We start from the raw sequence: 51,768 nt of genomic DNA, 5'->3' as shown, positions 1-51,768 counted from the left end.
GGCGAAGTTGCCGTTGTTGTCGGCGACGGTGGTGCAGGTCTTGCTGCCGGCGGTGACGGTGACGTCGGTGCCGGCGTCGGCCTTGCCGGTGATGGTGACGGTGCCGCCTGCGGTGACGGTGGCCGGGGTGGCGACCAGGTCGGTCGGTGCGCCGGGTGCGGTCGGCGCCGGGGTCACGGTGCCGGTCTGCGGGGCCGAGGTCGACTGCGCGTGGGTGGCGTCGCCGAGGTACTTCGCGGTGATCGAGTACGGCTGCGCGGCACTCGGGGTCCAGATGTAGGTGGCGGTGCCGTTGTCGATCGTTCCGGTGCCGAGGACGGTGCCGTTGTCGGCGAACTCGACGGTGCCGGTGGCGCCGCCGGTGACGGTGGCCGTCAGCGTGGTGGGGGCGTCGACCTGCGGGGCCGGGGACACCGCGAGATCCGTGGTGGTGGCCGTGGTGGTCACGTCGACGGTGATCGGTGCCGAGGCGGGGCCCGTGCCGATGTTGTTGGCGGCGACGGCAGTCACGGTCAGTGCGCCTGCGGTGTCGGTGACGATGTCGCAGGCGAAGTTGCCTGCACCATCTGCGACGGTGGTGCAGGTCTTGCCGCCGGCGGTCACGGTGACGTTCGAGCCGGCCTCGGCCTTGCCCGAGACGCTGACAGTTCCACCGACCGTGACGGTGGCCGGGGTGGCGACCAGGTTGGTCGGCGCGCCGGGTGCGGTCGGTGCCGGGGTCACGGTGCCGGTCTGCGGGGCCGAGGTCGACTGCGCAAAGGTCGCGTCGCCGAGGTACTTCGCGGTGATCGAGTACGGCTGGGCGGAGCCCGGCGTCCAGGAGTACGTGGCGATGCCGTTGTTGACGGCTCCGGTGCCCAGGACGGTGCCGTTGTTCGCGAACTCGACGGTGCCGGTTGCGCCGCCGGTGACGGTGGCCGTCAGGGTCGAGGCCGCGCCGGCCTGCGGGGCCGGGGACACCGCGACGGTGGTGGTCGAGGCGGTCTTGGCGATCGTGACGGACGGTCCGGCGGTGGCGCTCGTCGTGCTCAGGCCCTGGTTGGCGTTGACGGCGGCGCCGGTGGTCAGGGCGGCGTCACGGGCGCAGTTCGCGCCGACGGTGTACTGGACGCTGTAGCTGATGTCCCTGTTGACCGCGCTGCGAATCCAGGAGCCGTTCATGCTCACCGTCGTCGTGTCGGGGGTGGTGGTGCCCACCCCGCTGCCCTCGACTCGTGAGGAGTTGGCGACATACGTCAGGCACGCGGGGTGAATGTCCCTGAGCGCACTGATGGTCGGGGCGAGGCCGCCGTTCCACCGAATGTTGTTGGTGACGGTGATCGTCTCGCCCGGGGCAGGGGTGCCGTTGCTGATGGTTCGGTTGAACGTCCACGAACCGGAGGTCGTGGACTGGCTCACGGGCGCGGCCGACGCCGCCCCCACGCCGAAGGACGCGGCGAATCCCACCGCCAAGGCTGCCGTGCTCGCGCCGGCGACGAGCCGACGCGCGTTCTTCTTGCTCAACTTCGTCGAACCTTTCGTTGCTCAGGACTGTGCCTCGGACTTGGACTGGTGTCCGAGTCGGCGAGGTTCCTGGACAAGATAGGTGTATCGCCAGCCACGCGTGAGCAAACTCGAAAAAGATGCACACAAATGTGTGCGAACGGCGGACACGACCACGGCAGTCGTGACACCACCCGGTGACCGAGCGCGGCCGGATCGGACTCGCACTCGGTCACCTGCTGTTCGGGAGCCCGGTTCAGCGCGACAGTGTGCGCGCCCGGTCCACCGCCTCCAGCTTGTCGGGATTGCGAACCAGGTAGATCCCCGAGATCACCCCTGCTGGAGCGCTTTCCGAGGAGGTCAGCTCGAACATCGCGACGAGGTCGAGACCGTCGTCGGTGTGCACGAGCATCGACGGCACGTTGTTGAACACCGCCGGTTCGAACCGCAACCCGGCCGGCGCCAACCGCGTGAGCCCGGTCATGAACCGCGCCACGTGCTCGCGTCCGACGATCGGTCGCCGAGCGGCGCTGACCTTCCCGCCGCCGTCGGAGATCTCCACGACGTCCGGCGCCATCAGATCCATCAGGGCCTGCACGTCGCCGGTCACCGCGGCGGTCAGGAACTTCCCGACCACCGCCTGTGCCTCCTCGGTGGGCGGTGCGAACCGCCGCCTCCGGGCGTGCACGTGGGACTTGGCCCGGTGTGCGATCTGGCGAACGGCGGCCTCCGACTTGCCGATCGACGCAGCAACCTCGCGGTGACTGAAGCCGAACACCTCGGAAGCACGAACACGGCCCGCTCGTCCGGGCCGAGTGTCTCGAGCACCAGCAGCATCGCCATCGACACCGACTCCGCGAGCACCACGTCCTCGGCGGCGTCCGGTTCGGTGCGGATCGGCTCCGGCAGCCAGCTGCCGACCGTACTCCTCGCGGCGGTTCCGGGCCGCCCGCAGCTGGTTCAGCGACTGCCGGGTCACGATCTGCGCGAGATAGGCCCGCGGATTGTCGACCTGCTCCTGGTCGGCCGCCGCCCAGCGGAGGTAGCTCTCCTGCAGCGCGTCCTCGGCATCCGACGCGCTGCCGAGGATCTCGTAGGCGATGGTGAACAGCAGCGGCCGATACTCCGTGAACAATTCCGCGGTCACGCGGACACCCCCACCCTCTCCGATTGCGACCTCGGTCCCGGCATCCCACGGTAGGAACCTGCGTACTTCGCGATCAACCCCACGGTGCCCCGGCAGATCTGCTCCTTCACCCAGGAGCCACGGCGTCCCCGGAGAACCAGGCGCCGCGGGCTGTCGTCGCGGTGCACCACTTGCACGACACCGTCGCCCCGACCCAGGCTCACACACTGCAGGGTCATCCCGATCGAGAGCGGCTTCGGCTCGCGGCCCTTCAGTCGTGCCAGCACGGTGTCGGCGCCGTGCACGCCGAGCGGGATCGCGGCCTGGCAGCTCATCCGCAGGTGGTGTGCCACCCGGTCCGGAGGGGCGACGGCGTCACCGACGCCGATCACGTCCGGACGCCCGACAGCAGTCAATGTCTCGTCGGTGCGCAGTCGTCCCTGTTCGTCGACGGGGAGGCCGCTGCGCCGGGCCAGGTCGGGTACGACGAACCGGCCCGCCCACACGACGACGTCGGTCGCGGCGGTGCTGCCGCCCGCGACGGTCACCTCGCCGGGCGCGATCCGGGTGACCGGGGTGTGCTCGCGGACCTCGACGCCGAGGCGGTCCAGCGACCGGAGCACGGCGTCGCGTCCGCCGTCGGAGAGGCCCGGCGCGACAACACCGGACGACAGCAGTCGTACCGCCATGCCGGGCCGGCGTTCCGCGATCTCCGCGGCCGTCTCGATACCGGTCAGTCCGCCGCCGATCACGGTGACCACGGCATCCGGCCGCGCGGCGTCGAGGGCGTTGCGCAACCCGATCGACCCGTCGAGGGACGACACACTGTGCGCGTTCTCGATCCCCGGGACGTCGCCGCCGGGACCGCTGCCGACGGCGTACACGAGGTGATCGAAACCGACGTCCGCCCCGTCCGCGAGGACCACCTCGCCGTCCCCGATCGTCGCGGCCGACCCGACAACCACCTCGACGTCGCGGTGCAGCATCTCGGACAGCGGTCGGGTCGCGGGGTCCGCTCCCGCGGCGTGCTGGTGCAGCCGGATGCGTTCGACGAACTCCGGGATCGGGTTGACCATCGTGACCGTGACGTCGGAGCCCGCGCGGGCCCGGATCCGGTTCGCGGCCGTCACACCCGCGTATCCGGCGCCGACGACGACGATGCGTGTGCTGGTCATGGCTGTTCCTCCGTTCCCGATCGACCCCTGTGTCGATCCCTCGTACCTGAGACACATCAGCCGCCGGATGTGTGACAACTCCGCCCGAACGGGGTCGGTTCCGGAGTGGAGGGCAAGATGGAGGGGTGACGCCAGCACAGAACCATCGACTGCGACGGGTTGCCGTCCTGTCGGTCCACACCTCGCCCCTGGCCCAGCCGGGAACAGGCGACGCGGGCGGAATGAACGTGTACGTCCTGCAGAGTGCGATCGAGCTGGCGCGGCGTGGCGTCGAGGTGGAGATCTTCACCCGCGCGACGTCCTCCGCCGACGCGCCGGTCGTCGAGGCCGCGCCGGGAGTTCTGGTGCGCAATGTCGTCGCCGGGCCCTTCGAGGGCCTGGACAAGCACGACCTGCCGACGCAGTTGTGTGCGTTCACGGCGGGCGTGCTGCGGGAGGAAGCACACCACGAGCCCGGGCACTACGACCTGATCCACTCGCACTACTGGCTGTCCGGCCAGGTCGGCTGGCTCGCCCGCGACCGCTGGGGAGTGCCGCTGGTACACACCGCGCACACCCTCGCCGCGGTGAAGAACGCGTCGTTGGCGGAGGGGGACACCCCGGAGCCGGCGGCCCGGCAGATCGGTGAGCAGCAGGTGGTCGCGGAAGCGGACCGCCTGATCACGAACACCGCCGACGAAGCGTCGCAGCTCGTCGACATCTACGGCGCCGCCCGCGACCGCATCGACGTGGTCGCGCCAGGTGCGGACCTGACCCGCTACCGGCCCGGTGACCGCGCCGCCGCCCGCGCCGAGCTGGGGGTCGACCCACACGAACTCGTCGTCACCTTCGTCGGGCGGATCCAGCCGCTCAAGGCACCCGACGTCCTGCTCAAGGCGGCGGCCGAGCTGCATGAGCGTGAGCCCGGGATGCCGCTGCGGGTGCTCGTCGTCGGTGGGCCCTCGGGGACCGGGCTGGAGCGGCCCGACTCCCTCATCGAACTGGCCGCGGAGCTGGGGATCTCGGCCCGGGTGACGTTCCTGCCGCCGCAGCAGCCGGACCGGCTGGTGCAGGTGTACCGGGCGTCGGACGTCGTCGCGGTGCCGAGTTACTCCGAATCCTTCGGCCTCGTCGCGCTCGAGGCGCAGGCCAGCGGCACGCCGGTGGTCGCGGCGGACGTCGGCGGACTGGGTGTCGCGGTGAGCGGCGGGCACAGCGGGCTGCTCGTCACCGGCCATGACGCACGGGACTGGGCCGATTCGTTGCGCACCATCCTCGTCGACGACGACCTGCGCGCGAAGCTGGCCCGCAACGCGCCCGTCCACGCGGCCAACTTCTCGTGGGAGCACACGGCCGACGGATTGCTCGACAGCTACCGCCGGGCCGTCGCGGGATACAGGCGCAACCCGGAACTCGCGCCGCGGCGTGGTGGCCGGGGCATGTGGAAGCTGCGCAGACTGGGAGGAGTCAGGGCATGACCGCGACCATCACCGAGACGGCGGCGACGATCGAGGCGGCGCTCACGGAGCGGGAACTCGATTTCTCCCGGCCGGCGGCGCACCAGTTCGTGGTCGAACTGCCCGGCGAACACAAGCTGAAGACGAGTTGCCTGCTCACGGTCGGCAACCACGGAGTCCGGGTCGAGGCGTTCGTGTGCCGCAAGCCCGACGAGAACTTCGAGGGCGTCTACAAGTACCTGCTCCGGCGCAACCGCCGGATCTACGGCGTGCACTACACGATCGACAAGATCGGGGACATCTACCTCGTCGGCCGGATCAGCACGCACGCCGTCACCGGTGACGAACTCGACCGCGTGCTCGGCCAGGTGCTCGAGGCGGCGGACGGCGACTTCAACGTCCTCCTCGAACTCGGGTTCGCGAGTTCGATTCGGCGGGAATGGGATTGGCGCGTATCCCGGGGTGAGTCGCTGAAGAACCTCGAGCCGTTCCGGCACCTCGTCGAGGGTGACGGCGATCGGCCGTGGCCGCTCGACGCTCCGCAGGCCGCGGACTCTGCCGACGGTCTGCCCGACTGACTCCACTCCTCCGGCGTCCCGGGTGAACCGGGGTGTCCGTGGGGGCCGCGTGGCCGATGCCGAAAAACCGGAGTACACTCATTTATGAGTGAAGTTCGATTGTGGCGCGGAGGTGAGTCCGGTGGACGAAGGCGCAACCGGGCGCCGTGAGCGGGGCAAGGCTGCGAAGCACGCCCGCATCGCCCAGGCGGCCCGCGAGTTGTTCGCCGAACGCGGCTACGAGGCCGTGACCACGCAACAGGTCGCCGATCGTGCCGACATCGCGGCAGGAACCTTGTTCCGATACGCGTCGACCAAGGCCGAGCTGCTGCTGATGGTCCGCAACGAGGAGTTCGCGGCCGCCGTCACTCAGGGCGCGTCCGACTCCGAGAGCATCGGCGACCCCGTGCAGCGAGTGCTCGCGCTGATCGCACCCGTTATCCGCTCCGGTCGAGGCGACGACGAAAATCTCGTCGCCTACCAGCGGGAACTGCTCTTCGGGCCGCCCGACGCGCCGTTCCGGGTCGCGGGACTGGCGATCGTCGCCCGGCTCGAGGAACTGATCGCCGGCGTACTCGTCGGCGACCGACCCGTCGACGATGACGCGACCGCAGCCGCCCGCGCCGTCTTCGCGGTGCTGCACATGGAGATCGCGGCGCCCGTCGTCCGACCCCGCACACCCGGTGTCGCGTCCGACGCGCTGCGGCGCCAGATCGAACTGATCGTGGCGGGCCACCACGCCCGCCGCGGGAGCCACTGACCACGAGTCAGGGAAAGGAAGAATCAGATGACTGCCATCACCAAGGTCACCGTGCTGGGGACCGGCGTCCTCGGATCCCAGATCGCTTACCAGAGCGCCTATCACGGCGTCGACGTCGTCGCCTACGACATCAGCGACGAGATTCTCGACAAGGCCAAGGTCCGGTTCGCGGGCCTCGCGGAAACCTACAAGGCCGAAGTGGCCGGTGCCGCCGACGGCAAGGCCGACGACGCGCTGACGCGGATCTCCTACTCCTCCGACCTCGGCGACGCCGTACGGGACGCCGACCTGGTCGTCGAGGCCGTCCCGGAGAACCTCGACATCAAGCGCGACACCTACACCCGGCTGGGCGAGGTGGCCCCCGCGAAGACGATCTTCGCGACCAACTCCTCGACCCTGCTCCCGAGCGACCTGAAGGACTTCACCGGGCGCCCCGAGAAGTTCCTCGCGCTGCACTTCGCGAACCACGTCTGGGCGCAGAACACCGCCGAGGTGATGGGCACCGCCAGCACCGACCCCGAGGTGTACCAGCGTGTGGTCGACTTCGCGACCGCGATCGGCATGGTCCCGATCGAGATCCGGAAGGAGAAGGCCGGCTACGTCCTCAACTCGCTGCTGGTGCCGTTCCTCTCCGCTGCCGGCGAGCTGCTCGTCGACGGTATCGCCGACCCCGAGACCGTGGACAAGACCTGGCGCATCGGGACCGGAGCCCCGCTCGGGCCGTTCCAGATCTACGACATCGTGGGTCTGACCACCGCGTACAACATCTCCGCGGCAGGCGACGAGACGCAGCAGCGGTTCGCGCGGCACATCAAGGAGAACTACATCGACAAGGGCAAGCTCGGCGTCGCCACCGGCGAAGGCTTCTACAAGTACACCGGATAGGGCGAAAACGACTGCGGGCGCGGGAATTTCCTCCCGGGCCCGCACTCCGTCGTCATGCGGGGCGGGCGGACAGGACCAGCGGTGAGCCGTCGTGGCCGAGCTCGATCCGCCGCACGTCGTGGTCGTCGTCGTGCAGGACCGTGACGAGCGCGGCACGCCGCGGGGGCAACACCCGCACGGTGAGCGTGCCGCTCGACGCGGCGTCGAGGAGGACCGCGACCGACCCGAGTACGTTGTCGCGGGTCTCGACCGCCGCGTCGTCCATGCCGTGGTCGTCGAGCAGGATCACCTCCACGCCGCGGGCCCGCGCCGCGCGCGCGGCCGTCACCACGACCGGCTCGGACAGGATCGGTGCCCGGAGGGTGTCACGCAGGTACGCCTCGAGCAGTCGGCAGTCGGTGCAGGTCGCGTCGGACAGTTCCGCGCCCGAGGCGATGTGCTCGAGCAACGGCCGGGCCAGTTCGTCGAGACGCCGGACCTGACGGTCCCGTTCTTCGAGGACCGCGAGGTCGGCGGCGTCGGCCGCGACCTCGACGGTTTTCTGCGCACGCAGAGCGTAGATGTTGCGGGCGGCGGGCCGGATGGTCCACGCGAAGAACGTCGACATCACCAGGGGTGCCAGGTTGAGTACGGACATGGCGAGCCCGTACCCGGCGCCCTGACCGGTGCGGTGCGCCCACAGCACACAGCTCGCCAGGGTGAGGGTCATCCCGAGCCAGGCCCAGCCGGTGCGGCCGCGTACACACATGTACGTGTAGACGGCGGTGGATGCGCCGAGCGGCCACGTCAGCAGCAGTGTGTCGATCGGGACCGGGACAACGGCGAGCACGAGGTTCACGGCCATCGGACCAGTGAGCGTCAGTGCGACACCGACCTTCAGGGGAAGTGGGTCCGAAGGGTGGAAGACGACCGTGACAGCACCGACACTGACCACCACCCACGCCAACAGCTCGGCCCACCACGCGTCCCGGCCCGGGGCGGTCACCAGCGCGAGGAGCAGGAAGGTCAGCACGTAGGCGACGACGAGCACCCGCGCGGCACCGGTGCGGAAGCCGAGGAGCTCCCGCACGTCTCCGTCGTGACCTGTCATGCGGCGGCCCAGCCGAGACGGACGGTGGTACCGCGCCCGGGAGACGAGTCGATCCACGCCGTCCCACCGGGGAGTTGCCGCATCCGCCCGAGAATGCTGACGGTCACGCCGAGTCGATGTGGAGCCACCGACGTCCTGTCGAATCCTGCGCCGTCGTCGGTGACCCGGATGTCGATGTCGTGTTCGGTCACCCACACGTGGACGGTGCTCGTGGCGTCCGGACCGGCGTGCCTGCGACTGTTGCGCAGTGCCTCGGCGAGCGCCGCCGCGACGGTCCGGGCGACGTCGGCCGGGACCAGCAGGTCGCCGGCGTCGGCGGTGGTTGCCTCGAAGACCACATCGTGGTCGGCTTCGGACGCGGCGGCCCTCAGGTAGGCGAGAGTCGCCGCGGCGGAGAACGACTGGTCGGAGCGGACACCGCTCGCGATCGCATCGAGCTCGTGGAGCGTTCTCGCGGCGAGACCGGCGGCTTTCGGGGCGCGGCGTGACGCGGTCAGCAGGGTCGCCATCACACCGTCGTGGATCAGCGCCGCGAACCGGTCCTGCTCGACGGCGCGGGCGTGTCGGGCCGCTGCGGTCGCCGCGGCGGCGTGGGTCTGCTCGGTGGTGGAGTCGAGGATCCGTCCGGTACGCATCGCCATCGCGGCGCCGCCGACGAACAGGGTGCAGAACACGATGGCGAACGCGATCTCGGAGACCAGCATCGTGGAGGCGAGGTCGTCGCGGACGCCGTAGTTGATCAGCTGAACGGTGATGCACCCGACGACCATGTGTCCGAAGGCGACCGTCGTCGGCCACGCGATCACGGCGGCGATGCTGGCCAGTCCGGGGAACCCGGCGAGCCACACCCCCTCACCTCCCGGCACCGACGGACCCACCCAGGCGAGCGGCCAGGACAGTGCCGCGAGCAGGAACGTGACCGCCGCGGCGCCTGCCGCGACACGGATCGCGCGGGTGTCGCGCAGGAACGACATCAGCCCGATGACGATGCCCGAACCGAAGACGGACACGACGGCGGCCGGTGTCCACCACGGATCGAGTCGGGGTGCCATCGACGCGATCGACGGTAGGAGAAATACGAGGTAGGCGACGTAGCCGACGGTGATGAACCGGGCGAACATCCGGAGGATGCGGTCGGTGTTCTCGTGTCCGGTGCCCGCGCGCCCATCCGTGGCGGGCTTCGGCTCCGTGATCATCGCAGGCCGCGCAGCCCGTTTCCGTGGTCGGCCAATGCGGTGATCCGCCGCGCATCGTTCGCCCCGGCAATCATCGATCGGTCTCCTTTCGTCGACGCCACTCTCCACGTGGCGCCCCACCGGCCCCCCGGTCGAGGACATTCGACCACAGCGAACCGCGCGGCGCGGGCCATTCGCGGAGGTCAGGGCTTTGGCCCAGGTGGTCGGCAATCCGTCGGTAATCCCGACCGCGTCAGGAAGCGGGTGCGACCGGTATGTCGCCGGTGTGGTCGGCAGTTTCGATGCTCCGACGCTTGACGAGCAGGATGATCGCGAGGATCGGGTAGGCCAACAGTGGTGCGAAACTGCCCAGATATCCCTCCTGGTCGAGCAGGATGACGGTGCCACTGATCAGTGAGAAGTCGAACAGTCCGTGCGTGACCGAGTTGACCGCGTTGCTGCCCGACACGCGGCGCGTGAGGTAGAAGAAGTATCCCGCAAGGCTGACGATGGCTGCCTGGGCGATCGAGCCGGCACCGCCGCCGGTGAACGCGTTCGACAGGTGCACCGCGCCGAAGATCAGGCTGGACCACAGGGCGACCTGTCCCTCCCGGAGCCCGTGCCTGCGCAGCACCGTCACGCCGATACCGCGGAACATGCCCTCCTCGCCCCAGCCGACGAACTGTGTGGCGATCAGAAGGCAGACGACGAACAGCCAGCCCTTCTCGGACAATGCGCTGTAGTTGATTCCCAGCAGGATTGCGACGAGGAGAACAGCGGGCACGAGCCACACCCACCGGTTCACCGGGCGATCGTCGCGCATCACCGGCCGCCACCAGCCGAGTGCGGCGACGACGCCGTAGGTGAAGACGAGGGCGAGTCCGAGTGGGATCAGCATCGTGAAGACCAGCCCGCGGGTGGTGAGGATGTCGTCCTCGTCGGCCCAGCCACCGATCAGCATGCCGCTGACCTTGATGATCGCGAGGTACGCGACGACCACACCCGCGAAGCCGAGGTAGGAGAGGTGACGGCCGGTGGTCTCCGGTGGCGCGGGCACGTGCTTCGGTGTGTTCATGGCGCAAGACTAGGTGCTGGATCGGCTGATGGCCGGGTGGCGAAAGCCTTGTCGGACTACCGGGTTCGTATGCGATCTTCCAGCGGGCGCAGGGCCGCGCCACGGGGCGGTTGATAGGCAAGTGAGAGCTTGCCTATAGTGGGGTCGTGTCCGACCTCTACCGTGCACTCGCCGACGAAACCAGGCGGGCCGTGCTCGACGAGTTGGCGACGCGTGACGGTCAGACGCTGTTCGAGATCTGCTCGCTGCTGGCGATGCGTCACGGACTGACGTTGACGAGACAGGCGATCTCGCAGCACCTGGGCGTGCTCGAGGCCGCGGGGCTGGTCGTGACGGAGAAGCGCGGCCGATCCAAGTTCCACTACTTCAACCGGGAACCGCTCGCGGAGATCGCGCGGCGATGGCCCGTCCGAGAGGAGACCCGACCATGAGGATCAACCTGACGACGCTGTTCGTCGACGACCAGCGCGCGGCGCTCGCCTTCTACACCGACGTGCTCGGCTTCGTCGTGCACCACGACATCCCGCTCGGGGAGGACGCGTGGCTGACCGTCGTGTCACCCGACTCGCCCGCCGGTCCGCAGTTGCTGCTGGAACCCGCACGGCACCCCGCGGTGAAGCCCTACCGCGACGCCATGATGGAGGACGGAATTCCCCTGGCGCAGTTCGCGGTCGACGACGTCGAATCCGAGCACGCCAGGCTCGTCGACCGCGGGGTGACGTTCACCCAGCCGCCCACCGACATCGGCACCGCCGTGATCGCCGTCCTCGACGACACCTGCGGGAATCTCGTCCAGATCATCACCGAGAAGCCGGAGGCGATCCAGGGGAGCTGACGGCGGAATCCGGGGGCGTCATGTCCAGGCGGACGCCGAGGAGGCGGACCGCGCGGGTCCGGTCGAACCGGTCGACGAGAGCTGCGGCAGCATCCGCGATCGCAGCGGCGTCGAAGGTCGGCTCGGGCAGCGCCCGCGTCGTGGTGTGCGTGTCGAACGGAACGTAACGAACCTTCAGCGTCACCCGGACCGCGGGACGCCCCTCCCTCCGGACGTCCTCGGTGACCCGGGCTGCGAGGGTGCGAATCTCGGCCTCGACGTCGGCGCGCTCGGTGAGGTCCTCCTGGAAGGTCGTCTCGCGGCCGTGCCCGCGTGGCACGTAGGGCTCGGGATCGACCTCTGTGCGGCCCCATCCGAGTCCGAGCCTGCGCAACCACGGCCCTGTGGTGGGGCCGAAGGCGGCCGCCAGGGTCGCGTCGTCGGTGCCCGCGAGGTCGTCGACGGTGTGAATGTCCAGTGCGGCAAGCTTCTTCGCGGTCTTCGACCCGATTCCCCACAGCGCGGACGTGTCCCGGTCGCCCATCACCTCGAACCAGTTCGCGGCGGTCAACCGGAATGTTCCACGTGGTTTTCCGAAGTCGGTGGCGATCTTCGCGCGCAGGGTGTTGTCCCCGATCCCCACCGAGCAGTGCAGCGCCGTCGCCTCCAGGACCGCCGCCTGCACGCCCCGGGCGAACGCCTCGGGGTCGGCGGTGTGCACCTGGAGGAACGCCTCGTCCCAACCGAGGACCTGGACGGCGACACCCCCCGTCGCTCCGCTCGCCCCAGTGACACCCCTCGTCGCTCCGCTCGCCCAAGTCGACCCGATCCCACGAAGCGTCGCCATCACGACATCCGATGCGGCGGTGTAGGCCTCGGCGTCGACGGGCAGGAACACCGCGTCCTGGACGTCGCGCAGTTTGCGGGCCGCCACCTTCAGGGGCATCCCGGACCCGACGCCGAACTCCCGCGCCTCGTACGAGGCCGTCGACACCACTCCGCGCTCCGTGGGATCGCCGCGGCCGCCCACGACGACGGGCCGTCCGCTCAGTTCGGGTCGGCGCAGCACCTCGACGGCCGCGATGAACTGGTCGAGGTCGACGTGCAGGATCCAACGGTCCGGAGCCGGTGCGCCCACCTTCACAGTGTGCGCACCGGCCCTCGGGCTCGCTAGATGTCGAGCATGTGCGGCAGCCCGGCCCGGTGGCGCTCGGCGTCGATCGCGCGCAGAGGCGCCAACTCGGCCGGCTCGACCAGCTTGTACTCCCGGGCTCGGGGAGCGGTCGATCCCGCCTCCTCCAGCAGGGCGTTCGCTGCGGCGCGGCCGGACTCGTTCGCCGATTCCATGGTGGCGAGGTCGATGTCGGTGCGGACGTAGTCACCCGAGAGGAAGAAGTTGGGGATCGCGGTCCGCGCCTCCGGTCGGTTCGGATACGAACCGACCGTGTTCACGAGCAGCGGCGTCTCGTTGGTGTTGGTGCCCAGCGCCGCGTTCCACTGCACACCGGGGTCGAGGAACCACTGCGCGACGTCTTCGTCCCGCAGCATCGGCCGGCTGCCGTCGTTGACGGACGCCTTCATCTGGGCCCAGGTCTCGGCGGCGATCTCCTCGCGGGTGCACTGCTTGGCGGTCTTGCCGTAGAGGATGCCGGGCGTGTCCCAGTCGGAGATGTCGATCGACAGCACGTCGTGCACCGTTCCGTCGCCGTACTTCGACGCGAAGTCGCCGGGCCAGAACTGGGCCTGGTTGATGGAGGTGAGTGCCCACGGGGAGCCGAGGAAGGCGACGTGGCCGTCGGACAGTTCGTTCTTGGTCCGCATGAAGTACTGGATGCCGACCATCCAGTCGACGACCAGGGTGCGCAACAGTTCGAGTCGTGGGTCCGCCGCGATCAGCTGCGGGGTGAGGACCTCGACGACGCGCTCGACGGGCATCGCGGAGACGTAATAGTCGGCCTGCACCGACGACCGGGCGCCGGAGCCGTCGGCCACCTGTGCACCGGTGATGCGGCCACCCCCGACCTCGAGGTCGGTGAGCTTCTTGCCCATCTCGAAGCGGACGCCCATCCCGCGCAGCAGGTCCGCCCAGGGGTTGATCCAGACGTCGTTGGTCGGGCCGTTGAGGATTCGGTCCAGGTGCCCGTAGGCGGGGACGACTCCGGCGCCGTTGAGGAGGAATGCCTGGCCGACCTGGCCGATGGTCCGGGTCGACGCCTGGTCGGGTCTGGCCGCGACCAGCGAGCGGGTCAACGCGGAGACGACGAATTCGCGGTAGGCCTTGCTCTTGCCCTCGGCTTCGAGGGTCTGCGACCAGGTGACGTTGTCCCATTCGGTGTTGCGGCGTTCGAGGCTGGAGGTGAGGAACATGACCATCTTCTCCACGAAGACGGCAAGCTCGTTCGGCGGGATCGACGTGCCGAGTGAGAACCCGGCGGTCAGTGTGTTGCGGATGGCGTCGAAGTTGTACATCTCCCAGCGGGTGCCGGGGGAGAACGGCGTCGGGAACGAGAGGTCCTCGTTGCCCGGCAGGGCCATCCGGAAACCGCCCGTGGAGACCAGGTTGTCGAACACTCCGTGCGGGTTCGCGCCGAACGGAATGCGGTGCATCGTGTCCGGAATGTTCTGGTAGAAGCCGGGGAAGAACCGGAATCCGTGCTCGCCGGGCAGGTCGAGGCGACCGCCCGTCCCGGTGCCCGCCGCGCTGATGCTGCGGGCCTTCCCGCCGAGGGCGGTCGGCTCGTAGACGGTGACCTGGAACCCGCGCTCGGCGAGTTCGTGGGCGACGGTCAGGCCGGCCATGCCGCCTCCGAAGACGGCGACGCTCCTGCCGTTCGACGGCACGGCGGGCGTCGCGCGGACCGTGTGCGCGCTCGTGGCGGCCAGTACGCCTGCCGCGCCCAGGCCGCCGAGTCCGGCGAGCACCGCACGGCGGGAAACGTTCGTTGTCAGTGGAGTGGCGATGTCGCCCATGTGACCCCCCGATCGTCGATGTTTGCGACTGTGCCGTAGAGCACATTGGTGACAATATGTGTTGTCAGTCTCACTGAGGTATAGCCGACCGGTGGTGGACGCGGGTCGTTTTCGGGGTATTGCCGCCGGGTCGATGCAGTCCGCCCTGCGAGCAGGGGCGCGACCCGTGCCAGGATGGGCGCATGAGTATCGGAACCCTTGTGCTGCTCCGCCACGGTGAGAGCGAATGGAACGCGTTGAACCTGTTCACCGGATGGGTGGACGTCCAGCTCACTGACAAGGGCGTCGCCGAGGGCAAGCGTGCAGGCCAGCTCCTCAAGGAGCACGACCTGCTGCCCGACGTGCTGTACACCTCCCTGCTGCGCAGGGCCATCAACACCGCCAACATCGCGCTCGACGCCGCGGACCGGCACTGGATTCCCGTGGTCCGTGACTGGCGCCTCAACGAGCGTCACTACGGCGCGTTGCAGGGCAAGAACAAGGCGCAGACGAAGGCCGAGTTCGGCGAGGAACAGTTCATGCTGTGGCGCCGGAGCTACGACACCCCGCCGCCGCCGATCGAGGCAGGTAGTGAGTACAGCCAGGACGGCGACCCGCGCTACGCCGCGCTCGACGACGCGCCGCTGACCGAGTGCCTGCTCGACGTCGTCAAGCGGCTGATCCCGTACTGGGAGGACACGATCTCGAAGGAGCTGCTCGCCGGGAGGAACGTGCTCGTCGCCGCGCACGGCAACTCGCTCCGGGCGCTGGTCAAGCACCTCGACGGCATCTCCGACGAGGACATCGCCGGTCTGAACATTCCCACCGGCATCCCGCTCCGGTACGACCTGGACGAGAACCTCGTGCCGCTCAACCCGGGCGGCACGTACCTCGATCCCGAGGCGGCTGCCGCAGGCGCCGCCGCGGTCGCCAACCAGGGCGCGAAGTAGCGATCGCCATGGTGTTCGACCCGGGTCCGCGGCGTGTCTCGCCGACTCGGGTCGAACGTCAGGTGAACGGCTGTGAAACGGCAGGTCGACGCGCTGTGACGTGCGACGAAACGCCCGGTCCCGGCTCGGAGAGTCGATTCCTCAGTCGTACGATTCCCTCGTGATCGTTGTTCTGGTCGTTGCGTCGCTCGTGGTTCTCGCGGCGGTGCTCGGCTACGTCGTCGGAGGGGTGCTGGTGCCGCGGCTCAAGGCCCGCCACACCCGGATCGAGGCCGAGCAGGCAGGCCTGACGATGTCCCAGGTTCTCGACCTGATCGTCCTCGCCAGTCAGAGCGGCATCGCCGTCGTCGACCGATTCCACGACGTCGTCCTGTTCAACCCTCGCGCCGAGGAACTGGGCCTGGTGGTGGACCGGGCCATCGAGGCCAGGGCCTGGGCGGCCGCCAACGAGGTCCTCGACACGGGCCGGCCCGTCGAGGTGGACCTGAGCGCGAAGACCCCCGTCCGCGGGCGCGGACGCATTGCCGTCCGCGGTTACGCCCAGCTGCTCAGCCAGGAGGATCGGCGGTTCGTCGTCCTCTTCGCCGACGACGACTCCGAAGTGGCCCGGATGGAGGCCACCCGGCGCGACTTCGTCGCCAACGTCAGCCACGAGCTCAAGACTCCGGTCGGGGCGATGAGCCTGCTGGCGGAGGCGTTGCTCGAATCCGCGGACGACCCCGAATCGGTCCGGCACTTCGGTGAGCGCGTCCTCAGCGAGTCCAGACGGCTCGGCAACATGGTCGGCGAACTGATCGCCCTGTCCCGGTTGCAGGGCGCCGAGAAACTGCCCGACCTCGAGCCGATCGCCGTCGACGAGGTGATCGACGAGGCCATCCGGCGAAGCACCCTCACCGCGGAGACCGCGGGCATCGTGGTCACCACCGACAGGCCGAGTGGGCTCGAGGTGCTGGGGGACCGAACCCTGCTCGTCACCGCGCTGTCGAACCTCGTCGAGAACGCCATCGCGTACTCGCCCGCCGGGTCCCCGGTGTCGGTGAGCCGCGCGTTGCGTGGCGACGACGTCGCGATCTCCGTCACCGACCGCGGTATCGGGATCGCCAAGGAGAACCAGGAGCGGGTGTTCGAGCGCTTCTTCCGGGTCGACAAGGCCCGCTCGCGGTCCACGGGCGGGACCGGGCTCGGTCTCGCGATCGCCAAGCACGTGGCCGCCAACCACAACGGATCGATCACCCTGTGGAGCAAGCTCGGCACCGGCTCCACGTTCACCCTCGCCATCCCCGCACACGTGGAGGAGGCCGACGACGAGTCGGCCGACTCACCCACGGCCGGTGACGCACCGGCCACGCCCGTACCCACCCGCAAGACCACACAACCTGAGCGGCCGACCCCGGTCGCCACGAACTCGGAGGCCAACCGGTGACGAATGTGCTGATCGTGGAGGACGAGGAATCGCTCGCCGACCCGCTCGCGTTTCTGCTGCGCAAGGAGGGTTTCGAGGCGACCGTCGTCGGGGACGGCCCGTCCGCCCTCGCGGAGTTCGATCGCAGTGGCGCGGACATCGTGCTCCTCGACCTCATGCTGCCGGGAATGAGCGGCACCGACGTCTGCAAGCAGTTGCGGGCACGGTCCGGGGTTCCCGTCATCATGGTGACCGCTCGCGACAGCGAGATCGACAAGGTCGTCGGCCTCGAGCTCGGCGCCGACGACTACGTCACCAAGCCCTACTCGGCGCGCGAGCTGATCGCCCGGATCCGCGCCGTGCTGCGCCGGGGCGGCGACGCGGAGACCGATCAGGTCGCCGACGGAGTGCTCGAGGCCGGGCCGGTGCGAATGGACGTCGACCGGCACACCGTCCACGTCAACGGAGAGCCCGTCACCCTCCCGCTGAAGGAGTTCGACCTCCTCGAGTATCTGCTGCGCAACTCCGGACGAGTCCTCACCCGTGGTCAGCTGATCGACCGGGTGTGGGGCGCCGACTACGTCGGAGACACCAAGACGCTGGACGTTCACGTCAAGCGACTGCGGTCGAAGATCGAACTGAACCCGGCCAAGCCCGAGCACCTGGTGACCGTCCGGGGACTGGGCTACAAACTGGAGAACTAGCGAGGGGTTATACCTTATTCTGTCCCGTTCCCGGGGCGGAACGAACAGTAAAAGCCCCTGGCAAGAGGTGTTTTTTGCAGACCATCCACATTGAGATCGAATTGTGAACATCGTAAGGATGGTCGTTGTATTGTCGGCGCGAAACGTCCTTCAGGCTGCCGTCCGGGCCCCACGTCCCGGCCGGTAACCTGGAACAGTTCCGCTTCGTCAACGCGCGCCCCAAGCTCTGCGTCGGAGCGTGTCGTACGAAGGGGTCAGTGTGTCGAAGTCATCGGAGTCTCTTGCTGCCCGGATCCCGGCCCCCGCCGTGGACTCCGCCGCACCAGGCTCCACCGCCGTCGTTCCCGCAGGGCGCTGCGGGGAGCCGTTCCCGCTCTCGGCGGCACAGCGCGGCATGTGGTTCGCGCAGCACCTGATCCCCGACGTTCCCGTCACGATCGCGCAGTACATCGAGATCGAGGGTGACTTCGACATCGACGTCCTGCGCCGGGTCGGCCCGAGCGTCGCCCGCGAGTTCGGGACCCCGCTGCTCCGCATCGTCGAGGTCGACTCCGAGCCGCGTCAGCTCGTCGACGAGTCGCTCGACGACGAGATGCCCTACCGGGACCTGCGTGGAGAGGCCGACCCCCACGCGGCCGCCGTGGAGTGGATGCGGCAGGACTACTCCGCTCCGATGGACCTGCTCACCGACCGGATGATCCGCGGCGCGGTGCTCCAGCTCGGGGACCGGCACTTCTACTGGTACTTCGCCATCCACCACATCGCGCTCGACGGCTTCGGCGCGGTCACCTTCATGTCCCGCATCGCCGAGGTGTACACCGCCGCCGTGCTCGGGCGGGAGCCGAGCCCGTCGGTGGCGAGCGACCTGCTCGCCGTCAACGAGGCCGAGGACAAGTACCGCGAGTCCACCCGGTTCCGGTCGGACCGCGAGTACTGGATGTCGCGCGCCGCCGATCTGTCTGCACCGCTGACCCTGTCCAACCGGACCGGCCGCCTCGAGGTGAGCTCTCGTGTGGTCGGCGGCGCACTGCCCGACCGGATCCTCACCGCCCTCGACGACGCGGTCGCCCGGCACAGCTCCGCGGACACCGCGATCACCGTCGCCGCGATGGCCGTGTACCTCGCCGAGATGACCGGCGCGACCGACATCGTGCTGAGCCTGCCCGTCTCCGCTCGTACCACCGCGGTGCTCCGGCGTTCCGGCGGCATGGTCTCCAATGTCGTTCCGCTGCGCATCTCGGTCACCCCGGAGACGACCGTCGGCGAGCTCGTCGCGCAGGTCGGCCTGGAGATGACCGGTGCGCTGCGTCATCAGCGGTACCGGCACGAGGACATTCGCCGCGACATCGGCGATGTCGACGGCGGGCGCGGGTTCTTCGGCCCGGCGATCAACATCATGAACTTCCACACCGAGATCACACTCGGCAAGGAGACCGGCAAGTTCAACGTTCTGTCGACCGGCCCCGTCGAGGATCTGTCGATCAACATCTATCCGAGCATTGTCGGGCGCAGCACCCGCGTCGATTTCGAGGCGAACCCGCACTGCTACACCGAGGACGAGCTGCAGGCCCACCACGACCGGTTCCTCCAGGTCCTGGACCAGGTCGTCCATGCCGACGCCACCACCCCGGTCACCGACATCGAACTCCTCGGAGCGCAGGAGCGTGAGCGCGTCCTCGGCTGGTCGCGTGGTGCTCGTGTGTCTGCGCCCGCGACGTCGCTGATCGGGCGGTTCGCTGCGCAGGTCGATGCTGTTCCGGATGTGCCTGCGGTGGTCTGCGGCGGTGAGTCGGTCTCGTATGTGGAGCTGGATCGGCGGTCGTCGGAGCTGGCTGCGGAGCTGATCGACCGCGGTGTCGGTGCCGACGACGTGGTCGGGGTGATGTTGCCGCGGTCGGTGTCGTGGGTGGTGGCGATGGTCGCGGCGTGGAAGGCGGGGGCGGCGTATGCGCCGATCGACCCTTCGTATCCGGTCGAACGCGTCCAGTCGATCGTCGTCGACACCGCCGCGCGGTGTGTGGTCGGCGAGGGCGGGCAGGGACTGACCGTTCCGGTGATTGCACCCGATGCCGGGGCCGGACGTGCAGTGACGCGGCTCGTCGACCGCTGGCGCGAGGACAACGCCGGCCGTCGCCTGGGTTACGTCATTTCGACGTCGGGTTCGACGGGCAAGCCGAAGCCGACGCTGGTGCCGATGGCGGGCATCGAGAACACGCTGGCCTGGTACGAAAGCGAGTTGCCCGCCGAGGGTGGCCTGTTGATCGCGTCGTCGCCGAGCTTCGACCTGACCCAGAAGAACGTGTGGGCGGCGCTGGCGGGCGGCCGGTCGATTCACCTCGCCGCGGACGGTTTCGATCCCGAGGAGATCCTGGCGATCGTCGCGGGTGGCGGTGTCCGGGTGGCGAACATGTCGCCCAGCGCATTCGGCGCGGTCGTCGACGGCGACACGGCGGGCGTGCTCGCCGCGCTCGACGTGGTGTTCCTCGGTGGTGAGCCGATCAACGTCGGACGGTTGGCCGGGCTCATGGAATCCGGTGTGCGCGTGGTCAACAGCTACGGCCCGACCGAAGCGTCGGACGTGGTGTCCTTCCAGGCCGCGACGGCGGACGACGTGGCCGGTGTGCCGATCGGGCATCCGCTGCCCAACGTGGACCTGTTCGTTCTCGACCGGCGGCTGAACATCGTGCCGATCGGCGTCGAGGGCGAGCTGTACATCGGCGGTGTCGGCGTCGGCCGCGGCTACGGCGGCCGGTTCGACCTCACCTCCCAGCGGTTCGTCGCCAACCCGTTCGGCGAGCCCGGTGATCGCCTGTACCGCACCGGCGACCTGGTGCGGTGGAACCGCGACGGTGCCCTGGACTACGTGGGGCGCACCGACTTCCAGGTGAAGCTGCGCGGCCTCCGGATCGAACTCGGAGAGATCGACGCGGTCCTGTCCGGCCACGAGTCCGTCGACTTCGCTGTCACCGTCGCGCACCAGCGCGGCGATTCCACCGTGCTCGTGTCCTACGTGTACCTCGCCGGCGGGCACACCTTCGACGCGGGAGCCCTGACGGCATCCGCCGGCAAATTCCTGCCCACCCACATGGTGCCCTCGGACATCGTGGAGCTCACCGAGGTCCCGTTGACGGCCTCGGGCAAGGTGGATCGCAAGGCCCTCGTCGATCCGGGTGTTCGTGCCACCGCGTACCGGGCACCGTCGAATCCTGTCGAAGCGGTCATCGCGGCCGCCGTCGCCACGGTGCTCGGCCTGGACCGGGTCGGTGTCGACGACTCGTTCTTCGCGCTCGGCGGTGACAGCATCATCGCCATCCAGCTGGTCGCCCGCGCGAAGGCGGACGGTGTCCGGTTCACCCCCCGAGATGTGTTCGAGCGCAAGACTGTTGCTGCGCTCGCCGAGATCGCCACCGAGGAAGCAGAGGCGGTCACTCTCGCCGAACTGCCCGGCGGCGGGATCGGCGCGATGCCGCTCACCCCGCACGCCACCGAGGTGCTCGAGCAGGGCGGCAACGTCGACCGCTTCTATCAGGCGCTGGTGCTCACCGCACCGGACGGCCTCGACGAGGAGACTCTCGCGCGCACCGTCGCCGCCGTCGTCGACCACCACGACGCGCTGCGTTCGGTGCTCGACCCGGTCGGCGAGCTGATCGTTCGCCCGGCGGGTTCGATTGCGCCGCAGGATGTCATCACCCGAGTGCCGGTACCCGCTCGGCCGGGCAGCGACGACTTCGAAGCCGCACTCACCGCGAGCTGCGCTGCCGCCGTGGACCGGCTGGACGCCGCCGCCGGTGTGATGCTGCAGATCGTGTGGCTCGACTCGGAGGGCGCCCCCGGACGCCTGCTCGTCGTCGCGCATCACCTCGTCATCGACGGCGTGTCGTGGCGAATCATCGTCCCGGACTTCGCTTCCGCCTGGATGCAGATTCTCTCCGGTGGCGACCCCGCGCTCGAACCGGTCGGTACCTCGTTCCGCCGCTGGACCCACGGTCTCGCCGAGACTGCCTCCACTGCACAGACTCTCGACGAGCTCGACGAGTGGCGCGGAGTTCTCGACGGCCCGGACCCGCTCATCGGTCGCCGGCGCCTCGATCCCGTGCTGGACATCGGCGCGACCTCGCAGCGTGTGAACGTCGAGGTGCCCGCCCACGTCACCGAGGCGCTGCTCACCACGCTGCCCGCCGCCTACCGCGGCGGCGTCGCGGACGGCCTGCTCGCCGCCCTCGCGCTCGCCGTCGCCGCCTGGCGGCAGCGCCACGGTGTCGACGAGCGCTCGGTCCTGCTGACCCTCGAGGGACACGGCCGCGACGAGGAACTCGTCCCGGGCGCCGACCTCTCGCGCACCGTCGGCTGGTTCACCACCTCGCACCCCGCGCGCCTCGACGTCGGCGGCGTCGACTTCGACGACGCCTTCGCGGGCGGGCCCTCCGCCGGTGCGGCCGTCAAGTCAGTCAAGGAACAGTTGCGCGCCCTGCCCGGCAACGGGACGGGCTACGGTCTGCTGCGCCACCTGCGCGCGGACACCGCCGACGAGCTGGCGGCCGCTCCGCACCCGCAGATCAGCTTCAACTACCTCGGCCGAATGACCACCGGCGAGGTCGGCAAGGACCTGCCCTGGGTGCCCGAGTCGGGTGCCCTCGACCTCAGCGCGGGCAGCGGCGCCGGGATGCCCGCGCGTGTGGCGATCGACATCAACGCCATGGTCGAGCCCGTCGCCGGCTCCGAGACCGGCGGCACACTGACGGCGACCTTCGACTTCCCGTCCGGTGTGCTGACCGCCGCCGAGGTCACCGAACTCGCCGCGCTGTGGCGCGACGCGCTGACCGCGCTCGCCACGCACGCGCGCCGCCCCGACGCCGGTGGTCTCACCCCCAGCGACACCCCGCTCGTGTCCGTCGACCAGTCCACCATCGAGTCCTGGGAGGCCCGGTTCCCGGGCGTGCAGGACATCTGGTCCCTCTCGCCGCTGCAGGCGGGCCTGCTCTTCCACGCAGGCCTGACCTCGGCAACCATGGACGTGTACACCGGACAGTTGGTGCTTCGACTGGGTGGGTCGATCGACGCGGCCCGGATGCACCGCGCCGCGCAGCGATTCCTGGAGCGCCACGAGAACCTGCGCTCGGCGTTCGTGTACGACGCGGACGGTGTGCCCGCACAGCTGGTGATGACGGGCTTGACCGCCCCGTGGCGGGAGGTGCGGGTCGCTGACGACGCCGAGCTCGCCGAGCTCGCGTTCGCCGAGCGGACTACACCGTTCGACATGATCGCGCCGCCGCTGATGCGCTGGCTGCTCGCCTGGAAGCCGGACGGCACCGCGACCCTGATGGTCACGAACCATCACATCCTTCTCGACGGCTGGTCCATGCCGTTGCACGTCAAGGATCTGCTCCTCCTGTACGCGATGGACACCCCGATTCCGACGCCCGCCCGGGCCTACCGGAGCTACCTGAACTGGCTCGCGGGGCAGGACCGCGCGGGTGCCTTCGCGAGCTGGACGAAGGCGCTGGAGGGCCTCGACGAGCCGACCCTCGTCGCCCCCGAGTCCGCGGGCCGCGCGTTGTCCGCGATACCCGCGGGCGTGGACGCCCCGATCACGCCGCAGCTCGCCGATTCCATCGCCGCTCTGGCTCGCCACCACGGCGTGACGGTCAACACCGTCATCCAGGCGGCCTGGGGAATCATGTTGTCGCGCTTGCTGTCCCGCGACGACGTCGTCTTCGGCGCGACCGTCTCCGGGCGTCCGCCCGAACTCACGGGCGTCGAGGAGATGCTCGGCCTGTTCATCAACACCGTGCCGGTCCGGGTCCGGCTCGACCAGTCCGAAAGTGGTGGTGCGCTGCTCTCGCGTCTGCAGGACGAGCAGGTGCGTCTGTTCGATCACCATCACGTCGGACTCGGTGAGTTGCAGGCCACCCTCGGTCCCGGTTCCGTCTTCGACACCCTCATGGTCTTCGAGTCCTATCCCATCGATCGCGCCGGTCTCGACGAGAACACCGACATCGTCGGGATGCGGGTGCAGGGCATCGATCTCGTCGACGCCACGCACTACCCGGTCGCACTCATCACGCTGCTCGAGCCGGAACTGAAGCTCACGCTGAAGTACTCGACGGAGGCGGTCACCACGGACCGGGCGGCGACGCTGGCCGCCCGGCTCGCTCGCGTGCTGACCGCGTTGGCCGCCGATGCCTCCGTGCCGGTCGGCGATCTCGATCTGCTGTCCGAGGCGGAGCGGGAGGCGACACTGGTGCGGTCGAACGCGACCGCACGGGAGGTCGAGAACGTCACGCTGGTCGATCTGCTCGACCGGCAGGCGGCACGGACGCCGTCCGCTGTCGCGCTCGTCTCCGGCGACACCTCGCTGACGTTCGCCGAGTTCGATGCGCGTGTGAATCGTCTTGCCCGGCACCTGGTGTCGAGCGGTGTCGGCCCCGAATCGATGGTCTGCGTCGCGATGCGGCGGTCCCTCGACCAGATCGTCACATTGCACGCGATCGTGCGCGCGGGTGGCGCCTACGTGCCTCTCGACCCGGACCATCCGGCGGAGCGGAACGGTCACGTGCTGGCCATCGCCGCGCCTGCGCTGGTGCTCACCACGACGACCGACGCCGATGCGCTGCCCGGGACCGACGTAGTCATCGTGGACCGGCTCGACCTGTCCGGGTACGCGGAGACCCCGCTCACCGATGCCGATCGCCTCGTACCGCTGCGCCCGGACAACACCGCGTACGCGATCTTCACCTCCGGGTCGACCGGTCGGCCGAAGGGCGTCGCGGTCTCGCATGCCGCGATCGTGAACCGGTTGCTGTGGATGCAGCACGCCTACCCGATCGACGACCGGGACGTCGTGCTGCAGAAGACACCCGCGACCTTCGACGTGTCGGTGTGGGAACTGTTCTGGCCGCTGCTGACCGGCGCCGCACTCGTGGTGGCGGCACCGGACGGGCACCGCGATCCGCTGTACCTGTCCGCGATCATCCGCGAGCACGCCGTCACCACGGCGCACTTCGTGCCGTCCATGCTCGACATCTTCCTCGAGCAGGCCGACGTCGCCGCGTGCACCTCGCTGCGTCAGGTGTTCGCGAGTGGTGAGGCGCTGCCTCGCACCTCCGTCACGCGCTGGTACCAGAACTTCGCGGCACCGCTGCACAATCTCTACGGCCCCACCGAGGCGGCCGTCGACGTCACCTTCCATCACACCGATCCGGCTGCGTCCGGTCCGGTTCCGATCGGCGCGCCGGTCTGGAACACCCGGGTGTACGTGCTCGACGCCCGGCTGAACCCGGTGCCGCCGGGCGTTCCCGGTGAGCTGTACCTGGCCGGTGTCCAGCTCGCACGCGGATACATCGGCCGACCCGATCTCACCGCGGACCGGTTCGTCGCGGACCCGTTCGGCCACGGCCGCCGGCTCTACCGGACCGGCGATCTGGTCACGTGGAACACCGCCGGTGAGGTGGAGTACCTGGGCCGCACCGATTTCCAGGTCAAGCTGCGCGGTCTGCGCATCGAGCTCGGCGAGATCGAATCGGCCCTGTTGCGCCATCCCGATGTCGCGCAGGCCGCGGTCCTGGTGCGAGGCTCGGGCGGAGGCGAGCGTCTCGTCGCGTACGTCGCCGCGACCGGTGAGGCCGTCCTCGACCCGGCAGACCTGGGTGCGTTCGCCGCTGCGGAGCTGCCGCCCTACATGGTTCCGGCTGCGTTCGTGGTCCTGGACTCGATGCCGCTCAGCGCGAACGGCAAGCTCGACCGCCGTGCGCTGCCGGAGCCGGAGCGGGCGTCGACGGAGTTCCTCGCGCCCGAGACGTCCGCGGAGATCGCGGTCGCGATGGTGTTCGCGGAGCTCCTCGGCGTGGACGCGGTCAGCGTCACGGACAGCTACTTCGACCTCGGCGGCAACTCGCTGACCGCCACCCGCGCCGTCGCTCGGATCAACGCCGAGACCGGCGCCGGGATCGGCGTCCGGGAACTGTTCGAGGCGCCGACCGTGCGTGCCCTCGCCGAGATGCTCGACGCCGCCCCGACGGGTGTCGCCGACATCGGTCCGGTGGCGGGGGAGCGCCCGTCCCGGCTGCCGCTCTCCCCGGCACAGTCCCGGATGTGGGTGCTCAACCGGCTCGACTCCGCCTCGGGTGCCTACAACATCGCGGCCGCGCTGCGATTGTCCGGGACGCTCGACGTCGACGCGTTGCACGCGGCGATGACCGACCTGATCGCGCGGCACGAGGTACTGCGCACCGTCTACCCCGACTCTGCGGACGGCCCGCAGCAGTTGATCCTTCCGGTCGACTACGCGGGCCCCGACCTGTCCCCGGTCGACGTCGACCCCGCGGACCTGTACGGCGCCGTCGCCCGGCTCGTCGCCGAGGGATTCGACGTCACCTCCGATGTCCCGTTGCGTGCCGCGGTGCTGAGGGTTGCCGCCGACGAGTACGTTCTGGTCCTCGTCGTGCACCACATCGCCGCCGACGGCTGGTCCATGCAGCCGCTCGCCCGCGACCTGATGGTGGCCTACACCGCCCGCTGCGCCGGTCGCGCACCGCAGTGGACTCCGCTGGCCGTGCAGTACGCCGACTACGTGCTGTGGAAGCTGGCCGCACTCGGTGACGAGGAGGACGCCGATTCGACTGCGGCCCAGCAGATCACCTACTGGGCCCGCGCACTCGCCGGACTCCCCGAGCGGCTGGAGCTGCCGACGGACCGCCCCCACCCGCCGGTGCCGTCGTATCGCGGTGGAACAGTGCACGCCGAGGTCGGCGAGGCCACCCTCGCCGCGTTGCGCGAGCTCGCGCGCGAGACCCGGTCGACTCCGTTCATGGTCCTGCACTCCGCGCTCGCGGTGCTGCTGGCGCGGCTGACCGCGAGCACCGACATCGCCATCGGGACCCCGGTCGGTGGTCGCGGTGCGGCGGCGCTCGACGACCTGGTCGGCATGTTCGTCAACACGCTCGCGCTCCGCACCCAGGTCGAGCCGGGCATGACGTTCCGGCAGGTGCTCGATGCCGCCCGGCAGGCGGATCTCGATGCCTTCGCGCATTCCGACGTGCCGTTCGAACGGATCGTCGACGCCGTGCCCGGTGCGCGCTCCACGGCCCACCACCCCCTCTTCCAGGTGATGCTCGCGGTCGAGGACGGTCCCGCACCGCGAATCGAACTGCCCGACCTGACTGTCTCGTTGGAGCCGATGGACTTCGAGGTCGCGAAGTTCGACCTCGCCGTCGCCTTCGCCCCGGACGCCGAGTCCGGCGCCCGGTTCACCTGGTCCTACGCCCGCGACCTGTTCGACGGCGAATCGGTGCACGCGATCGCGGACCGGTTCACCCGACTCCTCGACGCCGTGCTCTCGGACCCGTCCGTCGTGGTCGGCGACGTGGACCTGTTCGCCGCGGGCGAGCGGGACGCGGTCGCCGTGCACTCCGGCGGTCCGGCCGTGCCTGCCGCCACCATCGCCGACCTCCTCGCCGCCGGTGTCGAGGCCGGTGCGGACTCGCTCGCGGTGGAATTCGAGGGTGGGCAACTGACCTACTCCGAGCTCGACGAGCGCTCGAACCGGTTGGCACGCATGCTGATCGAGCGGGGCGTCGGCCCCGAGTCGACGGTGGCGCTGTCGTTCCCGCGTACGGTGGACGCGGTCGTCGCGATGTGGGCGGTCGCCCGCTCCGGTGCCGCGTTCGTGCCCGTCGACCCGGGCTACCCTGCCGAGCGGATCGAGCACATGGTCACCGACTCGGGGGTGGTGTTCGGTCTCACCGACCGGACGCACCTCGGCCGGCTGCCGGGCGGGGTGGAATGGCTCGCGATCGACGGCGACGACGTCGCCGCCGCGATCGCCGCGCTGCCCGCCACCCCCGTCACCGACGACGAGCGGACCACGCCGCTGTGCCCCGAGCACGTCGCGTACATGATCTACACCTCCGGATCGACGGGCCTGCCCAAGGGCGTCGTCGTCACGCACACCGGACTGCCTGCGTTCACCGCCACCGCCCGCGCCGACATGCTCGCCGGACCGGACTCGCGGATCCTGCGGCTCGCCTCGTCCAGCTTCGACGCGTCGGTGTTCGAGCAGCTGCTCGCCTTCAGTGCGGGCGCCACCCTCGTGATCGCCCCACCGGAGGTCATCGCCGGAGAGGAACTGACCGCGTTCGTCGCGGACCGTTCCGTCACCCACGTGCTCAGTGCCCCGGCCGCACTCGGCACCGTCGACCCGGCACGCTGGCCGACCGTCGAGCTGGTCGCCGTCGGAGGCGAGGCGTGCCCGCCCGACCTGGTGGAGAAGTTCGCGCCCGGTCGCCGCTTCCTCAACGCCTACGGCCCGACCGAGACCACCATCGTGGTCACGTTCACCGACCACCTCGCGACCGCGGCCGACATCACCATCGGCGCACCGATCCAGGGCGCCCTGGCGATGGTCCTCGACCCCCGGATGCGGCCCGTGCCGCACGGGGTGACCGGCGAGCTGTACATCGCCGGTCCCGGGCTTGCCCGCGGTTACCGCGGACGCCCGGGACAGACCTCGGATCGGTTCGTGGCCAACCCCTTCGGTGCTCCGGGCGACCGCATGTACCGCACCGGCGACCTCGTGCGCCGGAACCCGGCAGGCAACTACGATTACCTCGGCCGCGCCGATGCCCAGGTCAAGATCCGCGGCCTGCGTGTCGAGCTCGGGGAGATCGAGGCAGCTCTCGCCCGGCACTCCGACGTGGCGACCGCCGCCGCCTCCGTGCACCGCGACGGTGCACGCGGCGACCAGATCGTCGGCTACGTGGTCCCCGTGCCCGGTGTCACCGTGGACGTCGCCGACGTGCTCGCGGCCGCGGCGGAGCACCTGCCGCGGGCGCTCGTGCCTGCGACGGCGATGGTTCTCGACGCGATCCCCACCACGCCCGCGGGCAAGGTGGACCGCGCCGCGCTGCCGGAACCGGTGTACGCGCCGCGCGAGTACGTCGCCCCGCGCACGGTGGCGGAGACGATCGTCGCCGACATCTTCGGAGAGGTGCTCGGCGTCCCGCAGGTCGGTGCCGACGACAACTTCTTCGACATCGGTGGCAACTCGCTGACCGCCACCCGCGTCGTCGCGCACGTCAACGCCGCCTTCGACACGGCGATCCCGGTGCGAGAGGTGTTCGACGCACCCACCGTCGCGGCGCTCGCCCTCGTGGTCGAGTCGGCAGAGGCGTCGAACCGGCCCGCCCTGGTGGCGGGCCCCCGGCCGGAGCGCATCCCGCTCTCTCCCGCGCAGGCCCGCATGTGGATCCTCAACCGCTACGACCCCGAGTCGGTGGCCTACAACATCCCCCTGGTGCTGCGACTGTCGGGTGAGCTCGACGTCGCCGCACTGCAGGCGGCGGTCTCCGATCTGGTGGAGCGCCACGAGGTGCTGCGCACCGTGTACCCGGACGCCGAGTCCGGTCCGTACCAGCTGATCCTGCCCGTCGCCGGGGCGAGCGCAGCGACGGGGGATGTCACACGGGGTGCGGTGCTGCCGGACCCGGTCGTCGTCGACGACGAGCAGGCGCTGCGTGCCGCGATCTTCGCCGAACTTGCGCGCGGTTTCGACGTGACCACGTCGGTTCCGCTGCGTGGCAGCATCTTCCGATGCGGTGACGAGCACGTGCTGGTGCTCGTGGTGCACCACATCGCCGCCGACGGCGCCTCGGTGCCGCCGCTCGCTCGGGATCTGGTGCTGTCCTACACGGCACGCGCCGCGGGCGTCGCGCCCGGCTGGGCGCCGCTGCCCGTGCAGTACGCCGACTTCAGCCTCTGGCAGCACGCCGTGCTCGGCGCCGACGGCGACCCGGAGAGTCGGGCGTCGCAGCAGGCGGAGTACTGGCGCGAACAGCTGCGTGGCGCACCCGAAGTGCTCGAACTCCCGCTCGACCGGCCACGTCCCGACGTGGCGTCCATGCGCGGTGACGTCGTCGAGGTCGACTGCCCGGAGGAACTCCTCGGGCGGATCGACGCACTCGCCCGTGACCGCGGGACGACCCGGTTCATGGTGCTGCACGCCGCGCTGGCGGTCGTGCTGGCGCGGCTGAGCGCCGGCACCGACATCGTGCTGGGCACCCCGATCGCCGGACGTGTCGAGCGGGATCTCGGTGATCTCGCAGGCATGTTCGTCAACACCCTCGCGCTGCGCACCGAGGTCGATCCGGCGACGAGCTTCACGGACCTGCTGGCGGCGGTCCGGGAGACCGACCTGGAGGCCTTCGGCAACGCGGATCTACCGTTCGAGCGGCTGATCGACGTGCTGCGGCCGTCTCGATCGCAGGCGTACGCGCCGATCGCGCAGGTCAGCCTGTCGACCGAGCACCAGGACGTGAGCAGCCTCGACCTGCCCGGCCTGCACATCGAGGTCGTCGACCTCGAGTTCGTCCCGGCGAAGAACGACCTGCAGGTCACCGTCTACGAACGGAGCGGGCGCAGTGGTGCGACCGTGTCGTTGACCTATGCGACGGACCTGTTCGACCGGTCCTCGGTGGCGGTGTTCGGCGAACGCTTCCTCCGGGTGCTCGAGTCCGTCGTCGCGGACCCGGCCGTGGTGGTCGGCGACATCGACCTCCTCGACGGCGCCGAGCGCGAACTGGTCACCCCGGAGGCGATTCCGGCGCTGCCGCAGGCACTGCTGCCGGACCTGCTGACCGCAGGCGTCCGGACGTCCGCCGACGGGACCGCCGTGGTGTTCGACGGCGGTGAGCTGACGTACCGTGAGCTGGACGAGCGCTCGAATCGGTTGGCGCGCCTGCTGATCGAGCGTGGCGCGGGTCCGGAGCGTGCGGTTGCGGTGTCGTTGCCGCGGTCGGTGGACGCGATCGTCGCGCTCTGGGCGGTGGCGAAGTCCGGCGCGGTCTTCGTGCCCGTCGACCCGACCTACCCGGCGGACCGGATCGCGCACATGCTGTCCGACTCCGGTGTGGCACTGGGCCTCACGGGCCTCGCCCACCGCGACGAGCTCCCGGCCGAGGTGCACTGGCTGGCGCTCGACGACCCCGAACTCGACGCCGCGTGCGCCGTGATGTCCGCGGAGACGGTGACCGACGCCGACCGACGCACCCCGTTGCTCCCGGATCACGCCGCCTACATCATCTACACCTCCGGTTCGACCGGCCTGCCCAAGGGTGTGGTGGTCTCCCACACCGGTCTGGCGATGTTCGGTGCGGACGCCCGCCCGGACTTCCTGCCGAGTGCCGCGTCACGAGTGCTGCGGCTCTCGTCGTCGAGTTTCGACGCCTCGCTCTTCGAGCAGATCTTCTCGTTCAGCGCGGGCGCCGCGATGGTGGTGGCTCCGCCCGCCGTGATCGGCGGCGACGAACTCACCGAACTACTGCGCCGCGAGCGGGTCACCCATGTGATGGCCGCACCTGCCGCGCTCGGCACGGTCGACCCGACGATGCTGCCGGACCTGGAGTTCGTCGGCGTCGGTGGTGACGTCTGCCCGCCGCACCTGGTCGACCAGCTCGCGCCCGGACGCGCCTTCGTCAACGGGTACGGGCCGACCGAGACCACCATCGTGGTCACTCTCACCGAGCACCTCACGAGCCGGGACGAGATCACCATCGGCGCGCCCATCCAGGGTGTGCAGGCGATGGTCCTCGACGCCCGCCTCCGACCGGTTCCCCTGGGTGTCGTGGGTGAGCTGTACCTGGCGGGCCCCGGTCTCGCCCGCGGCTACCACCGGCGGACCGGGTTCACCTCGGAGCGTTTCGTGGCGAACCCGAACGGCGGCCCCGGCTCGCGGATGTACCGCTCGGGCGATCTCGTGCGGCGCGACGCCCAGGGGCGTCTCGACTACGTCGGCCGCGCCGACGCCCAGGTCAAGATCCGCGGCCTGCGCGTCGAACTCGGGGAGGTCGAGTCGGCACTGACCCAGCACGTCGCCGTGGCGGACGCGGTCGCGTCCGTGCACCGCCATCCGACGGCCGGCGACCAGCTCGTCGGCTACGTTCTCCCCGTCGAGGGGGCCGTGATCGACGCCGCGGAGGTGCTGGCCGTCGCGTCGACCCACCTGCCGCGCAACCTGGTTCCCGCCGCACTGGTGGTCCTCGCCGAGATCCCGACCACGCCTGCGGGCAAGGTGGACCGGCGCAGCCTACCGGAGCCCGAGTTCGCCTCCCTCGCAGCGGAATACCGCGAGCCCGTGACAGAAACCGAGCGTCTCGTCGCCGCGGTGTTCGCCGAGGTGCTCGGGCTCGAACGCGTCGGCGCAGACGACGACTTCTTCGCACTCGGCGGCAACTCCCTGTCCGCGACGCGGGTCGTCGCCAGGCTCGGCGAGGCCCGCGGGACCTCCGTCGCCGTGCGCGTCCTGTTCGACGCGCCCGTCGTGCACGCGCTCGCGTCGGCGCTCGCTGCGCAGGTTCCCGGCGAGGGTCGTCCCGTGCTCGCCGCGGGGCCCCGCCCGGACCGGATCCCGCTCTCGACCGCACAGTCCAGGATGTGGTTCCTCAACAGGTTCGACACCGAATCGGCGGCGTACAACATTCCGCTGGCACTTCGTCTGACCGGCGATCTCGACGTCGACGCGTTGCAGGCCGCGGTGCGTGACGTCGTCGAGCGTCACGAAACGCTGCGCACGGTGTACCCCGATTCGGCGGACGGGCCGCACCAGGTGGTGTTGCCCGCGCAGCGGGTCGCACTCGACCTGACGCCGGTGTCCGTGTCGAAGGACGCCGTCGCCGCCGAGGCGCTCGCCGTGCTCGGCACCGGCTTCGACGTCACCGCCGATGTCCCGGTCCGAGGCCGCCTGCTGCGCGTCGACGCCGACGGCGCAGCCGTCACCCGGGACACCGACGGCGGGGCCGTCACTGGCGATGCTGCCGAGCATGTCCTGCTCATGGCGGTGCACCACATCGCCGCCGACGGCTTCTCCGTCGGACCGCTGGCCCGCGACGTCGTCGTCGCCTACGAGTCCCGGCGCCGGGGTGCCGAGCCGATGTGGGCACCGTTGGACGTCCAGTACGGCGACTACACCCTGTGGCAGCGGGACCTGCTCGGCGCCGAGGACGATCCGCAGTCCCGGGCCGCACAGGAGATCGAGTTCTGGCGCGGCGCCCTCGCCGGACTCCCCGACGTACACCAGCTGCCGACCGACCGGCCCAGGCCGGCGGTCCGGTCGGGCCGCGGCGCCCGCGTCGAGTTCCCGATCGACGCCGCGCTCGCCGCACGGATGCGCGAGTTCGCCGCCGCCCGCGGCGTGACCGCGTTCATGGTCGTGCACACCGCCCTCGCGGTGCTGCTGAGCCGTCTCGGCGGCTCGGGGGACATCGCGGTCGGAACCCCGGTCGCCGGTCGCGGCGAGCGGGCGCTGGACGACCTGATCGGCATGTTCGTGAACACCCTGGTGCTGCGTACGCAGGTGGATTCCGGGGCGACGTTCGAGAAGGCTCTCGCCGACGTCCGCGACGCCGACCTGGCCGCGCTCGGGCACGTCGACCTGCCGTTCGAGCGGCTCGTGGAGGTGCTCGCCCCGACCCGGTCGACCGCGTTCACCCCGCTGTTCCAGGTGATGCTCTCGTTCGAGAACTTCGGTTCGGCACCGGTCGAGCTGCCCGGGCTGACGCTCACACCCCTCGAATCCGAGGTCGCGGTCGCCAAGTTCGATCTCTCGGTGACCGTCTCCGAGGACGCGAACGCCGACGGCACACTGCCCGCGGCGATCACCTACGCCACGGACCTGTTCGACCCCGAGACGGTGGAGACCCTTGCCGCCCGCTTCGTCCGGGTCCTCGACGCGCTCGTCGCGTCGCCGGAGTCGGTCGTCGGTGACGTCGACCTGCTCGGTGACGAGGCGGACAGCATCGCCCGGTGGAACGACACCGATGCCCCGATCTCGGAGGCGACGCTCACGGATCTCGTTGCGGCGCAGGTGTCGCGGACTCCCGACGCGCTCGCCGTGACCTTCGACGGCCGGTCCCTGACCTACCGCGAGTTCGACGCGCGCGCGAACAGGCTTGCCCGCCGGCTCGTCGCGGAGGGCGCGGGCCCCGACACCGTCGTCGCAGTGGCCATGCGCCGCTCCGTCGAACTCCTGGTGGCGGCACACGCGGTCGTCAAGACGGGTGCGGCGTACCTCGTCGTCGACCCGGATCAGCCGGCCGCCCGCACCGCGGACGTGCTGTCCGACGCGGGCCCGGTGTGTGTGCTCACCGTCGGGGACGTGGACCCCGGTGCGGTACCGGTCGTCCGTGTCGACGCGATCGACCTCGGCGGCCACTCGGACGCACCCGTCACCGACGCCGATCGCCTCGCGCCGCTGCGCGCGGACAACGCCGCCTACGTCGTGTACACGTCGGGTTCGACCGGAAAACCCAAGGGCGTCACGGTCACCCACCGGTCGATCGTGAACCAGATGCTCTGGCGTCAGGACGTGTACGCACTGGACGGGTCGGACGTCGTGCTGCAGAAGACGCCGGTGACCTTCGACGTGTCGGTGTGGGAGTGCTTCTGGCCGTTGCTGTCCGGGTCGCGCGTCGTCGTCGCGCGGCCGGACGGGCATCGCGATCCCGCGTATCTCGTCGATCTTGTCGTCACGGAGTCCGTGACGACGGTGCACTTCGTGCCGTCCATGCTCGCGCTGTTCGTGTCCGAGGCGGGCACCGGTCTGGACCGCTGCACCAGCCTGCGGCGCGTCTTCTCGGGCGGCGAGGCACTGCCCGCCGACGTCGCGGTCCGGGTGCGCCGGGCCCTGCCCGGCGCGGAACTGCACAACCTCTACGGTCCTGCGGAGGCCGCGGTCGACGTCACCTTCCACCGGGTCACCGGCGACGACACCGGCGCCGTGCCGATCGGTGCGCCCCTGTGGAACACGAGGGCCCACGTGCTCGACGGCCGGTTGCACGCGGTGCCCGTCGGCGTCCCCGGCGAGTTGTACCTCGCGGGCGTCCAGCTGGCGCGGGGATATCTGGGCCGCGCCGACCTGACCGCCGACCGGTTCGTCGCCGACCCGTTCGGCGAGCCGGGGGAGCGGATGTACCGGACCGGCGACCTGGTCCGCTGGGGAGCCGGAGGTGAGCTCGAGTACCTGGGCCGCACCGACTTCCAGGTGAAGCTGCGCGGTCAGCGGATCGAGCTCGGCGAGGTCGAGGCGGCGTTGCTCGCCGACCCGGCCGTCGGCCAGGCCGTCGCCGTTGTCGCGAAGGTCGCCACGGGCGAGCACCTCGTGGCCTACGTGGTCCCCGCGCTCGGCGAGGCCGTCGACACCGAGCGCCTGCGGTCCACGGTCGCGGCGTCGCTCGCGTCGTACATGGTGCCGTCCGCGCTGACCGTGCTGGACGCCCTGCCACTCGGACCCACCGGAAAGCTCGACCGCCGGGCGCTTCCCGAGCCCGTGTTCACGGCGCGGGAATTCCGCGCACCGTCGACGCCGTCGGAGACTGCCGTCGCGGACATCGTCGCCGAACTGCTCGGCGTCGACCGGGTGGGCGCGGACGACGACTTCTTCGCGCTCGGTGGCAACTCGCTGGTCGCCACCCAGCTGGTGGCGCGGGTGAACGCCGCGCTGGCATCCACCATCAGGATCCGAGACGTCTTCGAGGCGCCCGGTGTCGCGGCGCTCGCCGCCCGAGCCGACGCATCGGAGCGCGCGAGCGCCCTGCCCCCGCTGGTCGCGGGTCCGCGTCCCGACCGGATCCCGTTGTCGCTGGCGCAGTCCCGGATCTGGTTCCTGAATCGCGTCGACGTGACCTCGGCGGCGCAGAACATTCCGTATGCGCTGCGGCTGACCGGTGACGTCGACCTCGACGCGCTGCGGTCCGCGGTCCGTGACGTGCTGGCACGTCACGAGTCGCTGCGGACGATCTACCCCGACACCGAGGACGGCCCTGTCCAGGTGATCCTCCCTGCCGAGGAAGTGCGGCTGGAGCTCGGCGCGACGGCGACCACCGAGGACGCGCTCCTCGGTGACCTGACCCGCGTGCTCGCCACCGGGTTCGACGTCGCAGCGGAAATCCCGTTGCGCGGAGCCGTTTTCCGCGTCGAGTCGACAGGACAGTCGGCGCCCGTGCACGTGCTGGCGTTCGTGATCCACCACATCAGCGGTGACGGCTTCTCCACGGGACCGATGGTCCGTGATCTGATGCTCGCGTACGCGGCTCGCAGTGCAGGTCAGGCTCCCGGCTGGGAGCCCCTGCCCGTCCAGTACGCCGATTTCACGCTGTGGCAGCGCGAGGTACTCGGATCGGAGAGTGATCCCGAGTCCACGATGTCGCGGCAGATCGCCTACTGGCGTGACGCACTCTCCGCGCAACCGGACCTGCTCGAACTGCCCACCGACCGGCCGCGGCCCGCGACGATCTCACAGGCCGGCGGCACCGTCGAGTTCGGCTTCGGCGCCGAGGTCCATCTCGCTCTCACGAGCCTGGGGGCGGAACACCGGGCGACGCTGTTCATGGTCCTGCACGCGGCGTTCGCGGCGTTCCTCGCCCGCACGGCGACCACCGACGACGTGTCCGTCGGTACCCCGGTCGCGGGTCGTGGCCATGCCGAGCTCGACGACATCGTCGGCATGTTCGTGGGAACCCTGGTGTTGCGCACCGGAGTCCGCGCCGACGGCTCGTTCACGGACCTGCTCGCGCACGTCCGCGACCAGGACCTCGGGGCCTTTGCCAACTCGGACGTTCCGTTCGAGAAGCTGGTCGAGGCGCTCGACCCGGTCCGGTCGTCCGCGCGGCACCCGCTGTTCCAGGTCGGCTTCGCCCTGCAGAACCACCGCGCGGGCAGCCTGGAACTCCCGGGCCTGCAGATCGAGCCGGTCGAACCCGGAATCACGTTGTCGCCGGTCGACCTCCAGCTGACGCTGCGGGACCGCTACGACGAATCCGGCGCCCCGCTCGGCCTCGATGCCGTGTTCACCTACTCGACGGCACTGTTCGACGAGAACACCGTCCACGCCTTCGCCGAGCGTTTCGCGCGGCTGCTCCACGCAGTCGCCGCGAACCCGGGCGTCGTCGTCGGTGACATCGAGATGCTCGGTGCCGACGAGTACGACGCGGTGCCGTTGCGTGTGCCCGCGCTGCCGGCCGCACTGCTGCCGGATCTGCTCACCGCCGGTGTCGATGCCGGGGACGTCGCGGTGGTGTTCGACGGCGGCGAGCTGTTGTACCGCGAGCTGGACGAGCGGTCGAACCGGTTGGCGCGGGCGCTGATCGGTCGTGGTGCGGGTCCGGAGCGCGCGGTCGCCGTAGCGCTACCGCGGTCGATGGAATCGCTCGTCGCCCTGTGGGCCGTGGCGAAGTCGGGCGCGGTCTACGTGCCCGTCGACCCGTCGTACCCGGCGGACCGGATCGCGCACATGATCGCCGACTCGGACGTCGCGCTCGGCTTCACGGACCGGGACGGACTCGCCACACTTCCCGCCGGGGTGAAGTGGATGACCCTCGACGACGCCGATCGGGACGATCTCGCGTCCGGGCCGGTGACGGACGCGGATCGCCTGAGCGTTCTGCGTCCCGATCATGCGGCCTACGTGATCTACACATCGGGTTCGACGGGCATGCCGAAGGGCGTCGTGGTCACCCATTCCGGGCTCTCCTCGTTCGCCGCGCAGGCACGTCCGGAGATCGCGGTGACGGCGTCGTCTCGGGTGCTGCGACTGTCGTCGGCGAGTTTCGACGCGTCCCTCAGCGAGATGATCCAGTCGTTCAACGCGGGCGCGACCATGGTCGTGGCGCCGCCGTCCGTGATCGGCGGTGACGAACTCACGGAACTGATGGCGCGGGAGCGGGTCACCCATGTCATGACCGCGCCCGCGGCGCTGAGCACCGTCGATTCGTCGCGTCTGCCGGACCTGGAGATGGTCGGCGTCGGCGGCGACGTGTGCCCGCCCGCGCTGGTGGAGCAGTTCGCGCCCGGTCGCCGATTCCTGAACGGCTACGGCCCGACGGAGACGACGATCATCGTCACGCTGACGCCGCCGCTGTCGGTCGGGGACCGGATCACCATCGGGCCGCCGATCCAGGGCGTCGAGGTGATGATCCTCGACAGCCGTCTGCATCCGGTGCCACTCGGCGTCGTGGGTGAGCTGTACGTGGCGGGACCGTCCCTGGCGCGTGGCTACCATCGCCGCAGCGGTCTGACCGCCGACCGGTTCGTCGCGAATCCGTTCGGGGACAACGGTTCCCGGATGTACCGCACCGGCGACCTGGTGCGCCTCGGCGCCGACGGACAGCTGGACTACATCGGCCGGGCCGACGCGCAGGTGAAGGTCCGTGGTCTGCGGGTCGAGCTCGGCGAGATCGAGGCGGCGCTGGCACGGCACACCGACGTCGCGGTGGCGGCGGCGACCGTCCACCGCACGGGGGCGGCGGGCGACCAGCTCGTCGGATACGTCGTGCCGGTCGCCGAGGCCACGGTCGACGTGACCGAGGTGCTCGCCGAGGCGGGCAGGCACCTGCCGCGGTCGCTGGTGCCTGCGGCCGTGGTCGCCCTCGACGCGCTGCCGATGACGCCCGCAGGCAAGATCGACCGGCGCAGGCTGCCGGTGCCCGAGTTCGCGTCGCGGGCAGCGGAGTACCGGGAGCCGTCGACGGAGATCGAGGCCGTCGTCGCCCGCGTGTTCGCCGAGGTCCTCGGCGTCGACCGGGTGGGCGCGGACGACGAGTTCTTCGCGATCGGCGGCAACTCGCTGTCCGCGACGAGGGTCGTCGCCCGGGTCAACGAGGCGATGCGCTCCGGCATCGGCGTGCGTGACCTCTTCGAGGCGTCCACGGTGGCGGCTCTCGCGGTGCGCGTCGAGGGCTCGGCCGGGTCGGCGCTCCCCGCGCTCGTCGCGCAACCTCGCCCCGACCGGATCCCGTTGTCGGCGGCGCAGTCCCGGATGTGGTTCCTCAACCGCCTCGACACCGCCTCGGCCGCCTACAACATTCCGTTCGCGGTCCGACTGAGCGGCGACCTGGACGTGGCCGCCCTGCGGGCCGCGGTCCGCGACGTGCTCGAACGGCACGAGTCGCTCCGCACCGTCTTCCCCGACTCGGAGGACGGACCGCACCAGGTGGTGCTGCCCGCCGACGAGGTCGATCTCGACCTCGAACCCGCCGCGGTGGCGGAGGACGCGGTCACCATGGCGGCGTTGTCCGTGCTGGGCGCCGGGTTCGACGTGACCTCAGCCGTCCCGATCCGCGGCCGGCTGCTGCGCGTCGACGCCGACGGCGGAGCCGTCACCCCGGACACTGCCGAGCACGTCCTGCTGATCTCGGTGCACCACATCGCCGCCGACGGCTTCTCCTCCCGCCCGCTGGCCCGGGACATCGTCGTCGCCTACGAGTCGCGGCGGCACGGGTCCGCGCCGCTGTGGAATCCGCTGGCGGTGCAGTACGCGGACTTCGCGCTGTGGCAGCGCGAGGTGCTGGGGTCGGAGAGCGACCCGCAGTCGCTCGCCTCGAAGCAGATCGAGTTCTGGCGTACCACGCTGCGCGGGATTCCCGAGGTGATCGAACTGCCCACCGACCGGCCGCGGCCGGCGGTCCGCTCCGGCAAGGGCGACCGCGTGCACTTCACCCTCGGTGCCGATGTGACGGCCCGACTGCGGGAGTACGCCGCCGAGCGCGGTGTCACGGTGTTCATGGTCGTGCACGCGGCGCTGGCGGTCCTGCTGAGCCGGATCTCGGCAAGCAGGGACGTCGTGGTCGGCACACCCGTCGCCGGACGTGGCCAGGAGGCGCTCGACGACCTGGTCGGCATGTTCGTCGGCACCCTGGTCCTGCGGACCGACGTCGATCCGGCCGGCTCGTTCCAGGAGTTCCTGGGTACGGTTCGCGACGGTGACCTGGCGGCCTTCTCGAACGCCGACCTGCCGTTCGAACGGCTGGTGGAGGTGATGGCGCCGCCGCGATCGACGTCGTTCACACCGCTGTTCCAGGTGATGCTCTCCTTCGAGAACTTCGCCTCGGCGCCGGTGGAACTGCCCGGACTGACGCTGACGCCGCTCGAATCGGATGCGGTCGTCGCCAAGTTCGATCTGGGCCTGTCCGTGTCGGAGACGGAGGACGCCGACGGCGCGCTGCCTGCGGCGATCACCTACGCGACCGACCTGTTCGACCGCAGCACCGCGGAGAGGATCGCGGACCGGTTCGTCCGGCTCCTCGTATCGGTGCTCGACGCACCGCAGGCTCCGGTCGGCGACGTCGACCTGCTCGGCGCCGACGAGAGGGATCTGGTGCCGTTCGGCGAGCCGGCGCTGGTGCCGGTGCTGCTGCCGGATCTGCTCACCGCAGGTGTCGACACCGGGGACGTCGCGGTGGTGTTCGACGGTGGCGAACTGACCTACCGCGAGCTCGACGAGCGGTCGAACCGGTTGGCCCGTGCGCTGATCGCGCGTGGCGCGGGTCCGGAGCACGCGGTGGCCGTCGCGCTGCCGCGGTCGATGGAGTCGATCGTCGCGTTGTGGGCGGTGGCCAAGGCCGGTGCCGTGTACGTGCCCGTCGACCCGTCGTACCCGGCGGACCGGATCGCGCACATGATCGGTGACTCGGCGGTGGCGCTCGGATTCACGGACGCCGCCGGTCTGGCGTCGCTGCCCGGCGGGTGCGAATGGCTCACGCTCGACGTGGCCGGCGACGGGGTGTCCTCGGCGGCGGTGACCGATGCCGACCGCCTGACCCCCCTGCGGATGGATCACGCGGCCTACGTGATCTACACGTCGGGATCGACGGGTATGCCGAAGGGCGTCGTGGTCACCCACGCCGGATTGTCCATCCTGTCCGCGGAGGCCCGTCCCGAGATGGCGGTGACGGCGTCGTCTCGGGTGCTGCGGTTGTCGTCGGCGAGTTTCGACGCGTCGCTCAGCGAGATGCTCCAGGCGTTCACCGCGGGCGCGACCATGGTGGTCGCGCCGCCGTCCGTGATCGGCGGTGACGAGCTGACGGAGCTGATGGCGCGGGAGCGGGTCACCCACGTCATGACCGCGCCCGCGGCACTGGGCACCGTGGATTCGTCTCGTCTGCCGGATCTCGAGATGGTCGGCGTGGGCGGTGACGTGTGCCCGCCCGCACTGGTGGAGCAGTTCGCGCCTGGCCGTCGATTCGTCAACGGCTACGGACCGACGGAGACGACGATCATCGTCACCCTGACCCCGCCCCTGTCGGCGGGGGACCGGATCACCATCGGCCCGCCCATCCAGGGCGCCGAGATGATGATCCTCGACACGCGTCTGCATCCGGTACCGCTCGGCGTGATCGGTGAGCTGTACGTGGCCGGTCACGGGCTTGCTCGCGGCTACCACCGTCGCAGCGGTCTGACCTCGGATCGGTTCGTCGCGAATCCGTTCGGGGACACCGGTTCCCGGATGTACCGCACCGGCGACCTGGTGCGCCTCGGCGCCGACGGACAGCTGGACTACATCGGCCGGGCCGACGCGCAGGTGAAGGTCCGTGGTCTGCGGGTCGAGCTGGGCGAGATCGAGGCGGCGCTGGCGCGGCACGAGACCGTTGCGGTCGCGGCGGCAACGGTGCACCGCGCCGGTGCGGCGGGCGACCAGCTCGTCGGGTACGTGGTGCCGGTCGCGGATGCGACGGTCGACGTGACCGAGGTGCTCGCGGAAGCGGGTCGTCACCTGCCGCGGTCGCTGGTGCCCGCCGCGGTGATGGTGCTGGATGCGCTGCCGATGACCCCCGCAGGCAAGGTGGACAGGCGGAGCCTCCCGGTTCCCGAGTTCGCTTCCCTGGCTGCGGAATACCGCGCACCCGAGACCGACACCGAACGCATCGTCGTGGAGGTCTTCGAGGAACTGCTCGGGCTCGAGAGGGTCGGCATCGACGACGACTTCTTCGCGGTCGGCGGCAACTCGCTCATCGCGACGCAGGCCATCGCGCGGATCAATTCGGCCGCGGGTACGGCCGTCGGTATCCGTGCACTGTTCGAGACGTCGACGCCGCACGGACTGGCCGCGTACGTCGACGCCGCGGGCCCGGCGTCGGACCGGCCCGCGCTCGTCGCCCGGCCGCGCCCGGAGCTCGTTCCGCTCACGCCGGCACAGGGCCGCATGTGGGTTGCGAACCAGCGCAACACGGCCGCGTCCACGAACATCCTGCCGGTTGCGATCCGGTTGACCGGGGCGATCGACCTCGCCGCACTGCAATCCGCGATGGTCGACGTCATCGAGCGTCAGGAAGCGCTCCGCACCTGGTATCCGGCGACGGACGGTGTTCCGCACCAGGTCGTCGTGCCCGCGGATCAGGTCCCGGTGGACCTGACGCCGCGCCCGGTGGCCGAGGCGGACCTGCACGAGACCGTCTACGCGATCGTGTCGGAAGGCTTCGACGTTTCCGCAGCCGTGCCGGTGCGGACGGTGCTCCTCGAGGTGGGGGAGAACGATCACGTACTGGTCATGGCCGTGCACCACATCTCGGCGGACGGGTTCTCCGTCGGTCCGATGGCGCGGGACATGATGATGGCCTTCATCGCGCGCAGCGCCGGCCAGGCCCCCGCCTGGATTCCGCTGCCGATTCAGTTCGCGGACTTCGCCGTCTGGCAGCGTGACCTGCTCGGTGAGGAGTCGGACCCGGAGTCGCTCGCGGCTCGGCAGATCGACTACTGGCGGGAGACGCTCGCGGGCATGCCCGATCGACTCGTCCTGCCGACCGACCACGACCGGCCCGAGGTGCTCACGCCCCGCGGCGACAAGGTGTGGTTCGAGGTCGGCGCCACGACTCACCAGCGACTGCAGCAGGTGGCGCGACAGCACGGTGTCACGATGTACACGGTCGTGCACGCCGCGTTCACCACGATGCTCGCGGGGATGTCCGGCACCGACGACATCACCATCGGCACGCCGACCGCGGGTCGTGGGGAGCAGGAGCTCGACAACCTTGTCGGCATGTTCGTCAACTGGCTGGTGCTGCGCTCGCGCATCGAGCGCGATGCGCCGTTCAGCCGACTCCTCGTACAGAGCCGCGAGACCGTCCTCGGCGCGCACGCGCACGCGGACATCCAGTTCGAGCGGCTCGTCGAGATCGTCGATCCGGTTCGTTCGACGTCGTGGAATCCGCTCACGCAGGTGGCGCTGTCCTACCAGAACCTGGCGGCGACCAGTCTCTCGCTGCCCGGCCTCGAGGTCGAGACGCTGGCGATGGAAGGTCGAATCGCGAAGAACGAGCTGCACCTGACGTTCACGCCCCAGGCCGGTGAGGAGGCCCTGTCACTGCAGGGGTCGTTCACCTTTGCGACCGACCTGTACGAGAAGTCGACGGTCGCGGCCATCGCGGACCGGTTCGTCGGGGTGCTCGACGCGGTCGCCGCCGACCCGGAGATCGTCGTCGGCACGCTCGCCGAGCACGGAGCGACCGTCTCCGCGGACGTGTGATCGGACAACGGCGCTGTGTCCTCGGCAGTACTGCCGAGGACACAGCGCCGTTCGTGTCGTCGGCGTGTCGGTCTTGACCTGTGAGTGTGTTGAACGGAAGCATCGCCAGGCCGCCCCCGTGCAGGCTCGTACGGAGGCTCGGCTCAGGCCCGCACCTCGACGAGAGACGACATCGACCATGTGGTTACGAAGAACGCTGCTCCCCGTCATCACCGCGGCGGTGACACTCGGCCTCTCCGTGGCCACCGCTGCCGGCACCGTGCCGGAGCACGCGACCACCGTGCCGACGCAGGACGGCGCCGCCGAGGCAGCCGTTGGTCGCCTCGACCACATCGACGAACTCGGTGACCGACGGTGGAGCGTCTTCGTGTACTCGCCCTCCATGGACAAGGTCGTCGAACTACAGGTCCTGCGTCCGACGGACACCAGCGAACCGCGGCCGACCCTGTACCTGCTCAACGGGGCCGGCGCCGGCGTGGACGGCGCCAACTGGATGAAGCAGACGGACATCGTCGACTTCTTCGCCGACAAGAACGTCAACGTGGTCATCCCGATCGGCGGCTACGGCGCCTTCTACACGGATTGGCGGCACGACGATCCGAAGCTCGGCCGCAACCAATGGGAATCCTTCCTGACCCGTGAGTTGCCGCCCGTCGTCGACGAGGCGCTCGGCACCAACGGCGTCAACGCGATCGGCGGTTTGTCGATGTCCGCCCTGTCGGTGTTCAACCTGGCCATCCATGCACCCGGTCTCTATCGCGGCGTGGCCTCCTACAGCGGGTGCGCCCGGGCAGGCGATCCCGTGGGGCAGGCGGCGATCCGGGGCATCATCGCGCGCGGCGGTGGGGACGCCACCAACATGTGGGGCCCGGTCGGTGATCCGGAATGGCTCGACCAGGACCCCTACGTCAACGCCGAGAAACTGCGTGGTCTCGAGCTGTACCTGTCGAGCGGCAGCGGACTGCCCGGGCACTACGAACAGCCCGGCGTGATGTGGCCGAACGGGTCACCACAGCTGACGAACCAGATCGTGATCGGCGGAGTGATCGAGGCCGCCGCCAACCTGTGCACGCAACAGGTCGCGCAGCGGTTCGCCGATCTCGGCATCCCGGCCACCGTCGACCTGGAACCGACCGGAACCCACTCCTGGGGCTACTGGCAGGACGACCTGCGCTCCTCCTGGCCGGTCCTCGCCCGCGCTCTGGACCTGCCCGCGTAGGGAGACTCGCCCCGTGTCGTCAGTCGGTCGCCGCCCAGGTGGAGCGGCTGGCCGCTTTGGCCTCGCGGGCAGCCGCCGTCGCGGGATGCACCGCGATCAGGCCGAGTCCGGCGCGCCTGCGGCAGTGCCGGACCAGTTCCTCGTAGGCGGGCGCTCCGAGGAGTTCGGTCAACTCGGGTCCGTAGCTCTGCCACACCGGCCGCTTGCCGACGTGCGCGTCCGGCGATCCGGAGCAGTACCAGTGCAGGTCGGCTCCGCCCTCGCCCCAGCCGCGTCGGTCGTACTCGGTGATCGTCGTCTTCAGGATCTGCTCGCCGTCGGGCCGGTCCACCCACTCCTGCGTACGGCGGATCGGCAGCTGCCAGCAGACGTCCGGCTTGACCTCGAGCGGCTCGATGCCCTTGCGCACCGCCATGATGTGGAAGGCGCAGCCCAGCCCGCCCTCGAACCCCGGGCGGTTCAGGAAGATGCACGCGCCCTTGTAGCGACGTGTCCGCAGCGCGGGCTCGTCCTCCAGGTCGTCCTCCTCGACGTACCCCTTCTTGCCGAGACCCTTGTCCATGAACTGCCAGTCCGCGGGCGTGAGCATCTTCACGCAACGGTCCAGCTTCTCGCGGTCCTCGTCGTCGGAGAGGAACGCGCCGTGCGAGCAGCAGCCGTCGTCGGGCCTGCCCTCGACGGTGCCCTGGCATGCAGGGGTGCCGAAAACGCAGGTCCAGCGCGAGAGCAGCCAGGTCAGGTCGGCGACGACGACGTGCTCGGGGTTCGCGGGATCGACGAACTCGATCCATTCGCGCGGGAAGTCGAGACCCACTTCGGGGGTCGGTGTCATGTTCACGGAGGGCGCGGTACTGCCTGCTGTCACAGTGCCCGACGTTAGACCCAGTACCGTGGTCACGTGCGGTTAGGGGTACTCGACGTCGGAAGCAACACCGTCCACCTTCTCGTGGTGGATGCGCACAGGGGTGCGCATCCCACGCCGATGAGTTCGACGAAGTCGACTCTGCGGCTCGCCGAGAACACGGACGACAGCGGCGACATCACGGAGACCGGGGCGAATCGCCTGGTCGCCGCAGTCGGCGACTTCGCCTCGATCGCGGCCACCTCGGGGTGCGGCGAACTGATGGCGTTCGCGACGTCCGCCGTCCGCGACGCGACGAACTCCGACGCGGTCCTGGCCCGCGTCCGAGAGGAGACCGGCGTCAACCTCGAGGTGCTGTCGGGGGTCGACGAGGCCCGTCTGACCTTTCTCGCCGTGCGCCGCTGGTTCGGGTGGAGCGCCGGCCGGATCATGAACTTCGACATCGGCGGCGGATCGCTCGAGCTGAGCTCGGGCGCGGACGAGGACCCCGACGTCGCGTACTCGCTCCAGTTGGGCGCCGGTCGCCTCACCCGCGACTGGCTGCAGTCGGATCCGCCGGGCAAGCGGCGCGTCGCGGTGTTGCGCGACTGGCTCGACGCCGAACTCGTCGAGCCCGCGAAGGCGCTACGCGCGGCAGGCGCCCCCGACCGGGTCGTCGGGACGTCGAAGACCTTCCGCTCGCTCGCCCGCCTCACCGGTGCCGCGCCCTCCACGGCAGGCCCGCGGGTGCGCCGGACGCTGACGGCCGCAGGTCTGCGTCAGTTGATCGCGTTCATCTCGCGGATGACGACGGCGGACCGCGCCGAACTGGAGGGCGTGAGCGCGGACCGGTCGCAGCAGATCGTGGCGGGCGCGTTGATCGCGGAGGCGACGATGCGGGCGCTGGCGGTCGAGGAACTCGAGATCTGTCCCTGGGCGCTCCGCGAGGGCCTGATCCTTCGCAAACTGGACACGGAAATGGGTGGGGAACTGGTGGTGGCGCGATGACGGAGAACACCGGGAGGACCGTGAACGCAGAGGACACCGGGCAGATCTCGGTCGCCGAACTGCTTGCCCGCAACGGCCAGCAGGTGCAGTCGCGCGGCGGCCGCCGCAGGCGCGGGGCCGAGGGTGGCATCAGCGTCGCGGAACTCACGGGCGAGCTTCCCGTCGTCAGCGACGCACCCACCCGGAACCGGCGCGCCGCACCGGATCCCGACGACGTGGTCGAGCCGGTGGCCGCACCGGTGATGGAGGCCGCCCTGGCGTGGCCGTCGGCGTCGGTGAGCGCCGCACCCGAGCCGGTCGCGGAAACGCCCGCGCCGGTGGCCGCGGCCGAGGTCGCCGCGGTGTCGTCGGCGTCGGAGTCGTTCCCGTCCTCGCTTCTCGACCCGGCCGCGGATCCCGTCGTCGACCACACCCAGTCGATCCCGGCGCTGCGCCGGGCGGTGCTGGCCAAGGCGGATGCCGACCGCAAGGCCGACGCGGATCGCAAGGCCGGTGTCGATCGCAAGGCCGAGACCGACCGCAAGGCCGAGGCCGACCGTCGGGCCGAGGCGGACCGCAAGGCGGAAGCCGACCGTCGGGCCGAGGCGGAGCGCAAGGCGGAAGCCGACCGTCGGGCCGAGGCGGAGCGCAAGGCTGCCGCCGACCGCGCCGCGCAGAGTGCGGCCGCGGCACCCACCGAGATCGCGCCGATGTCGATGCCCGCTCGACAGGACGAGGCCGCCGCCGAGCAGACGGCGATCGTGCCCGCGGTGACGAACCGGCCCGAGCCGCCCGCCACCGCGCCTGCCCCGAAGGTCCCCAAGGGGAAGTCGCCCGCGTCGGCTCCGGATTCGGACCGTCTCGACGCGGTCCGCGAACCCGCGCTGTTCACCGGTCCCAGCCTCGAGGCCGACCTGCTTCGTCAGGCCCGCAGCTCGCGCAACGAATCGCTCGAGGAGGCGCGGGCCCAAGTCCACACGACCGGCGAGTTCCCGCGGATCGTCGACGGCCCGTCGCACGACGACGAGCCGGCGGACGAGACCGAGGCCGACGCCGAGCCGGCGACGGCGCGCGAGCAGGTCGCCGGGGGCAACGCGGTCAAGCAGTGGGCAGTCCTCGCGGGACAGGCTGTCGTCGCGATCGTCGCGGGTGCACTGCTGTTCAAGGGCTTCGAGAAGCTGTGGGAGTCGTTGCCGTGGGTGTCGCTGGTCCTCGCGGTGCTGGTGATCGCCGGGCTGGTTGCGGTCGTGCGGATCCTGCGGCAGACCGAGGATCTGCTGAGCCTGTTGATCGCCGTGATCGTCGGTGTCTTCGTCACGATCGGTCCGCTCGTATTCGTTCTCAGCTCGAGCTGACGTGACCACAGGGGGAACGGGAGAGACGTTCGCCGGGGCACGTGGATCGGGTCGGATCCTCGTCGGGCTGTCCACCGCCTCGGTGTATCCGGAGAACACCGAGGCGGCGTTCGAGTACGCCGCAGACCTCGGCTACGACGGCGTCGAACTGATGGTGTGGGCCGAATCGGTGAGTCAGGACGTCGCCGCGGTGACCCGGCTGGTCCGCAAGTACTCGGTTCCCGTGCTCGCGGTGCACGCCCCGTGCCTGCTGATCTCGCAGCGTGTCTGGGGAGCGGACCCGGTGGCCAAGCTGGAACGCTCCGTGCACGCGGCGGAGGACCTCGGTGCCCGCACCGTGGTCGTGCATCCGCCGTTCCGGTGGCAGCGCCGCTACGCCGACGGGTTCGCCGACCAGGTCGGGGAACTCGAAGAGGCCAGCGGACACGTCGTGGTCGCTGTCGAGAACATGTTCCCGATGCGGGCCGACAGGTTCTGGGGCGCGAAGGAGAGATCCGCGGAACGGCTGGAGCGCCGCGGCGGACCCGGGCCGGGCGTGTCGGCGTTCGCGCCGTCGTACGACCCGACCGACGTCGGGCACCAGCACTACACGCTCGATCTCTCGCACACGGCGACCGCCGGGATGGACGCCTTCGCGCTCGCCGAGCGGATGGGCGGCGGCCTGACGCACCTGCACCTCGCCGACGGGCGGGGCGCCTCGGCCGACGAGCACCTCATCCCCGGTCACGGCTCGCAACCGTGCGCGGAGATGTGCCGGTCGCTGGCCGAATCCCCCTTCTCCGGGCACGCGGTACTCGAGATCAACACGCAGACCGCACGCACGCGCGCCGAGAGGCGTTCGATGCTCGCGCAGTCACTCGCGTTCGCCCGCGAGCATCTCGCGCGTTAGCGAGTTCAGAGAGCCGCGACGGCCGCGGCGATCGTCGCGATACCCGAGACGACGAGGCCGGTCACGAGCACGCCGAAGCCGATCCACACCGAGCGGATCCACCCGTTCGGTCCGGCCGGGTCGGTGCCCAGCACGGACAGGAAGAACCCGGCGGGGACGAAGATCGCCGCGGAGAGCACCAGGACGGACCCGGCGATCGACCACGCGTCACCGACGCCCGCGGCCTGGGTGAGCAGCGCGACGACGAGGCCGAGTGTCACCAGTACCCCGGCGTGGGCGTGGCCGGCGCGGAACATGGTCTTCTGGAGCGCATTCGCGGGTTGCCCGCCGGACACGACGCGAAGCATGAAGGTTCCGCCGAACGCGATGCCGACGACGGTGAGCAGGGTGATGCCGGTGACGAGAGCGAGAACGGGGTCCATGGCGGTTACCTCCGGTGGGCGAAGTACTCTCGAATCATTGGATAGAGAAGATATCCAATGATTGGATAGTATTGGTATCCAGTGATCAGGGTCAAGAGTCGGCGACGGAGGCATGTGATGCGGGTGTCCGAGCTGGTACAGCGCTCCGGCGTCCCACTCGCCACCGTCAAGTACTACCTGCGTGAAGGCGTCCTGATGCCGGGCGTCACCACCAGCGCCACGCAGGCCGACTACGGCGACGAGCACCTGCACCGACTCGCTCTCATCAAGGCGCTCGCCGGGGCCGGACTCCCGATCCAGAAGATCCGGCTCATCACCGCCCTCGTCGAGCATCCGGGCGACGACCTGCACGACACGATCGGTCGCGCGATCGCGGCCCTCCCGCCGTACTCCGATGCACCGAGGTCGGCCGATCACCCCAGGGCCCGGCGTGCCCTCGAACACCTCGGCCAGGTCTACGACCCGTCCTATCCGGCCGTCGAGCAGCTCGAGCGCGCCCTCGAGGCCGTCGAGAGCGTCGGTATCCCGATGACCGACGAACGTCTCGACGCCTACGGCAGACACGTTCGCGGCATCGCCGAGATCGACTTCGCACTCATTCCGACGGAGTCGGCGCAGGCGGCGGTCGAGTACTCGGTGCTCGGAACTGCGATCTACGAGCCGGTGATCGCCGCCATGCGCCGACTCGCACACCAGGACATCTCGGCGAAGCACCGGGAAGAGAACTCGAAGAAGGACACCGCATGACCGAACTCAAGACCCTCCGTTCGACCCGGCCGTTCACCGAACTGACCACCCTGACTCCGCTCGGTGACGGTGCCTTCTCCGCGCACATCGACCCGATCTGGACGATCGGGCCCAAGGTGCACGGCGGATGCATGATGGCCGCCTGCGCGGCGGCCGCGCGCGACGTCGTGCGGGCCGAGGGCGGTGCGCGCGAGCTGCAGCCGGTGGCGGTCAGCGCCAACTACCTGTCCGCTCCGGATCCGGGCGACGTCCGCCTGACCACGACGATCCGCAAGCAGGGCAGGCAGGTGTGCCTCGTCGACGTCGAACTGTGGCAGGACGATCGGCTGGCCGTGTCCGCCGCCGTGACCCTGGGCAGGCCCGACGTGGCCGAGCCCCGGCACCGCGAGCCGCTCGCCCTCGACGCCCTGCCCGCGGAGCCCGCCGCGGACTCGTCGGTGATCACCGACGGTCACCCGATGGCGGAGATCGTCCACGTGGCCAAGGGATGCGACCTGCGGGTCGATCCGACCGCGGCCCGATTCCTGACCGGTGAACTGGGCGATCCCGTCAATCGCATGTGGGCACGGCCGATGGCGGAGGACGAGGCGGACACGGACACCGCGGCGTTGTTCGCGATCATGCTCGGCGACATCAGTGCACCCGTCACGATGAACCGAGGCATGTTCGGCTGGGCACCCACGGTCCAGCTGACGACCTACCTGCGGCGACTGCCGGAGCCCGGCTGGATGCGCGTGATGGCGAGCGCCCAGGTTCTCGGCGACACCTGGTTCGAGGAGGACCACCTCGTGCTCGACTCCTCCGGTCAGGTGATCGTGCAGAGTCGGCAGCTCGCCATGATCCCGAAGGGCTGACACCGGCTCCCGAAGGGCTGGCACCGTTCGCTCCGACGGTGCATGGCAGGCTCTCGGTCATGACGAGAATCGCAGTGATCGGTGGCGGCAGGATCGGCGAAGCGCTGATCGCCGGACTGGCGAAGGCAGGGCACGCGGCCAAGGACCTGGTCGTCGCCGAGCAGTACCCGCCGCGCGCGCAGGAGCTGGCCGGCCGGTACGGGATCCGGGCCACTACCGTCGCGGACGCCGCGGACGGTGCCCACGTCGTGGTGATCGCGGTCAAGCCCGCCGACGTCGACGCCGTCATGGTCGAGCTCGGCAAGGTCGACCTCGACGGTGATCTCGAACAACTGATCGTGAGCCTGGCCGCCGGGATCCCGACGGCCCGGTTCGAGAGCAAGCTCCCCGCCGGATTCCCGGTTGTGCGGGTCATGCCCAACACGCCGATGCTCGTCGGTGAGGGCGTCTCCGCGATCGCGGCCGGTCGGTACGCGACCGCCGAGCACCTCGACACGGTGCGCGGGATCCTCGGTGCCGTCGGCCAGGTCGTCACCGTCCCCGAAGCCCAGCTCGACGCCGTCACCGCGGTGTCGGGGTCGGGTCCGGCGTACGTGTTCCTGGTGGCCGAGGCCATGATCGAGTCCGGCGTCGGGCTCGGTCTGACGCGGGCCACCGCGACCGAGTTGGTCGTGCAGACGCTGGTCGGTTCGTCGGCGATGCTGGCGGAGTCGGGGAGCACGGCCAACGAGCTCCGAGCCGACGTGACCTCGCCGGGAGGGACGACGGCCGCCGCGATCCGTGAGCTCGAGCGCGGGGGGCTTCGCACCGCGTTCAACGAGGCACTCCTCGCTGCGAGGGACCGTTCCGCGGCCCTCGGCGCAGCTCCGGAATGAGATTCGATATCTCACACCCGTCGCAGTAATCCCACCTGTCCCGTTAAGCTCGACTGCAGCACGTGCGTGTCTGTTCCGCCGGAGGGGAAGCCGGCGGCGCGACACGTGCCGGAGGTATGCAATCGATGGTGTCTACAAACAAGCCGAAGGGTGCGGGTCCGGAAAGCCAGCCTGTCCTCGGCGGCACGCAGTTCCTCACGGTCGCCGAGGTGGCCGCGTTGATGCGTGTGTCGAAAATGACTGTCTACCGACTGGTCCACGGCGGCGAACTGCCTGCCGTCCGGGTCGGCCGGTCGTTCCGCGTGCACGCCAAGGCCGTGCACGACTATCTGGAAACGTCGTACTTCGACGCCGGCTGAGGTCGGTTTCCGACCACCCGACTGTTCCCGGTACGATGTTGTTTCGTCGTGCCAGCCAGCCGGGTGTCGTCAGGCGCTGGGCTAGCGGATACGAGGCCACAGCGCCAGGTTGGTGTGTGTCGGCAGGCGGTGACTCCGATGGTGTCGCCACCGGCTGTACAGGCCAGAACGGACGTACGTCACCGGCGTGCGCAGGAACGCTAGAGAAGAACGTGAGGAACTCCCGTGGGTTCAGTGATCAAGAAGCGCCGCAAGCGCATGTCGAAGAAGAAGCACCGCAAGCTGCTTCGTAGGACTCGCGTCCAGCGTCGGAAACTCGGCAAGTAAGTCGCCCGAGTATCCGGGACTGCTCGCCCGT

General features: G+C 70.1%; 28 protein-coding genes and 1 pseudogene. 19 read left to right on the top strand and 10 right to left on the bottom strand.

The window, feature by feature from the left end:
* From ACFSJG_RS22920 to ACFSJG_RS22910, 3 genes and pseudogenes are all read right to left on the bottom strand, one after another.
* Positions 1–1,503: Ig-like domain repeat protein (locus tag ACFSJG_RS22920; RefSeq protein WP_378487528.1), on the bottom strand; the 1,503-nt coding region annotated here is incomplete at its 3' end.
* A gap of 235 nt (positions 1,504–1,738) precedes the next feature.
* Positions 1,739–2,629: pseudogene (locus ACFSJG_RS22915) on the bottom strand (RNA polymerase sigma-70 factor).
* Positions 2,626–3,783, bottom strand: a complete 1,158-nt coding sequence (locus tag ACFSJG_RS22910; RefSeq protein WP_378487527.1) for an NAD(P)/FAD-dependent oxidoreductase — start codon at positions 3,781–3,783, stop codon at positions 2,626–2,628. The pseudogene ACFSJG_RS22915 and the gene ACFSJG_RS22910 overlap by 4 nt, the downstream one beginning before the upstream one ends.
* A 125-nt stretch (positions 3,784–3,908) precedes the next feature.
* Between ACFSJG_RS22910 and mshA the strand changes: the two genes are divergently transcribed.
* From mshA to ACFSJG_RS22890, 4 genes are all read left to right on the top strand, one after another.
* Complete coding sequence (gene mshA / locus ACFSJG_RS22905) at positions 3,909–5,240, top strand: D-inositol-3-phosphate glycosyltransferase (RefSeq protein WP_378487526.1); 1,332 nt, start codon at positions 3,909–3,911, stop codon at positions 5,238–5,240.
* Positions 5,237–5,797 carry a type III secretion system chaperone family protein gene (locus ACFSJG_RS22900; protein ID WP_378487525.1) on the top strand — a complete coding sequence of 187 codons (561 nt, stop codon included), beginning with the start codon at positions 5,237–5,239 and terminating at the stop codon, positions 5,795–5,797. Before mshA ends, ACFSJG_RS22900 begins: the two co-directional genes overlap by 4 nt.
* Positions 5,798–5,918: 121 nt before the next feature.
* Positions 5,919–6,536, top strand: coding sequence for a TetR/AcrR family transcriptional regulator (locus ACFSJG_RS22895; protein WP_378487524.1), 618 nt, complete (start codon positions 5,919–5,921; stop codon positions 6,534–6,536).
* Positions 6,537–6,563: 27 nt separating this feature from the next.
* A complete protein-coding gene (locus ACFSJG_RS22890; protein WP_378487523.1) occupies positions 6,564–7,421 on the top strand; it encodes a 3-hydroxyacyl-CoA dehydrogenase in 858 nt (285 codons plus the stop codon).
* A 52-nt stretch (positions 7,422–7,473) separates the two neighbouring features.
* Here ACFSJG_RS22890 and ACFSJG_RS22885 read toward each other — a convergent pair whose 3' ends face one another.
* The 3 genes from ACFSJG_RS22885 to ACFSJG_RS22875 form a co-directional block, all read right to left on the bottom strand.
* Positions 7,474–8,511 carry a hypothetical protein gene (locus ACFSJG_RS22885; protein WP_378487522.1) on the bottom strand — a complete coding sequence of 346 codons (1,038 nt, stop codon included), beginning with the start codon at positions 8,509–8,511 and terminating at the stop codon, positions 7,474–7,476.
* Positions 8,508–9,707, bottom strand: coding sequence for a sensor histidine kinase (locus ACFSJG_RS22880; protein ID WP_378487521.1), 1,200 nt, complete (start codon positions 9,705–9,707; stop codon positions 8,508–8,510). The genes ACFSJG_RS22885 and ACFSJG_RS22880 overlap by 4 nt, the downstream gene beginning before the upstream one ends.
* 232 nt (positions 9,708–9,939) lie before the next feature.
* Complete coding sequence (locus ACFSJG_RS22875; RefSeq protein WP_378487520.1) at positions 9,940–10,761, bottom strand: CPBP family intramembrane glutamic endopeptidase; 822 nt, start codon at positions 10,759–10,761, stop codon at positions 9,940–9,942.
* A 146-nt stretch (positions 10,762–10,907) separates the two neighbouring features.
* Here ACFSJG_RS22875 and ACFSJG_RS22870 point away from each other — a divergent pair, with 146 nt between their 5' ends.
* Both ACFSJG_RS22870 and ACFSJG_RS22865 read left to right on the top strand, forming a co-directional pair.
* Positions 10,908–11,192, top strand: coding sequence for an ArsR/SmtB family transcription factor (locus tag ACFSJG_RS22870; RefSeq protein ID WP_378487519.1), 285 nt, complete (start codon positions 10,908–10,910; stop codon positions 11,190–11,192).
* Positions 11,189–11,596, top strand: coding sequence for a VOC family protein (locus ACFSJG_RS22865; RefSeq protein WP_378487518.1), 408 nt, complete (start codon positions 11,189–11,191; stop codon positions 11,594–11,596). Before ACFSJG_RS22870 ends, ACFSJG_RS22865 begins: the two co-directional genes overlap by 4 nt.
* Here ACFSJG_RS22865 and ACFSJG_RS22860 read toward each other — a convergent pair.
* Together ACFSJG_RS22860 and ACFSJG_RS22855 are read right to left on the bottom strand one after the other, a co-directional pair.
* Positions 11,562–12,713 carry a DNA polymerase IV gene (locus tag ACFSJG_RS22860; protein WP_378487517.1) on the bottom strand — a complete coding sequence of 384 codons (1,152 nt, stop codon included), beginning with the start codon at positions 12,711–12,713 and terminating at the stop codon, positions 11,562–11,564. The genes ACFSJG_RS22865 and ACFSJG_RS22860 overlap by 35 nt on opposite strands.
* 32 nt (positions 12,714–12,745) lie before the next feature.
* Positions 12,746–14,545, bottom strand: a complete 1,800-nt coding sequence (locus ACFSJG_RS22855; protein WP_378487516.1) for a hydroxysqualene dehydroxylase — start codon at positions 14,543–14,545, stop codon at positions 12,746–12,748.
* Positions 14,546–14,727: 182 nt separating this feature from the next.
* On the opposite strand from ACFSJG_RS22855, the gene ACFSJG_RS22850 reads away from it, so the two are divergent.
* The 5 genes from ACFSJG_RS22850 (at position 14,728) to ACFSJG_RS22830 (ending at position 44,081) form a co-directional block, all read left to right on the top strand.
* Positions 14,728–15,474, top strand: a complete 747-nt coding sequence (locus ACFSJG_RS22850; RefSeq protein WP_378487515.1) for a phosphoglyceromutase — start codon at positions 14,728–14,730, stop codon at positions 15,472–15,474.
* A gap of 163 nt (positions 15,475–15,637) precedes the next feature.
* Positions 15,638–16,897, top strand: a complete 1,260-nt coding sequence (locus tag ACFSJG_RS22845; RefSeq protein WP_378487926.1) for a sensor histidine kinase — start codon at positions 15,638–15,640, stop codon at positions 16,895–16,897.
* On the top strand, positions 16,894–17,580 hold the full coding sequence (locus tag ACFSJG_RS22840; RefSeq protein ID WP_378487514.1) for a winged helix-turn-helix domain-containing protein: 687 nt from the start codon (positions 16,894–16,896) through the stop codon (positions 17,578–17,580). The genes ACFSJG_RS22845 and ACFSJG_RS22840 overlap by 4 nt, the downstream gene beginning before the upstream one ends.
* Before the next feature lie 259 nt (positions 17,581–17,839).
* Complete coding sequence (locus ACFSJG_RS22835; protein WP_378487513.1) at positions 17,840–42,862, top strand: non-ribosomal peptide synthase/polyketide synthase; 25,023 nt, start codon at positions 17,840–17,842, stop codon at positions 42,860–42,862.
* A 178-nt stretch (positions 42,863–43,040) separates the two neighbouring features.
* Complete coding sequence (locus tag ACFSJG_RS22830; protein WP_378487512.1) at positions 43,041–44,081, top strand: alpha/beta hydrolase; 1,041 nt, start codon at positions 43,041–43,043, stop codon at positions 44,079–44,081.
* A 19-nt stretch (positions 44,082–44,100) separates the two neighbouring features.
* Here ACFSJG_RS22830 and ACFSJG_RS22825 read toward each other — a convergent pair whose 3' ends face one another.
* Positions 44,101–44,913: a DUF3109 family protein gene (locus ACFSJG_RS22825; protein ID WP_378487925.1), complete on the bottom strand. Its 813-nt coding sequence runs from the start codon at positions 44,911–44,913 to the stop codon at positions 44,101–44,103.
* A 66-nt stretch (positions 44,914–44,979) separates the two neighbouring features.
* Here ACFSJG_RS22825 and ACFSJG_RS22820 point away from each other — a divergent pair, with 66 nt between their 5' ends.
* Genes ACFSJG_RS22820 through ACFSJG_RS22810 form a run of 3 tightly spaced genes read left to right on the top strand, consistent with a single transcriptional unit; the run spans position 44,980 to position 48,153 of the window.
* Positions 44,980–45,930: a Ppx/GppA family phosphatase gene (locus ACFSJG_RS22820; RefSeq protein WP_378487511.1), complete on the top strand. Its 951-nt coding sequence runs from the start codon at positions 44,980–44,982 to the stop codon at positions 45,928–45,930.
* Positions 45,927–47,264 carry a hypothetical protein gene (locus ACFSJG_RS22815; RefSeq protein WP_378487510.1) on the top strand — a complete coding sequence of 446 codons (1,338 nt, stop codon included), beginning with the start codon at positions 45,927–45,929 and terminating at the stop codon, positions 47,262–47,264. Before ACFSJG_RS22820 ends, ACFSJG_RS22815 begins: the two co-directional genes overlap by 4 nt.
* A gap of 1 nt (position 47,265) precedes the next feature.
* On the top strand, positions 47,266–48,153 hold the full coding sequence (locus ACFSJG_RS22810) for a sugar phosphate isomerase/epimerase family protein (RefSeq protein ID WP_378487509.1): 888 nt from the start codon (positions 47,266–47,268) through the stop codon (positions 48,151–48,153).
* 5 nt (positions 48,154–48,158) lie between these two features.
* Here the strand turns inward: ACFSJG_RS22810 and ACFSJG_RS22805 are convergent, their stop codons facing one another.
* On the bottom strand, positions 48,159–48,575 hold the full coding sequence (locus tag ACFSJG_RS22805; protein ID WP_378487508.1) for a hypothetical protein: 417 nt from the start codon (positions 48,573–48,575) through the stop codon (positions 48,159–48,161).
* A gap of 117 nt (positions 48,576–48,692) precedes the next feature.
* Here ACFSJG_RS22805 and ACFSJG_RS22800 point away from each other — a divergent pair, with 117 nt between their 5' ends.
* From ACFSJG_RS22800 to ACFSJG_RS22780, 5 genes are all read left to right on the top strand, one after another.
* Positions 48,693–49,322 (top strand): MerR family transcriptional regulator, encoded by a 630-nt coding sequence (locus tag ACFSJG_RS22800; RefSeq protein WP_378487507.1) that lies wholly within the window; start codon positions 48,693–48,695, stop codon positions 49,320–49,322.
* The gene (locus tag ACFSJG_RS22795; protein WP_378487506.1) at positions 49,319–50,176 is read left to right on the top strand and encodes a thioesterase family protein; all 858 of its coding nucleotides are present in this window, start codon (positions 49,319–49,321) and stop codon (positions 50,174–50,176) included. The genes ACFSJG_RS22800 and ACFSJG_RS22795 overlap by 4 nt, the downstream gene beginning before the upstream one ends.
* Before the next feature lie 59 nt (positions 50,177–50,235).
* Positions 50,236–51,051 (top strand): pyrroline-5-carboxylate reductase, encoded by an 816-nt coding sequence (proC, locus tag ACFSJG_RS22790; RefSeq protein ID WP_378487505.1) that lies wholly within the window; start codon positions 50,236–50,238, stop codon positions 51,049–51,051.
* Positions 51,052–51,176: 125 nt separating this feature from the next.
* Complete coding sequence (locus ACFSJG_RS22785) at positions 51,177–51,410, top strand: helix-turn-helix domain-containing protein (RefSeq protein WP_378487504.1); 234 nt, start codon at positions 51,177–51,179, stop codon at positions 51,408–51,410.
* 225 nt (positions 51,411–51,635) lie between these two features.
* The gene (locus ACFSJG_RS22780) at positions 51,636–51,737 is read left to right on the top strand and encodes a 30S ribosomal protein bS22 (protein ID WP_003402602.1); all 102 of its coding nucleotides are present in this window, start codon (positions 51,636–51,638) and stop codon (positions 51,735–51,737) included.
* Positions 51,738–51,768 lie beyond the last annotated feature (31 nt).

It is taken from the genome of Rhodococcus gannanensis (assembly GCF_042681175.1).
Taxonomy (GTDB): domain Bacteria; phylum Actinomycetota; class Actinomycetes; order Mycobacteriales; family Mycobacteriaceae; genus Rhodococcus_G; species Rhodococcus_G gannanensis.
Note: the sequence above shows the minus strand (reverse complement) of the source record. Positions and strands in the feature narration are given on the sequence as shown.

Bases quoted from the DNA above. Each gene is read 5' to 3' on its own strand.
- ACFSJG_RS22795 (WP_378487506.1), top strand. From the start codon at position 49,319: ATGACCGAACTCAAGACCCTCCGTTCGACCCGGCCGTTCACCGAACTG.
- ACFSJG_RS22900 (WP_378487525.1), top strand. From the start codon at position 5,237: ATGACCGCGACCATCACCGAGACGGCGGCGACGATCGAGGCGGCGCTC.
- ACFSJG_RS22865 (WP_378487518.1), top strand. From the start codon at position 11,189: ATGAGGATCAACCTGACGACGCTGTTCGTCGACGACCAGCGCGCGGCG.
- ACFSJG_RS22825 (WP_378487925.1), bottom strand. From the start codon at position 44,913: ATGACACCGACCCCCGAAGTGGGTCTCGACTTCCCGCGCGAATGGATC.
- ACFSJG_RS22890 (WP_378487523.1), top strand. From the start codon at position 6,564: ATGACTGCCATCACCAAGGTCACCGTGCTGGGGACCGGCGTCCTCGGA.
- ACFSJG_RS22880 (WP_378487521.1), bottom strand. From the start codon at position 9,707: ATGATCACGGAGCCGAAGCCCGCCACGGATGGGCGCGCGGGCACCGGA.
- ACFSJG_RS22885 (WP_378487522.1), bottom strand. From the start codon at position 8,511: ATGACAGGTCACGACGGAGACGTGCGGGAGCTCCTCGGCTTCCGCACC.
- proC (WP_378487505.1), top strand. From the start codon at position 50,236: ATGACGAGAATCGCAGTGATCGGTGGCGGCAGGATCGGCGAAGCGCTG.
- ACFSJG_RS22800 (WP_378487507.1), top strand. From the start codon at position 48,693: ATGCGGGTGTCCGAGCTGGTACAGCGCTCCGGCGTCCCACTCGCCACC.
- ACFSJG_RS22830 (WP_378487512.1), top strand. From the start codon at position 43,041: ATGTGGTTACGAAGAACGCTGCTCCCCGTCATCACCGCGGCGGTGACA.
- ACFSJG_RS22805 (WP_378487508.1), bottom strand. From the start codon at position 48,575: ATGGACCCCGTTCTCGCTCTCGTCACCGGCATCACCCTGCTCACCGTC.
- ACFSJG_RS22855 (WP_378487516.1), bottom strand. From the start codon at position 14,545: ATGGGCGACATCGCCACTCCACTGACAACGAACGTTTCCCGCCGTGCG.
- ACFSJG_RS22815 (WP_378487510.1), top strand. From the start codon at position 45,927: ATGACGGAGAACACCGGGAGGACCGTGAACGCAGAGGACACCGGGCAG.
- ACFSJG_RS22850 (WP_378487515.1), top strand. From the start codon at position 14,728: ATGAGTATCGGAACCCTTGTGCTGCTCCGCCACGGTGAGAGCGAATGG.
- ACFSJG_RS22785 (WP_378487504.1), top strand. From the start codon at position 51,177: ATGGTGTCTACAAACAAGCCGAAGGGTGCGGGTCCGGAAAGCCAGCCT.
- ACFSJG_RS22875 (WP_378487520.1), bottom strand. From the start codon at position 10,761: ATGAACACACCGAAGCACGTGCCCGCGCCACCGGAGACCACCGGCCGT.
- ACFSJG_RS22910 (WP_378487527.1), bottom strand. From the start codon at position 3,783: ATGACCAGCACACGCATCGTCGTCGTCGGCGCCGGATACGCGGGTGTG.